Origin of the sequence: Herbaspirillum sp. AP02 (genome assembly GCF_015767275.1) — a bacterium.
In the GTDB taxonomy this organism is placed as follows: Bacteria; Pseudomonadota; Gammaproteobacteria; order Burkholderiales; family Burkholderiaceae_D; genus Herbaspirillum.
The window spans coordinates 1-56,609 of record NZ_JADWMY010000009.1 but is presented as its reverse complement, the minus strand read 5'-3'; the positions used below and the strand labels follow the sequence as shown (position 1 = coordinate 56,609).

The 56,609-nt window shown below is 62.5% G+C and carries 53 protein-coding genes (1 of these 53 running past the window's edge); 23 read left to right on the top strand and 30 right to left on the bottom strand.

Translation table 11 applies throughout. From position 1 onward, the window contains the following. The 3 genes from dxs to I5R65_RS17675 all read right to left on the bottom strand — a co-directional run. Nucleotides 1-1,799: the 5' portion of a 1-deoxy-D-xylulose-5-phosphate synthase gene (dxs, locus tag I5R65_RS17685; RefSeq protein ID WP_180666410.1), read on the bottom strand. It extends 67 nt beyond the left edge of the window; only the first 1,799 of its 1,866 coding nucleotides appear in the window; it begins with the start codon at nucleotides 1,797-1,799; its stop codon lies beyond the left edge, outside the window. Between the two features lie 81 nt (nucleotides 1,800-1,880). After that, on the bottom strand, nucleotides 1,881-2,837 hold the full coding sequence (locus tag I5R65_RS17680; protein ID WP_180666408.1) for a polyprenyl synthetase family protein: 957 nt from the start codon (nucleotides 2,835-2,837) through the stop codon (nucleotides 1,881-1,883). Then, nucleotides 2,837-3,109 (bottom strand): exodeoxyribonuclease VII small subunit, encoded by a 273-nt coding sequence (locus I5R65_RS17675; RefSeq protein ID WP_077234781.1) that lies wholly within the window; start codon nucleotides 3,107-3,109, stop codon nucleotides 2,837-2,839. Before I5R65_RS17675 ends, I5R65_RS17680 begins: the two co-directional genes overlap by 1 nt. A 267-nt stretch (nucleotides 3,110-3,376) precedes the next feature. On the opposite strand from I5R65_RS17675, the gene I5R65_RS17670 reads away from it, so the two are divergent. From I5R65_RS17670 to I5R65_RS17660, 3 genes are all read left to right on the top strand, one after another. Further along, nucleotides 3,377-4,498 (top strand): aromatic ring-hydroxylating dioxygenase subunit alpha, encoded by a 1,122-nt coding sequence (locus I5R65_RS17670; protein WP_180666406.1) that lies wholly within the window; start codon nucleotides 3,377-3,379, stop codon nucleotides 4,496-4,498. Nucleotides 4,499-4,749: 251 nt separating this feature from the next. Continuing rightward, nucleotides 4,750-5,667, top strand: coding sequence for a DMT family transporter (locus I5R65_RS17665; RefSeq protein ID WP_180666404.1), 918 nt, complete (start codon nucleotides 4,750-4,752; stop codon nucleotides 5,665-5,667). Nucleotides 5,668-5,707: 40 nt separating this feature from the next. Continuing rightward, nucleotides 5,708-6,565 (top strand): sulfurtransferase, encoded by an 858-nt coding sequence (locus tag I5R65_RS17660; RefSeq protein WP_180666402.1) that lies wholly within the window; start codon nucleotides 5,708-5,710, stop codon nucleotides 6,563-6,565. Between the two features lie 15 nt (nucleotides 6,566-6,580). Here I5R65_RS17660 and I5R65_RS17655 read toward each other — a convergent pair whose 3' ends face one another. From I5R65_RS17655 to I5R65_RS17630, 6 genes are all read right to left on the bottom strand, one after another. Continuing rightward, entirely contained in the window at nucleotides 6,581-7,531 is a 951-nt protein-coding gene (locus I5R65_RS17655; RefSeq protein WP_180666400.1) for a LysR family transcriptional regulator, read from the bottom strand. Nucleotides 7,532-7,837: 306 nt separating this feature from the next. Beyond that, a complete protein-coding gene (locus I5R65_RS17650) occupies nucleotides 7,838-8,599 on the bottom strand; it encodes a ZIP family metal transporter (RefSeq protein ID WP_077234808.1) in 762 nt (253 codons plus the stop codon). A 72-nt stretch (nucleotides 8,600-8,671) separates the two neighbouring features. Beyond that, the gene (locus tag I5R65_RS17645; RefSeq protein WP_231395225.1) at nucleotides 8,672-10,864 is read right to left on the bottom strand and encodes a chemotaxis protein CheA; all 2,193 of its coding nucleotides are present in this window, start codon (nucleotides 10,862-10,864) and stop codon (nucleotides 8,672-8,674) included. Nucleotides 10,865-10,919: 55 nt separating this feature from the next. Next, the gene (locus tag I5R65_RS17640; protein WP_180666396.1) at nucleotides 10,920-13,130 is read right to left on the bottom strand and encodes a methyl-accepting chemotaxis protein; all 2,211 of its coding nucleotides are present in this window, start codon (nucleotides 13,128-13,130) and stop codon (nucleotides 10,920-10,922) included. A gap of 96 nt (nucleotides 13,131-13,226) precedes the next feature. Further along, nucleotides 13,227-13,811: a chemotaxis protein CheW gene (locus tag I5R65_RS17635; protein WP_180666394.1), complete on the bottom strand. Its 585-nt coding sequence runs from the start codon at nucleotides 13,809-13,811 to the stop codon at nucleotides 13,227-13,229. 429 nt (nucleotides 13,812-14,240) lie between these two features. Continuing rightward, nucleotides 14,241-14,393 carry a rubredoxin gene (locus I5R65_RS17630; RefSeq protein ID WP_006461975.1) on the bottom strand — a complete coding sequence of 51 codons (153 nt, stop codon included), beginning with the start codon at nucleotides 14,391-14,393 and terminating at the stop codon, nucleotides 14,241-14,243. A 98-nt stretch (nucleotides 14,394-14,491) separates the two neighbouring features. Here I5R65_RS17630 and I5R65_RS17625 point away from each other — a divergent pair, with 98 nt between their 5' ends. Together I5R65_RS17625 and hemL are read left to right on the top strand one after the other, a co-directional pair. After that, nucleotides 14,492-15,331 (top strand): hydroxymethylpyrimidine/phosphomethylpyrimidine kinase, encoded by an 840-nt coding sequence (locus I5R65_RS17625; RefSeq protein WP_180666392.1) that lies wholly within the window; start codon nucleotides 14,492-14,494, stop codon nucleotides 15,329-15,331. 32 nt (nucleotides 15,332-15,363) lie between these two features. After that, nucleotides 15,364-16,647: a glutamate-1-semialdehyde 2,1-aminomutase gene (gene hemL / locus I5R65_RS17620; protein WP_180666390.1), complete on the top strand. Its 1,284-nt coding sequence runs from the start codon at nucleotides 15,364-15,366 to the stop codon at nucleotides 16,645-16,647. 123 nt (nucleotides 16,648-16,770) lie between these two features. Here the strand turns inward: hemL and erpA are convergent, their stop codons facing one another. The 6 genes from erpA to rplM form a co-directional block, all read right to left on the bottom strand. After that, nucleotides 16,771-17,136: an iron-sulfur cluster insertion protein ErpA gene (gene erpA / locus I5R65_RS17615; protein WP_008331898.1), complete on the bottom strand. Its 366-nt coding sequence runs from the start codon at nucleotides 17,134-17,136 to the stop codon at nucleotides 16,771-16,773. 73 nt (nucleotides 17,137-17,209) lie between these two features. Next, nucleotides 17,210-17,605, bottom strand: coding sequence for a polymer-forming cytoskeletal protein (locus I5R65_RS17610; RefSeq protein ID WP_180666388.1), 396 nt, complete (start codon nucleotides 17,603-17,605; stop codon nucleotides 17,210-17,212). 9 nt (nucleotides 17,606-17,614) lie between these two features. Continuing rightward, nucleotides 17,615-18,319, bottom strand: coding sequence for a DUF6776 family protein (locus I5R65_RS17605; RefSeq protein ID WP_180666386.1), 705 nt, complete (start codon nucleotides 18,317-18,319; stop codon nucleotides 17,615-17,617). Between the two features lie 23 nt (nucleotides 18,320-18,342). Beyond that, on the bottom strand, nucleotides 18,343-19,380 hold the full coding sequence (argC, locus tag I5R65_RS17600) for an N-acetyl-gamma-glutamyl-phosphate reductase (RefSeq protein ID WP_180666384.1): 1,038 nt from the start codon (nucleotides 19,378-19,380) through the stop codon (nucleotides 18,343-18,345). A gap of 290 nt (nucleotides 19,381-19,670) precedes the next feature. Then, nucleotides 19,671-20,063, bottom strand: coding sequence for a 30S ribosomal protein S9 (gene rpsI / locus I5R65_RS17595; protein ID WP_180666382.1), 393 nt, complete (start codon nucleotides 20,061-20,063; stop codon nucleotides 19,671-19,673). 9 nt (nucleotides 20,064-20,072) lie between these two features. Further along, a complete protein-coding gene (gene rplM, locus I5R65_RS17590) occupies nucleotides 20,073-20,501 on the bottom strand; it encodes a 50S ribosomal protein L13 (RefSeq protein ID WP_006461967.1) in 429 nt (142 codons plus the stop codon). Between the two features lie 629 nt (nucleotides 20,502-21,130). On the opposite strand from rplM, the gene I5R65_RS17585 reads away from it, so the two are divergent. Continuing rightward, on the top strand, nucleotides 21,131-21,589 hold the full coding sequence (locus tag I5R65_RS17585; protein ID WP_180666380.1) for an OsmC family protein: 459 nt from the start codon (nucleotides 21,131-21,133) through the stop codon (nucleotides 21,587-21,589). A gap of 66 nt (nucleotides 21,590-21,655) precedes the next feature. Here I5R65_RS17585 and coq7 read toward each other — a convergent pair whose 3' ends face one another. The 9 genes from coq7 to I5R65_RS17540 form a co-directional block, all read right to left on the bottom strand. Next, a complete protein-coding gene (gene coq7 / locus I5R65_RS17580; protein WP_180666378.1) occupies nucleotides 21,656-22,282 on the bottom strand; it encodes a 2-polyprenyl-3-methyl-6-methoxy-1,4-benzoquinone monooxygenase in 627 nt (208 codons plus the stop codon). Nucleotides 22,283-22,387: 105 nt separating this feature from the next. Further along, the gene (gene pyrC, locus I5R65_RS17575) at nucleotides 22,388-23,422 is read right to left on the bottom strand and encodes a dihydroorotase (RefSeq protein ID WP_180666376.1); all 1,035 of its coding nucleotides are present in this window, start codon (nucleotides 23,420-23,422) and stop codon (nucleotides 22,388-22,390) included. 213 nt (nucleotides 23,423-23,635) lie between these two features. Further along, nucleotides 23,636-24,364 carry an amino acid ABC transporter ATP-binding protein gene (locus I5R65_RS17570; protein ID WP_006461963.1) on the bottom strand — a complete coding sequence of 243 codons (729 nt, stop codon included), beginning with the start codon at nucleotides 24,362-24,364 and terminating at the stop codon, nucleotides 23,636-23,638. Between the two features lie 66 nt (nucleotides 24,365-24,430). Beyond that, on the bottom strand, nucleotides 24,431-25,126 hold the full coding sequence (locus I5R65_RS17565) for an amino acid ABC transporter permease (protein ID WP_180666374.1): 696 nt from the start codon (nucleotides 25,124-25,126) through the stop codon (nucleotides 24,431-24,433). 3 nt (nucleotides 25,127-25,129) lie between these two features. Then, nucleotides 25,130-25,879, bottom strand: a complete 750-nt coding sequence (locus I5R65_RS17560; RefSeq protein ID WP_180666372.1) for an amino acid ABC transporter permease — start codon at nucleotides 25,877-25,879, stop codon at nucleotides 25,130-25,132. Between the two features lie 205 nt (nucleotides 25,880-26,084). After that, nucleotides 26,085-27,032 carry an amino acid ABC transporter substrate-binding protein gene (locus tag I5R65_RS17555; protein WP_039874310.1) on the bottom strand — a complete coding sequence of 316 codons (948 nt, stop codon included), beginning with the start codon at nucleotides 27,030-27,032 and terminating at the stop codon, nucleotides 26,085-26,087. An 855-nt stretch (nucleotides 27,033-27,887) separates the two neighbouring features. Beyond that, complete coding sequence (locus tag I5R65_RS17550) at nucleotides 27,888-29,180, bottom strand: Glu/Leu/Phe/Val dehydrogenase (protein ID WP_006461959.1); 1,293 nt, start codon at nucleotides 29,178-29,180, stop codon at nucleotides 27,888-27,890. Nucleotides 29,181-29,506: 326 nt separating this feature from the next. After that, a complete protein-coding gene (locus I5R65_RS17545; RefSeq protein WP_180666370.1) occupies nucleotides 29,507-30,514 on the bottom strand; it encodes a LysR family transcriptional regulator in 1,008 nt (335 codons plus the stop codon). Between the two features lie 108 nt (nucleotides 30,515-30,622). Then, a complete protein-coding gene (locus I5R65_RS17540) occupies nucleotides 30,623-32,527 on the bottom strand; it encodes an ABC transporter ATP-binding protein/permease (RefSeq protein WP_180666368.1) in 1,905 nt (634 codons plus the stop codon). Nucleotides 32,528-32,720: 193 nt separating this feature from the next. Here I5R65_RS17540 and I5R65_RS17535 point away from each other — a divergent pair, with 193 nt between their 5' ends. Both I5R65_RS17535 and I5R65_RS17530 read left to right on the top strand, forming a co-directional pair. Continuing rightward, nucleotides 32,721-33,155 carry an acyl-CoA thioesterase gene (locus I5R65_RS17535; protein ID WP_180666366.1) on the top strand — a complete coding sequence of 145 codons (435 nt, stop codon included), beginning with the start codon at nucleotides 32,721-32,723 and terminating at the stop codon, nucleotides 33,153-33,155. A 96-nt stretch (nucleotides 33,156-33,251) separates the two neighbouring features. Further along, nucleotides 33,252-34,202, top strand: a complete 951-nt coding sequence (locus I5R65_RS17530) for a 2-hydroxyacid dehydrogenase (protein WP_180666364.1) — start codon at nucleotides 33,252-33,254, stop codon at nucleotides 34,200-34,202. Nucleotides 34,203-34,282: 80 nt separating this feature from the next. Here I5R65_RS17530 and I5R65_RS17525 read toward each other — a convergent pair whose 3' ends face one another. The 3 genes from I5R65_RS17525 to I5R65_RS17515 all read right to left on the bottom strand — a co-directional run bounded on the left by I5R65_RS17525 (nucleotide 34,283) and on the right by I5R65_RS17515 (nucleotide 39,476). Next, the gene (locus I5R65_RS17525) at nucleotides 34,283-35,983 is read right to left on the bottom strand and encodes a long-chain-fatty-acid--CoA ligase (RefSeq protein ID WP_180666362.1); all 1,701 of its coding nucleotides are present in this window, start codon (nucleotides 35,981-35,983) and stop codon (nucleotides 34,283-34,285) included. Between the two features lie 245 nt (nucleotides 35,984-36,228). Next, entirely contained in the window at nucleotides 36,229-37,362 is a 1,134-nt protein-coding gene (locus I5R65_RS17520) for an aminopeptidase (RefSeq protein ID WP_180666360.1), read from the bottom strand. Between the two features lie 11 nt (nucleotides 37,363-37,373). Next, nucleotides 37,374-39,476: a molybdopterin-dependent oxidoreductase gene (locus I5R65_RS17515; protein ID WP_180666358.1), complete on the bottom strand. Its 2,103-nt coding sequence runs from the start codon at nucleotides 39,474-39,476 to the stop codon at nucleotides 37,374-37,376. Nucleotides 39,477-39,643: 167 nt separating this feature from the next. Here I5R65_RS17515 and I5R65_RS17510 point away from each other — a divergent pair, with 167 nt between their 5' ends. Continuing rightward, complete coding sequence (locus I5R65_RS17510; protein ID WP_180666356.1) at nucleotides 39,644-40,453, top strand: AraC family transcriptional regulator; 810 nt, start codon at nucleotides 39,644-39,646, stop codon at nucleotides 40,451-40,453. Nucleotides 40,454-40,458: 5 nt separating this feature from the next. On the opposite strand, the gene I5R65_RS17505 is transcribed toward I5R65_RS17510, so the two are convergent. Beyond that, the gene (locus tag I5R65_RS17505; protein WP_180666354.1) at nucleotides 40,459-41,091 is read right to left on the bottom strand and encodes a LysE family translocator; all 633 of its coding nucleotides are present in this window, start codon (nucleotides 41,089-41,091) and stop codon (nucleotides 40,459-40,461) included. A gap of 165 nt (nucleotides 41,092-41,256) precedes the next feature. Between I5R65_RS17505 and I5R65_RS17500 the strand changes: the two genes are divergently transcribed. The 4 genes from I5R65_RS17500 to I5R65_RS17485 all read left to right on the top strand — a co-directional run bounded on the left by I5R65_RS17500 (nucleotide 41,257) and on the right by I5R65_RS17485 (nucleotide 44,330). Beyond that, nucleotides 41,257-42,450: a M20 aminoacylase family protein gene (locus tag I5R65_RS17500; protein WP_180666352.1), complete on the top strand. Its 1,194-nt coding sequence runs from the start codon at nucleotides 41,257-41,259 to the stop codon at nucleotides 42,448-42,450. A 102-nt stretch (nucleotides 42,451-42,552) separates the two neighbouring features. After that, a complete protein-coding gene (locus I5R65_RS17495) occupies nucleotides 42,553-42,903 on the top strand; it encodes a DUF1304 domain-containing protein (RefSeq protein ID WP_006461944.1) in 351 nt (116 codons plus the stop codon). After that, a complete protein-coding gene (locus I5R65_RS17490; RefSeq protein WP_180666350.1) occupies nucleotides 42,903-43,439 on the top strand; it encodes a DUF695 domain-containing protein in 537 nt (178 codons plus the stop codon). Before I5R65_RS17495 ends, I5R65_RS17490 begins: the two co-directional genes overlap by 1 nt. Before the next feature lie 171 nt (nucleotides 43,440-43,610). Beyond that, a complete protein-coding gene (locus I5R65_RS17485) occupies nucleotides 43,611-44,330 on the top strand; it encodes a DUF4088 family protein (RefSeq protein WP_180666348.1) in 720 nt (239 codons plus the stop codon). Nucleotides 44,331-44,363: 33 nt separating this feature from the next. Here I5R65_RS17485 and I5R65_RS17480 read toward each other — a convergent pair whose 3' ends face one another. Together I5R65_RS17480 and I5R65_RS17475 are read right to left on the bottom strand one after the other, a co-directional pair. Continuing rightward, complete coding sequence (locus I5R65_RS17480) at nucleotides 44,364-45,134, bottom strand: DUF3047 domain-containing protein (protein ID WP_180667012.1); 771 nt, start codon at nucleotides 45,132-45,134, stop codon at nucleotides 44,364-44,366. Nucleotides 45,135-45,376: 242 nt separating this feature from the next. After that, a complete protein-coding gene (locus tag I5R65_RS17475; RefSeq protein ID WP_006461940.1) occupies nucleotides 45,377-46,351 on the bottom strand; it encodes a LysR family transcriptional regulator in 975 nt (324 codons plus the stop codon). Nucleotides 46,352-46,594: 243 nt separating this feature from the next. Between I5R65_RS17475 and araD1 the strand changes: the two genes are divergently transcribed. The 10 genes from araD1 (at nucleotide 46,595) to I5R65_RS17425 (ending at nucleotide 56,352) form a co-directional block, all read left to right on the top strand. Further along, entirely contained in the window at nucleotides 46,595-47,590 is a 996-nt protein-coding gene (araD1, locus tag I5R65_RS17470) for an AraD1 family protein (RefSeq protein ID WP_180666346.1), read from the top strand. A gap of 179 nt (nucleotides 47,591-47,769) precedes the next feature. Then, complete coding sequence (locus tag I5R65_RS17465; protein WP_180666344.1) at nucleotides 47,770-48,453, top strand: amino acid ABC transporter permease; 684 nt, start codon at nucleotides 47,770-47,772, stop codon at nucleotides 48,451-48,453. A 9-nt stretch (nucleotides 48,454-48,462) separates the two neighbouring features. Continuing rightward, entirely contained in the window at nucleotides 48,463-49,113 is a 651-nt protein-coding gene (locus tag I5R65_RS17460) for an amino acid ABC transporter permease (RefSeq protein ID WP_006461937.1), read from the top strand. Further along, the gene (locus tag I5R65_RS17455; RefSeq protein WP_180666342.1) at nucleotides 49,097-49,831 is read left to right on the top strand and encodes an amino acid ABC transporter ATP-binding protein; all 735 of its coding nucleotides are present in this window, start codon (nucleotides 49,097-49,099) and stop codon (nucleotides 49,829-49,831) included. The genes I5R65_RS17460 and I5R65_RS17455 overlap by 17 nt, the downstream gene beginning before the upstream one ends. A gap of 65 nt (nucleotides 49,832-49,896) precedes the next feature. Further along, a complete protein-coding gene (locus tag I5R65_RS17450; RefSeq protein ID WP_006461935.1) occupies nucleotides 49,897-50,703 on the top strand; it encodes a transporter substrate-binding domain-containing protein in 807 nt (268 codons plus the stop codon). 96 nt (nucleotides 50,704-50,799) lie between these two features. Then, nucleotides 50,800-52,335 (top strand): UxaA family hydrolase, encoded by a 1,536-nt coding sequence (locus tag I5R65_RS17445; protein WP_180666340.1) that lies wholly within the window; start codon nucleotides 50,800-50,802, stop codon nucleotides 52,333-52,335. A gap of 227 nt (nucleotides 52,336-52,562) precedes the next feature. Then, a complete protein-coding gene (locus I5R65_RS17440) occupies nucleotides 52,563-53,738 on the top strand; it encodes a fumarylacetoacetate hydrolase family protein (RefSeq protein ID WP_180666338.1) in 1,176 nt (391 codons plus the stop codon). Nucleotides 53,739-53,754: 16 nt separating this feature from the next. Next, the gene (locus tag I5R65_RS17435; RefSeq protein WP_180666336.1) at nucleotides 53,755-54,519 is read left to right on the top strand and encodes an SDR family oxidoreductase; all 765 of its coding nucleotides are present in this window, start codon (nucleotides 53,755-53,757) and stop codon (nucleotides 54,517-54,519) included. 209 nt (nucleotides 54,520-54,728) lie between these two features. After that, the gene (locus I5R65_RS17430) at nucleotides 54,729-55,643 is read left to right on the top strand and encodes an SMP-30/gluconolactonase/LRE family protein (RefSeq protein WP_180667010.1); all 915 of its coding nucleotides are present in this window, start codon (nucleotides 54,729-54,731) and stop codon (nucleotides 55,641-55,643) included. Nucleotides 55,644-55,797: 154 nt separating this feature from the next. After that, complete coding sequence (locus I5R65_RS17425) at nucleotides 55,798-56,352, top strand: acyloxyacyl hydrolase (protein ID WP_180666334.1); 555 nt, start codon at nucleotides 55,798-55,800, stop codon at nucleotides 56,350-56,352. The last annotated feature ends 257 nt before the right edge of the window (nucleotides 56,353-56,609 follow it).

Here is a 56,609-nt window from a genome sequence, read left to right as displayed (position 1 = left end):
CCATCCGCATCCAGCCCGCATTGCGCCAGCAATTGTGCCGCATCGCCGTGGTCGATGAAGCGGTCCGGCAGGCCCAGGTGCAGGATGGGCTTGCTGATGCCGGCTGCGGCCAGCGCTTCGGAGACGGCGGCACCGGCGCCACCCATGATGCAGCCTTCTTCCACGGTGACCAGGGCGTCATGGCTCTCGGCCAGTTGCCGGACCAGTTCCACGTCCAGCGGTTTGATGAAGCGCATGTTGGCGACCGTGGCATTGAGCTTGTCGCCGGCACCGAGGGCCGGGGCCAGCAGGCTGCCGAAGGCCAGGATGGCGATGTCCTTGCCCTGGCGGCGGATCTCGCCCTTGCCCAGCGGCAGGGTGTCCAGCGTCTTCTGTACCGTTGCACCCACGCCGGCACCACGCGGGTAACGCACCGCGGCCGGGCCGGGGTACTGGTAGGCGGTGGAGAGCATCTTGCGGCATTCGTCTTCGTCAGCCGCCGCCATGACCACCATGTTGGGAATACAGCGCAGGAAGGCCAGGTCGTAGTTGCCTGCATGCGTGGCGCCGTCGGCACCGACCAGGCCGGCACGGTCCAGGGCGAAGGTGACGTCCAGGTTCTGCAGGGCGACGTCGTGGATCAACTGGTCGTAGGCACGCTGCAGGAAGGTCGAGTAGATCGCCACCACCGGCTTCATCCCCTCGCAGGCCATGCCGGCGGCGAAGGTGACGGCGTGCTGCTCGGCGATGCCGACGTCGTAGTAGCGATCCGGGAATTTCTTTTCGAAAGCGACCATGCCCGAGCCTTCACGCATGGCCGGGGTGATGCCGACCAGCTTGTCGTCGGCCGCGCCCATGTCGCACAGCCATTCGCCGAACACCTGGGTATAGGTCAGCTTGCCACCGGCACTGGGCTTGATGCCTTCGCTGGGGTTGAACTTGCCGGGGCCGTGGTAGAGCACCGGGTCGGCCTCGGCCAGCTTGTAGCCCTGGCCCTTCCTGGTGACCACGTGCAGGAACTGCGGCCCCTTGAGGTGCTTCAGGTTCTGCAGGGTGGGGACCAGCGAATCGAGGTCGTGGCCATCGATGGGGCCGATGTAGTTGAAACCGAATTCCTCGAACATGGTGGCCGGCACCACCATGCCCTTGGCATGTTCTTCCAGGCGCTTGGCCAGTTCCAGCACGGGACCGGGCAGCATGGACTTGCCCACGTCGCGGGCCTTGGCGTAGAACTTGCCGGACATCAGGCGGGCCAGATAGCGGTTCAGCGCGCCCACCGGCGGCGAGATCGACATGTCGTTGTCGTTGAGGATCACCAGCAGATTGATGTCTTCATGCACACCGGCATTGTTGAGCGCTTCGAAGGCCATGCCGGCGGTCATGGCGCCATCGCCGATGACGGCAATGGCGTGCCGGTCCGAGCCCTGGGTTTTAGCCGCGAGGGCCATGCCCAACGCCGCTGAAATGGAGGTCGAGGAGTGCGCGGTGCCGAAGGTGTCGTATTCGCTTTCAATGCGGCGCGGGAAGCCCGAGATACCTTCCTGCTGGCGCAGGCTGCCCATGCGTTCGCGACGACCGGTGAGGATCTTGTGCGGATAGGTCTGGTGGCCGACGTCCCAGACGATGCGGTCTTGCGGGGTATTGAAGACGTAATGCAGCGCGATGGTCAGCTCGACCGTACCCAGGTTGGACGACAGGTGGCCGCCGGTCTTGGACACCGAATCCAGCAGGAAGCCGCGCAACTCTTCAGCCAGCGGCTTCAATTGGTGACGGGACAGGCGGCGCAGGTCGGCCGGGTCGTTGATGGTGTTCAGGAGCATCTGTTGTTACCGTGTTGGGGTCTGAAGGCCGCGCCTGGCAGGTTGCCGCGTGGTCCGTCTTCATGCCTTGGATTACGTCTCTCAGGTCTTTCTGTGTACGATCAGGTCCGCCAGCTCGCGCAGGCGCCGTGCCTTGTCGCCGAACGGAGCGAGCGCCTGATGGGCATCGCCGCGCAGTCGCTCGGCCAGTGCCTGCGACTCGGCCAGGCCCAGGATGGACACATAGGTCGGTTTGTTGTCGGCGGCATCCTTGCCGGCGGTCTTGCCCAGCGTGGCCGAATCGGCCGTGGCGTCGAGGATGTCGTCCACTACCTGGAAGGCCAGGCCGATGGCACGCGCATAGTCATCCAGCGCCGCGCTTTCGTCCCGGGTAAGCGCCTTGCCACCCAGCGCGCCCAGCATCACCGCCGCACGCAAGAGGGCACCGGTCTTGAGGCGGTGCATCTGTTCCAGCTCGGCCAGCGACAGGGTCATGCCCACGCTGGCCAGGTCGATGGCCTGGCCACCGCACATGCCCACCGAGCCCGAAGCCTGGGCCAGCAGGTTGAGCATGCGCAACTGGCGTGCCGGCAGGTCAGTGTCGAGCTTGCCCAGCTCGGCTTCCAGCGGTGCCGACAAGGTCTCGAAGGCCTGTGCCTGCAGTGCGTCGCCGACCAGCAGCGCAGTGGCTTCGTCGTATTTCACATGCACGGTAGGCTTGCCACGGCGCAGCGCGTCGTCATCCATGCAGGGCATGTCGTCATGCACCAGCGAATAGACGTGAATCATCTCTACTGCTGCCGCAGCCCGGTCCAGCAGGGCTGGCGGCGTATCGAACACATCACCGGCGGCATAGACCAGCAGCGGTCGCACGCGCTTGCCGCCCTCCATGGCGGTGTAGCGCATGGCCTCGTGCAGGCGCGCCGGCACCACCGTGGTCGGTGCCAGGAAACGGTCCAGCACGTGCTCCATGCCGGCCTGGACCTGGTTCATCCAGTCCGCAAATGCCATCGAGGCCAGCGACATCTGCGCGCCAGCGGAGGTGCTAGGTGCGTTCATCAATCGTCCTCGTTGCCAGCGTCGGTCGCCTGGAAGGGCTTGAGCATGTCGCCTTCGAGCAGCTTGACCTGGCTGTCCACCTTCTCCAGTTGGGCCGCGCAGAACTTGACCAGTTCCGAGCCGCGCTTGTAGGCGGCCACCGAGGCTTCCAGCGGCAGTTCGCCGGCTTCCATCCGCGCCACCAGCTGCTCCAGCTCTTCCATGGCTTGTTCGAAGGAGGCCGGCAAGGCGGCGGTCGCGGCAGCGCCGGAGGCGGCAGAGGTTCTAGGCATATCGACCCATTCAGAAAACTAACCCGGTATTTTAGAACAAACCGGCGATGACCAAGTCAATCAAGGGCGTGGATTTGTCGAAGGTTTTGTAGGCCGTCGCGTAAGTTCGTCCAAAATGCTGGCATTTTGGAGACAAAACCCGGCCCCTTATGGGGGTTTTGTGGCATAATCCTCGGTTCTGTCCAAAATTTCCTCTTCATATTATTTGAACATAGGTTTTTGCGGATTTTCTTCCTTAGGTTGGTGCAAATTAATTTGGGGGCGGAAATGTCCGATCTTGCTACTTTTGCCAAATTGGCGCGTTCAAACGCGCAACTTCCAGTCCACGTCTACTTCGACGAACCGCTCCATCAGCGGGAACTGAAACAACTCTTCCAGCAGGGACCCCGTTACGTCGGCCACGAGCTGATGGTGCCCAATGCCGGTGACTATTCCACGCTGCCCTGGGAAAACGAAGGCCGCATGCTGGTGCGCAATGCGCAAGGCATCGAACTGGTATCCAATGTCTGCCGTCATCGCCAGGCCAAGATGCTCGATGGCCGTGGCCATGCCAACAACATCGTCTGCCCCCTGCATCGCTGGACCTATGACCTGAAGGGTGAACTGATCGGCGCGCCGCATTTTGGCGAGACGCCGTGCATGAACCTGTCCAAGACGCCGCTGCAGAGCTGGAACGGCCTGCTGTTCGAGGCCAACGGCGTCGACATCGCCGACAAGCTGAAAAACCTGGGCGTGACCCGTGACCTGGATTTCTCCGGTTACCTGTACGACCACACCGAAGTCCACGAGTGCGACTACAACTGGAAGACCTTCATCGAGGTCTATCTGGAGGATTACCACGTCGAGCCCTTCCATCCGGGCCTGGGCAACTTTGTGAGCTGCTCGGACCTGAAGTGGGAATTCGGCCGCGACTACAGCGTCCAGACCGTGGGCGTGAACCACGGCCTGATCAAGTCCGGCTCGCCGACCTACGCCAAGTGGCAGGAAAAGCTGCTGCAGTTCTCCAACGGCAAGCCGCCCAAGTTCGGCGCCATCTGGCTCACGCTCTACCCCAACATCATGGTGGAGTGGTATCCGCACGTGCTGGTGGTGTCCACGCTCTGGCCGACCGGCCCGCAGAAGACCACCAATGTGGTGGAGTTCTACTATCCGGAAGAAATTGCGCTGTTCGAGCGCGAGCTGGTGGAAGCCGAACGGGCCGCCTACATGGAGACCTGCGTGGAGGATGACGAGATCGCCCAGCGCATGGACGCCGGTCGTCGTATACTCATGGATCGCGGTACCAGCGAAGTCGGTCCGTACCAGTCGCCCATGGAGGATGGCATGCAGCACTTCCATGAGTGGTATCGCCAGCAACTGGACGTCCCGCACGGTACCAGCACACCATAACACTGGCCACAGGCCGCGCAGGGGGAACGCAGATGCAAGGGAAGCGGCAAGCACACGATGGACGCAGTCTGCGCCGTCATTGTCGCCCGCTCCCCGGCAACTGCAGCAGCATCCCCCGCCCCCGCCCTCGCATGACGACGGTCATCGGCACAACGGCAGCCCCGGTTCATTCCGGGGCTGCCGTTTTCGTTGCAGTCCCTCGTTCTGCTCTTGTTTCGCCCACTCCCCTCCACTTCTCCTACTGATCCGCCATGCAATCGCTCTGGATGCTCGTCGCTTCATTCCTCTTTGCCATCATGGGCGTGTGCGTCAAGCTCGCCAGCAACTACTACTCGACCTCCGAGATCGTGCTCTGTCGCGGACTGATCGGGGTGATCTTCATCTTCGGCCTGATCCGCCTGCGCGGCGGCACCCTGCGCACGCCCTTCCCGCGTGACCACTTGATCCGTGGCGGCATCGGCGTGATCTCGCTGTGGATGTGGTTCTATTCCTTCAGCCTGTTGCCGATCGCCACAGCCACCACGCTGAACTACATGTCCTCCATCTGGATCGCCGTGATGCTGTTCGTGGCCGGGTGGTGGCAAGGCAGCAAGAAGTTCGAATGGAGCCTGGCCGGTACGGTCGCGCTGAGTTTCGTCGGCGTGGCGCTGCTGATGCGCCCTTCCCTCAACGCCGACCAGTTGCTGGGCGGCGCCATCTCGCTGGCCTCGGGGGTGCTCTCGGCGCTGGTCTACCTGCAGGTGCGCAAGCTGGGGCTGCTGGGGGAACCGGAGTACCGCGTGGTGTTCTACTTCTCTGCCACGGGCGTGCTGGCCGGTCTGGTCGGCAGCGTCATCACCGGTCGCGTTCCCTTGTGGCACAGCCATTCAGGCACCGGCATGCTGCTGGTGGTCATGATAGGCTTGACGGCCACGCTGGCGCAGATCGCCATGACGCGCGCCTACCGCCTCGGCAATACGCTGGTGACGGCCAACCTGCAGTACACGGGCATCGTGTTTTCCAGCCTGTTCGGCGTGCTGATCTGGAACGATGCGCCGGGCTGGATGGGCTGGGTCGGCATGGTCATCATCCTGGCCAGCGGCATGCTGGCGACCTATCGCAACCAGCGCAAGAACCAGACGGCCGCCAAGAACGTGCCCAAGGTGGACCCGATCGCGACCGAGGTGTGAGCATCACCCCATCCGCCGCCTACGATTAAAGGAGAAAGCCATGACCTACCAAACCCTCATCAGTGCCAGCGACCTCAAGGCGCGTGCGCAATACCTGAACCTGGTGCTCGTCGATTGCCGCCATGACCTCGCCAATCCGGATTTCGGCCGCCAGGCCTACGCCGCCGGTCACCTGCCAGACGCCCGCTTCGCGCATCTGGACGAGCTGCTGTCCGGCCCCAAGACCGATGCGGCCGGCCGTTTCCATGGCCGCCATCCGCTGCCGGATCGCCAGCAGTTCGTCCAGGCCATGCGCGCCCTGGGCATCAACAACGATACGCAAGTAGTGGCCTACGACGCCCACGGTGGCATGTACGCCGCCCGCCTGTGGTGGCTGCTGCGCTGGATCGGTCACAGCGACGTGGCGGTGCTCGATGGCGGCATGGCGGCATGGCAGGCGCTGGGGGAGAGCCTGAATGCCGAGCTGCCGCCACCGGCTGCGGCAGGCAATATCCAGGACCTGTCTTCGCTGGTGCCGACGGTGGATGCGCAAGCGTTGCTGGAGAACCTGCGCAATCCGTCCCTGCAGGTGGTGGATGCGCGCGCGCCGGATCGCTTCCGTGGCGAGAACGAAACGCTGGACGCGGTCGGTGGACACATCCCGGGCGCGAAGAACCGCTTCTTCAAGGACAACCTGCAAGCCGATGGCCACTTCAAGAGCGCCACGCAATTGCGCGAGGAATGGCTGGCAGTGATCGGCGATCCGCAGGCCGCCGTCATGCAGTGCGGCTCGGGCGTCACCGCCTGCCACAATCTGCTGGCGCTGGAAGTGGCAGGCCTGTCGGGGGCCAGCCTGTATCCGGGCTCGTGGAGCGAATGGAGTTCCGATCCGCAGCGACCGGTCGCGACCGGTAACTGATTCCCCCTCGGCCGCTCAGGCCGGGTCCGGCGCTACCTGTCCGGCCTGTCCTGCCAGTCCCCCCAGTCCCGTCTGCTGCAGGCGGGACATGAAGGTCTCCACGAATTGCTGCACCATCACCGGCGCATCGCGTCGGCGCAGCAAGGCAACTTCCGAGTGAAAATCGGCGTCCTTGAGGGCCGGGAAACTGACCCCGGCCGACAAGGAAATGCTGGCCATGCTCTGCGGCACCACGGCGATGCCGAAACCCGCATTGACCAGACTGAGCAGGGAATTCTTGCGCGAAGTCGCCCGCGCCACGCGGGGATAGAAGCCATGTGCAATGCAGCGCTCGGCCACCAGGTAGCTCAATCCGCCCCGATCCCGATGCGGGACGGTGACGAAGAATTCATCCCGCAATTCCGCAATCTCTACCTCGGTGCGCTGCGCCAGCCGATGCCCGGCCGGTACCGCCGCCACCAGGCGCTCGCGGTACAGCACCGTGCTCTCCAGGTCGGGATTGGCGCGCAGGATGGGCAGCCGCGCCAGTCCGATATCGGCACTGCCTTCGACGATCTCGCGGGCCTGGTATTCGGACGGGGTCTGGGAAATCTCCAGGGAAATACCGGGAAAATCCTTCAGCACATCATTGAGCGTGGGGCCCAGGGGCGCGGTCAATGGCACCGAACTGGAATGCAGCAGGCGCAACGCGCCATGCTCACCCTTGCCGATGGTGCGGGCCTGGGCCACGGCGCGGTCCAGATCGAGCAAAATCCTGCGACTGCGTGCATAGAAGTCCTGGCCGGCCTGGGTCAGTTCAAAGGCCTTGGCATCGCGCTTGAGCAGAACCACGTCGAGGTCGGCTTCCAGCTCCTTGATCTGCCGGCTCAGGGCCGATTGCGCAATGAACAGGCGCTCGGAGGCACGGGTATAGCCGCGTGCCTCGACGATCTCGACGAAGTAGCGCAACTGCCGGATTGAAATCATCTGCCCTCTCCTCCCCTGCCCGGTCGGCCATATCAAATTGAGATGGCACGCCGGCTGATTTGATATTGGCGCTGTGTGCGCCCTCCACCTACATTGAAGCCATCCGCTGCTCTGCGCAAGGTGTCCCAAGCCGGACGCCCTAAGCCGGGTCCGCAACGTCTATGAAAGGATGGATCATGCTTCAAGACCTGCTGTTGTTCATCGGCCTGCTGGGACTGGTCTGCAGCATCGGACTGCGCTGGGTGCTACGCAGTCGGGGCGATCATCGCGAGGGTTCTCTCTACCAAGACCAGGCGCCGGAGGTGCTCAATGACCGTGCGCGTGCCGCGTCAGTGCCAGCACGATCAGTACCCCGGCGGCAATCAGGATCACCTGCGGAATGGTCTCGCGCAACGTGGCGCGGCGCTGCATCTGCGGCATCAGGTCGGAAACGGCGATGTAGATGAAGCCCGATGAGGCGAACACCAGTACGAAGGGAATCCACTCCATGCCCCGCTCCAGCATGAAATAGCCCAGCGTGCCGCCGGCCACCGCCATGAGGCTGCAGATGAGGTTGTACACATAGGCGCGGGTGCGCGAGAAACCGGCATTGAGCAGTACGATGAAGTCGCCGATCTCTTGCGGAATCTCATGGGCGATGATGGCCAGCCCGGTCACCAGACCCAGATGCGGATCTGCCAGGAAGGCGGCGGCGATGAGGATGCCATCGGTGAAATTGTGCAGGCCATCGCCGACCAGGATCATCCAGCCGGCCTTGCCGGCTTCCTTCTTGTCGTGGCCGTGGTGATGGCCGTGTCCGTCATCTTCGTGATGGTGCGAGTGGCGCAGGATGGCGGTCTTTTCCAGCAGGAAGAAGGCCAGCAGGCCGCCCAGCAGCACCGCGAACAGGGTATGGGGCTCGGCCTGGGATTCGAAGGCTTCGGGCAGTGCGTGCAACAGCGAAGTCGACAGCATGATGCCCACCGACAGGCTGACCAGGCGCTCTACCATCTTCGACAGCAGGGCAAACGAGAACACCGCGGCAGCGGTGATGCTGACCACGCCGGCCAGGGTGGTGGCGAGGAGAATGGAAACGAGTGTGGGGTCGATGACGGGCCTCGGGCGAGTGCAAGGGCGCGCCGGCAGGCGGCCCAAAGCCCGTTATTGTACGCCCGGCGTGATGACGCTGCCATCGATGCTGCCATCGACGCGACGCGAGCCGGCCAGCAGCAGCGGGTTGAGGATCAGGACGATCTGCCCATCCCCCAGCACGGTGGCGCCGACCAGGCCGGCCAGTGTCGCCAGCTGCGGGCCGACCGGTTTGACGACCACCTCACGATTGCCGTTGACGTGATCGGCCATGATCACCATCAGTTCATCGCCGCTCTTGATCAGCAGGGCGAAGGCGGATTCGGCGGCGGCCGGGTCACGGCCGCCCGGTTCCTGCTGTTCACCCAGCAGGTCATGCAGGGGATACAAGACCAGCCGCCGGCCATTGACCTCCAGCGCCCGCTGCGCCAGGGCCTGGCGCGCCTGCTCGCTGCGCAGTTGCAGCACACTGTCGATCAGGGTGGAAGGGATGGCGTACTGCTGCCGGCCATGCTGCAGCAGGCAGACCTGCTGCACCGCCAGTGACAGCGGCAGATAGAGCGTGAACAGCACACCCTGCCCGGCCCGCGAATGTACCGTCATACGTCCGCCGAGGGCCGCCACCTCCGCCCGTACCACGTCCATGCCGATACCGCGACCGGCCAGGGCCGAGACCTGCGCCGAGGTACTGAAGCCTGGCTCGAAGATCAGTTCAGTCAGCCCGGCCTCGCTGGCGACCAGGGCGGCAGGCAGGCCGCGTTGGCGGGCCTTGCGGCGAATGGCAACCAGGTCCAGGCCGCGACCATCGTCACCGACGCGGATCACGGCCTCGTTGCCCTCGTGACCAGCCTGCACGCGCAGTTGCCCGGCCGGTGGCTTACCGGCCCCGTGGCGTGTGGCCGTATCCTCGACACCATGGACCGCGCAGTTGCGCAACAAGTGCTCCAGCGGCCCCATGAGGCGCTCCAGAATGGCGCGGTCGATCTGCAGGCGACACTCAGACAGGTCCAGCGCCAGTGGCTTGCCGGTCTCGGCGGCCAGCTGGCGCGCCAGATGCTGCAGGCGTGACTCCATGCTGTTGAAATTGATCATGCGCGCGTGCATCAGGTCCTGCTGCAACTCGCGGGCATAGCGTCCCTGCTGGCGTAGTCCTTCGCAGGTCCGGCCGACACCATCGTGGAGGCGCTTCTGCTGCCGCCAGGCCTGCCCCAGCACCGCCTCCATGTCGCTCGTAGTGGCCTGCAGCTCATGCGGAATGACCTCGCCCCCGGCAGCATGGCGCTGCAATTGCCTGACCTGTTCGGCCAGGGTACGCAATTGATCACCGAGTACACGCACATCACCTTGCAGGGCCGCCAATTCGTTGTCCAGCCGGGCGCGCATGATCGAAACTTCGCCGACCTGATTGAGCACCCGGTCCAGCACGGCAGTACGGATGCGCAATACATGCGCCACCCGGGAATACGACTGCGGGCCACCCGACCGGCATGTTGCAGGGACCGACGCGGCTGCCTGCTCCAGGGTACTGAAATGCTCCATTGTCTGGTCGTACAGCCCCAGCAGCGTGGTCAACACCTCGGTCGCCTGAGCCGTGTCGTTCGCAGGCAAGCGCTGCAGCACGCTCTCCATCTCGTGCACGCACTGGCTCAGACGCATCGCGCCGACCATGCGGGCGCTGCCCTTGAGGGTATGCAGTGGACGTGCCAGTTCGGCCAACAGGTCCGTATCGGCAGTGACATGGCGATGGCCCGTGGGGAGTGCCAGCAAAGTCTCGCCGATGCTGGCCATGAGTTCCTGCGCTTCCTCCAGAAAGACCGGTAGCAAGCCGGGATCGATCACGTCGTGCGGCGCGAGAGCATCGGCGGCGCTCGGCGTGGGAACCTCACTGTTGGAGAGGGCTACAGCAACCGGAGAGGAAGGTTCTGCCAGCAGGCGCGCCAGCTCGTCCAGGCCATGTGCGATCAGGAGCAACGTGGGCGGCGCCAGGGGACGATCGGGTGCGTGCTGCTCCAGCAGCGTAATGAGGCGGGAGGCGATATCGGCCAGCTGCACTACGCTGCGACTGCGTGCACAGTCGCGCAAGGCCAGCAGTGATCGCCTATACAAAGCCGGCACAACGCCGGGCTGCCCTTGGTCAAGACAGGTGCGCCAGGCGCTGTCCTGCTGGCGTACGATGGCCAGCAACGGCAGGAGGGTCTGGCGCAGTGCAGTGTCGATGCTGGCGGTAGCGCAGCCTTGCGGATCTTGCCTGATGGGGATGGACATGGCTGAAGCGGAATCCACGGAGGCGGAATCGAGCTGCATGACTGGCCGCGCCCGCTCAGGAGACCGTCACGCGAAAGCGCGAGACCGAGTTTTCCAGCTTGCGGGCGGCATCCCATAACTCTTCGTACAAGGTGGAAACCTGTTCACGACTCTGTTCGATGAAGTCGTTCTCGGTCAGGATGCCCTGGATCTGCTGGGCCACGCCATTGGCCGAGACTGCCTGCTCCCGGGTGGCGGCCGCCATGCCCTGGATCAGTTCGGCCAGCTTCTTGGAGACGCTGCGGATATCGGCCAGGGCACTGCCGGCGGCGTCCGACAGGACGGCGCCTTCGGTGACGCCGGTGGTGGACTTTTCCATGGCCACTACCACGTCACGGGTATCGGCCTGGATCATGCGCACCAGGGAGCCAATCTCGCGGGTAGCAGCGCTGGAGCGTTCGGCCAGGTGCTGCACCTCTTCGGCCACCACCGAGAAACCGCGCCCGGCCTCGCCGGCCGAGGCCGCCTGGATGGCGGCATTCAAGGCCAGCACGTTGGTGCGTTCGGTAATGTCGGAAATCAGTTCGGTGATTTCGCCGATCATCTGCGAAGACGCACCCAGGCGGGTGATGCGGTCCGACGTCTCGCTGATCTGTTCGCGGATGCCATCCATGGCCTTGACGGCGTCTTCCACCGCACGCGCACCGCGCTCGGCGACCACCACCGCATGGCGTGCCACATCGGCCGATTCGTCGGCCGACAGCGAAATGCCGGTGATCTGCCTGGACATCTCCAGCATGGCCTGGGCGATGCGCTGGATGCGGCGCGCCTGGGCGCGGGCAGCCTCACCCAGCTCGGTGGTGGTGCCGCGGACCTGCTCGGAACTGAGCGCCACCTTGGAGGCCATCTGGGTGACCTGTTCGACCAGGCCACGCAGGGCCTCTACCGTGTAGTTGACGGAGTCGGCAATGGCCCCGGTGACGTCGTCGGAGACCGTGGTATGCACCGTCAGATCGCCGTCGGCGACCTTTTGCAATTCGGTCATCAGTCGCAGGATAGCGGCCTGGGTCAGGTGGTTGGCGCGCATGGCCTTTTCTTCCTCCCGTTGCGCCAGTTGGCGCTGCGACTCCGCCTCCTGGCGTCGGGCCTCAGCGGCGGCGGCATTGTTACGGCTGCTCTGCAGCTGTACCAGGGCAATGCCCACAGCACTGAGCAAGGCTGCGATCATCGCCGCCAGGATTGCCCAGAAGGTCCAGGACCTTGCCTTCAAGGCGTTGCGATAGGCATCCTGCAATTCGGTGAGGTGGCGCTTCAGGGTCTCATTCTCGACGAATACCAGTTGCTCGGAGCGCTTGGCAGCGATGAAATTCTGCAGGTTGCCGAGAATGCCGGCGATCTCTGGCTGGTAATCGGCAAATACCCCGGCAAGCTCCTGCAGCTTCTCGCGCAGGTCGGGGTCCGCGGCCGGCCGCAGGCGCAGCATCTGGCTGCCCTCCAGCAGGCTCTTCAGGAGATCGCCGAAGGCAGTGATGTCCTTGCCCAGCATGAAGGCAGTTTCAGGATTGACGCCGTCGGAAGTGAGGAATTCGTTGGAGCTGCGCCCCAGACGCAAGGTCAGCATGACCAGTTGGCTGGCTGCGTTCATCTCGCGGGTGGTGGGTCGCCCTTCCGATTGCAGCATGGCGATCTGCTCGCTCAGGTCCAGCATCACCGGAAGCAACTGGTTGAGGTGCTTGAGGGTGGTACCGAATCCGGTGAGCTCCTTTTTCATGCCCAGGATGGTATCGGCAGCCTGATCGGTACGCCGCCACATGCGCGCCACGTTCTCCAGCGCGGGCTTCATGCGGGCATCGGGGAGGCCGATGGTCTGCCCCTGGAAGCTGCCGCCGCTGCTCAGCAGCAGAAGGTCGCGATTGAATTCGGTGCGACTCTGGGCCAACTGGATGAAAGCCTGCGGATTGCCCTGGATGGCGTTGGGCACGGCCTTGCCGATGCGCTGTGAATGCATCACCAGATCGGAGGCGAGGTTGGTCTGCAACGTGGCCAGCACATACAGTCGCGCGCCCAGCCACATGAACAGAAACAACGCCGTCAGCGACAGGGCCAGCACCCCCAGCAACATGCGCGTCTGTGTGCGCAGCGTGTAGCGGTGCAGATACGGCAGGCGAAGGCTGGCGGCTGGCGCGATGATGGAGGCGCCCGGACCGGACCGCGTTGCGGTCTCGGTCTGGATCGCTGTCGCAACCGGCGCGGTTTTTTTCGACAGATACGGCAAGGTCGGTTCCATGACCGGTGTTCCTACCCCTATTGTGTGGGTCTTGTGATGGTGCAGTGGTGATTGAAGGCCGGCGTGGCCGCGCCACGGTCTTGTCAGAAGGATGATTTAACGTCCTACCTCCAGGAAACTGCTGTCCTGACTCAGTTGCGCCAGGTCCAACTCATCCCATTGTTGACCGCTGCTGTCTTTATAACGTCGGTTGGCACCGAGAATACGAATTCCTTCATCGACATTTTTCGAGATTCTTGCCATTTCTGTGATGTCACGCAGTCCCAGGACAGCCGACACCAGCAAACCACACTGTGGTGCCATCCCCGGCGCCAGCAATAACGCATGACTGGCCCTGCCGACCCGTTGCAAGGGCGCCCCTGCCAACCCCATCAGATCGGCCAGTCCGATCAGGTTGCCGCGAATGTTGAGCAGGCCGCGAAACCAGGGTCGCGTCGCCGGCACCGGGGTGATGGCATGCCCGGTCAGGGGAACGATTTCGCCGGCCTGTGCCAGCCGCACCAGGCAACGTTGCCCCGCCATGGCGACCGCCAGGCGCCGCGTATTCAGGCTTTCATGGTTGGATGCAGCCATGCGCGCCAGCAATGAGGCCTGGAACTGCTCCAGTCCCTCGCGAGCCTGCCGATCCTGCGACGGACAGACGTGTTGTGCGTCGATGACGAAATCCTTCGTATGTGGCATACCAGCCCTCGTGAAACGATAAGAGAAATGCACTATGGATCGGGCTCGCGCCGATACCACCGATAAACTGAGCGCCCAGCCAGTTGCCTGGCGTGGCTCAGGGTGCAGACCTGTCTGGGGAATTGTCCGAAACCAACGGGTGGGCGTCTGGGCGCCCATCATCCGGTGAGCCGGGCAGTGCTGGTACAAGGCTCGATTTTACCCAGAAAATCCCGAAGAATTTCCAAGCGGCAAATTTATTCAGCCATGCATCACAATAATCTGACGGGAAAATGCCACGTTAGAAGAATTTGATCCACATCAAATCCCATATGGCGAGAAAAAGCAGAGGAAGACGGCGTCCCCATCCTGGATGGAGACTCCGCTAAAGGACTTGCTATCCAGCGTTACTGCGGCATTACTGCGGCATTACTGCGCTTGGCACTTCGGTCAGATCGCGACCATCTCGAAATCTTCCTTGCGGGCGCCGCATTCCGGGCAGGTCCAGTTGATGGGCACATCGTCCCAGCGGGTGCCGGGGGCGATGCCTTCTTCCGGCAGGCCTGCCTCTTCGTCGTAGATCCAACCACAGATCAGGCACATCCAGGTTTTGAATTCGGTTTGGCTGCTATTCGTCACGGCTGACTATCCCTAAAATCAATCAAGTAAAATGCTAAGTCAGCTATCTTAATCTACTCGACGTGCAAAACCAAACTCCCCCTCTCATCCTGAGCTTCGGCGCCGCTGATCCGGTAGGCGCCACCGGCGTCCAGGCGGATCTCGCCACGTACGCCGCCATGGGTTGCCACGGTTTGTCCGTTGTGACGGCCCTGTTGATCGGCGACACCGCCCGCGTCGAAGACGTGCAGGTGGTCGATGTCGACTGGGTCGCCGACCAGGCCCGCGTAGTCCTGGAAGACATGGCCGTGGCGGCCTTCAAGGTCGGCGCGCTGGGCAGTATCGAGAATATCTCGGTGATCGCCGAAATCGTCTCCGACTATCCCGACGTCCCCCTGATCCTGGATCCCTTCATCAGCGCCCTGGCCAATCAGGAAGACGAAGATGACCGCCTCATCGCCATCCGCGAACTGCTCATCCCGCAGGCCACCGTGATGGTGGCCTCGGCCGGCGAACTGACCCGCCTGGCCGAGACCTGGCGCGAACCGGTGACTGGCGATGCGCTGATGCTGGACGCCATGCGCATCATCGAGATGGGCTGCGAATACTTGCTGGTGACCAATACCCAGACCGATCTACAGGAAGTTGCCAATTCCCTCTTCGATGAGTCCGGTCTGGTGCGCCAGGACGCCTGGCCGCGCCTGCCCGGCTCGTTCGTCGGCGCCGGCACAACCCTGTCGGCAGCACTGACGGCGATGCTGGCCAATGGCCTGGAGGTGCCACTGGCGGCCTCCGAGGCGCAGGAATTCACTCTGGCCGCTCTGGCCAATGCCCAGCGCATCGGCATGGGCAAACTGATGCCGGACCGTTATTTCTGGGCGCGCGAATCTGAAGATCCGGACGCGCCTCCCTCCATCAACTGAACTGATCCCTGGATTTCATCCTTCGCACGCTCATGACCAAGACCAATGCCTCGCTCTTCGCCCGCGCCCAACAAAGCACGCCGGGCGGCGTCAATTCCCCTGTACGCGCCTTCCGCTCGGTAGGCGGCACCCCGCGCTTCATCGAACGGGCCGAAGGGCCCTGGTTCTGGGATGCCGAAGGCAAGCGCTACATCGACTACATCGGCTCCTGGGGTCCGGCCATCGTCGGCCACGCCCATCCGGAAGTGGTCAAAGCGGTACAGCAGGCGGCCGCACGCGGACTGTCCTTCGGTGCCCCCACCGAGGCCGAAATCGAGATGGCCGAAGAAATCATCAAGCTGGTGCCGTCCATCGAACAGATCCGCCTGGTCTCCTCCGGCACCGAGGCGACCATGAGCGCCCTGCGCCTGGCCCGCGGCGCTACTGGTCGCGACAAGATCATCAAGTTCGAGGGCTGCTACCACGGGCACGCCGATTCGTTGCTGGTGAAGGCCGGTAGCGGTCTGCTGACCTTCGGCAATCCGACTTCGGCAGGGGTACCGGAAGATTTCGCCAAGCACACACTGGTGCTGGACTACAACAACGCGGCGCAGCTGGAAGACGCCTTCAAGGCATCCGGCAACGAGATCGCCTGCGTGATCGTGGAGCCGGTGGCCGGCAACATGAACCTGGTGCGCGCCAGCGATGAATTCCTGCAAACCATGCGCCGCCTGTGCACGGAGTACGGTGCCATCCTGATCTTCGATGAGGTGATGTCCGGCTTCCGCGTGGCACGTGGTGGGGCCCAGGAGTTGAATGGCATCGTTCCCGACCTGACGGCGCTGGGCAAGGTCATTGGCGGTGGACTGCCAGTCGCAGCCTTCGGGGGCCGGGCTGAGGTCATGAAACACCTGGCGCCGCTAGGCGGCGTCTACCAGGCCGGCACCCTGTCAGGCAATCCGGTAACGGTGGCGGCGGGGATGGCGACGCTGAAGATCATCCAGCAACCGGACTTCTACAAGCATCTGGCCACCCAGACCCGCAAGCTCGCTGACGGCCTGGCGGCAGCAGCCGGCGCGGCCGGGGTGACGTTCTCGGCGGATGCGGTGGGCGGCATGTTCGGCCTGTACTTCGATGCAAAGGTGCCGGCCAGCTATGCCGAGGTAATGCAGGGCGACAAGGAGCGCTTCAACCGCTTCTTCCACAAGATGCTGGACGCCGGCATCTACTTCGCACCCTCGGCATTCGAAGCCGGCTTCGTCTCGGCGCAGCACAGCGATGCCATCATCGAGGAAACCATCGCCGCGGCAGCGAAGGCATTTGCAGAGCTGGGCTGAGGCTGGAGCCAAGGATGGGCAGATCGCCAGCCGCGCGATCTGCAAGAAATGAAATGAAAAAAGGACGCCGCGGCGTCCTTTTTCTTAGCTTCTCGACCTGAGGTCCGAAGCAACTAGCTGGGCTTACACCGAGAATGACGAACCGCAACCGCAAGTGGTCGTGGCATTCGGGTTCTTGATGACGAATTGAGCGCCTTCCAGGTCGTCCTTGTAGTCGATCTCAGCGCCCACCAGATACTGGTAGCTCATCGAATCGATCAACAGCTGGACGCCGTTCTTGCTCATCGTGGTGTCGTCTTCGTTGACGATTTCATCAAAGGTGAAACCGTACTGGAAACCCGAGCAACCGCCACCCTGCACGAAAACGCGCAGCTTCAGGTCGGGGTTGCCTTCTTCTTCAATCAGTTGGGCCACCTTGGCGGCGGCGCTGTCGCTGAAGTTGATCGGGGCGGGCATGTCGGTTTGTTGCAGTTCGGCTACGGCATTCATTTCGGGCTCCTGCTGGGCTTGAGGCGGATCAATACACTAGATCGATAAAGCCATTATAAGCGCTTGCGGATTTTCATGCTTCCGACGATGCAGCCAGCTTCAGCACCGGGGTCTCCAGGGCCTGATCATGGCTGAGCTTGCCCGACACCAGGGCACCACCGTGCATCTCCAACGCCTTGTAGAAGACGTTGCCCGTGATGCGAGCCTTGGGTTGCAGTTCCAGCAATTCGGAGGAATGAACGTCGCCGACGATCTCGCCATTGACGATCAGATGCGCCGCACGTACCTCGCCGACCACCTTGGCGTGCTCGGAGATCACCAGCACACTGGCCTCGCCGCTTTCGGCATTGATGTTGCCATTGATATTGCCGTCGATGCGCAGGCCGCCCCTGAAGCCCACATCGCCCTTGATGGTGGTGGACATGCCAATCAGGCTGTCGATCGTGCTTTTGGTCTTGCGTGTAAACATGGAATCACCTCACAGATCTACCGACTGCTGGGCACGAACCTGGCCGCGGTCGAGAACACGAACGGCAACCGATTTGACGGTGGCCCCCTCGGGGATATTCAGCAAGCCTTCGACCCGCTGGTAGTACTTGAATGCGAGTCGGTAGCGCGCCTGGTCGGCGGCATTGCCTTCAGGAAAATTGAGTGTAGCACTTTTGCCGCCCTGCACAATATTGATACTTAGCTGTAGGTTTCCTGCAAACTGTTGCGTTCCCCCACCACCTTGCATCACCAGCACGCGATAGCGCAGCTGGGTCGGCGCTGCCTGCTCGGCCTTGAAGCGCTGGATCGTGATGCCAGGTGCGCCGAGATTGGTCGGCAGCAGGCTATCGAAGAAGGCCAGGTCCTCCTTCTGGCGGTTGTTTTCCGCTTCCAAGTTCTTCACCTGAGTCGCCAGCGTGGCCTGCGTGGTCTGCGCAATCTTCACTTCATTCTGCGACGCATTGGAAGCAGATTGCAAGCGCTCGTTCTCGGCAGTGAGCTTCCTGACCTGTTCACTCAGTTGCTCGATCTGCTCACCGGCATCCCCGTGCAGGCCCGGCAGGTTGTTGCGACCGAGCTGGTAGGTCCAGACCGCCGCCAACGAACCCACCGCCAGCACCGCCGCCCACAGCAAGACCATCAGTGGCCATGGCAGGTGCCGCTTGATGGTCATCTTCGGCGCAGAAATCGTCATGCGCTGACGCCATAGGCGGTACTTCACGGCAGGACCGGGACCTGCTGCAGGCCAGTGGCCTCATCCAGACCGAACATCAGGTTCATGCACTGGACCGCCTGACCCGAGGCCCCCTTGACGAGGTTGTCCTGGACTACCAGCACCACCACGGTGTCGCCACCGTCCGGACGATGCACGGCCAGGCGCAGCATGTTGGAAGCACGCGTGGTGCGGGTTTCAGGATGCGAACCAAAGGGCAGCACGTCGACGAAGGGTTCATCCTTGTAGGCGGCCTCGAACAGGGCCTGCAGGGCGGCGTTGTCGATCTCCTTGGTCAGGCGCGCATATAGCGTGGAATGCATGCCGCGGATCATCGGCACCAGATGCGGCGTGAACAGCAGGCCGACCTTGTCGCTGGTCAGGTGCGACAGGCGTTCGATGGTTTCCGGGGAGTGACGATGGCCGGATACGCCATAGGCCTTGAAATTGTCCGAGGCTTCCGAGAACAGCAGGCTCAGCTCGGCCTTGCGACCGGCGCCGGAGACGCCCGACTTGCAGTCGGCGATCAGGTGCGACGCATCGATCACACCGGCCTTCAACAACGGTGCGAAGCCCAGTTGCATGGTGGTCGGATAGCAGCCCGGATTGCCCACCACGCGGGCCTTGCGGATGGCTTCGCGATTCAGTTCGGGCAGGCCGTAGGCGGCTTCCCTCAGCAGGTCGGTGCAGCTGTGCGGCAGCTTGTACCATTTTTCGAAAGCAGCCACGTCCTGCATGCGGAAGTCGGCGGCCAGGTCGATCACCTTCACGCCGGCAGCCACCAGTTCAGGCGCCTGGGCCATGGCCACGCCGTGCGGGGTGGCGAAGAAGACGACGTCGCAGTCGGTCAGCCTGGCTTTATCCGGCGAAGAAAATGCCACGTCAACGCGGCCACGCAGGGACGGATACATCTCGGCCACGGGCATGCCGTCTTCCTTGCGCGACGTCACAGCCTGCACCTTTGCCTGCGGGTGGGTGGCGAAAATACGCAGCAATTCGACGCCGGTGTAACCGGTTCCGCCAACGATACCTACCTTGATCATGTCTGGTCCTTGCGAAAAAAGGCGAAGAAACACCGCCATGGCGAGCGAGCGCCGGACGCGCGTGCAACACGCACTGGAAAGCTTTCCATTTTATCAGGAGAATATTTCCCGCTGATTTCCCGTCAGGAAGTTATTTCGTGAAACGACCGCATTTTCTTGCCGGCCAGGCTCATCGAATCGCCAACCATGGGCCACCCATCGACCACTCCATAGCTCTGCAATGGCCAACGAGCAAAAAGCAAAAAGCCGCCGGCACGCATGCCGACGGCTTTCTGTAATGCAAGAAACGATTAACGCTTCGAGAATTGCTTTGCGCGACGTGCCTTGCGCAGACCAACCTTCTTACGTTCGACTTCACGCGCGTCACGAGTGACGAAGCCTGCGTTCGACAGAGCCGACTTCAGGCCGGCGTCGTAGTCGATCAGGGCGCGGGTGATGCCGTGACGCACAGCGCCGGCCTGGCCGGATTCGCCGCCACCGTGGACGTTCACCTTGATGTCGAAACGTTCGACGTTGCCGGTCAGTTCCAGCGGCTGACGGATCACCATCAGGCCGGTTTCACGGGAGAAGTACTCGGCGGCGGGCTTGCCGTTGACGACGATATTGCCCGAACCTGCCTTGATGAAAACGCGCGCCACTGCACTCTTGCGACGGCCGGTTCCGTAATTGTAGTTACCGATCATGTCTGTTCCTTAGAGGGCGAGGGGTTTCGGTTGCTGCGCGGAGTGCGGATGGTTGCCATCTGCATACACCTTCAGCTTCTTGATCATGGCGTAGCCCAGCGGACCCTTGGGCAGCATGCCCTTGACGGCCTTCTCCAGCGCACGGCCGGGGAAACGCTGTTGCATCTTCAGGAAGTTGGTTTCGTAGATGCCGCCCGGATAACCGCTGTGGCGGAAATAGGTCTTTTCAGTGGCCTTGGTGCCGGTCACGCGCAGCTTGCCTGCGTTGACGACGACGATGAAGTCACCGGTATCGACGTGCGGAGTGAATTCGGGTTTGTGCTTGCCGCGCAGTCGGAGTGCCACTTCGCTGGCAACACGTCCGAGGACCAAGTCCGTCGCGTCAATCACGAACCACTCGCGCTGCACCTCATGGGCTTTAGCGGAAAAGGTCTTCATGTTTGACTTTCTCTATCAATGTATAAACGCTCAAAGTGGCGGTTCCGGTCATGCGGGCCAGCCTGTGATGCCGGGGCCGGCCTGGGTGTTTCGCTTCGCGGACTCATCCTTTTATCTTCCCGAGCGCATGGGAAAGCCCGCAAGTATAGCCTTTTCAAGGACTTAGCGTCAAAAGGTTTCGGGGTTTTGTGGCGGGAAAGTCGGACGGGGAGCGAGCTGGCGGAAGATTCGTTGCCTGTGGCACAACTTCCGCCCGGCACCGCAGGAAAAAGGACAAAAAAAACCCGGACACTGTGGTTCCGGGTTTAATCCACACCAATGAGGAGAGTGGAGGAGACATCGTTACGTGCTGCAAAAACTTCCGTTGAATTCAATATAGCAAAGCGGTTTGTGCATTGCAATAAGGATCTGCAGATTATTTGTAACCGTCTGAAAGTAGCGTCACAGAGGGCCCAATGTGGAATTTGGACGCTAAAGGAAAGTACGAAAATGAATAATATTTCAACAATTTTCTGCGACGCAATAATCACCAATCTTCACCTCACCCTCTTCCTGGCGTGCCATCGCTGCGGCCGGAGCCATCAAAAGCTACAATAGCCAGCCTCACACAACCGATTTGGACGATACAGATGGAATGCACAGTGCGCTGGACCGGCTTGTCCGGCATGACCTTTACGGCTGAAACCGGCTCGGGCCACCTGTTGACGATGGATGGTGCACCCGATGGCGGTGGCCGCAACCTGGCGCCGCGTCCGATGGAAGTGGTGCTGGCCGGCACCGGTGGCTGCACTGCCTACGACGTAGTGGTGATCCTGCGCAAGAGCGGCCAGGACGTGCGCGGCTGCGATGTGACCCTCAAATCCGAACGCGCCGACAGCGACCCCAAGGTCTTCACCAAGATCCATTTCCACTTCACTGTACGTGGCCGCAATCTGAAGGCAAATGTTGTCGAACGCGCCATCAAGCTATCGCACGACAAATATTGCTCGGCCTCGATCATGCTGGAAAAGACCGCCGAGATGACCCATTCCTTCGAGATCATCGACGACCTGACCGATACCTCCTCGGCAGCCGTCCAGCAGCAGTAAGTCGGACGAGCGCCATGAAAAAAGCGGCCGCGGCCGCTTTTTTCATTCCTGCACTTTCCGCATCGATCAGATCCGGTAGGCCACGGTCGTCATCACCTTGGCCATGGCCTTCATCAGCCCCTTGACCGGCGCCGGCATCTCGGCCGCCCCAAGGTCACGCGCCGCCTGGCCATGCTCGATTTCGTCGATGCGCATCTGGTCGACGATGGCGCGAGAGCGATTGTCCTGCGCCGGCAGTTTTTCCAGGTGGCCCATCAGGTGGTGCTCGACCTGGCGCTCGGTCTCGGAAACAAAGCCCAGGTTGCGGGCATCCCCGAGCCGGGCGGCGATACTGCCCAGCACGTAGGCGCCGCCATACCACAGCGGATTGAGCAGGCTGGTGTGCGAACCCAGCTCGCGCAGGCGCTCGGCGGTCCAGGCCAGGTGGTCTTCTTCCTCGATGCCTGCGCGGGCAAAGGCGCTCTTGATATCTTCCTTCTGCGCAAAGCGGCCCTGGGCATCGTACAGCGCCTGGGCACACACCTCGCCCACGTTGTTGACCCGCATCAGCCCGGCCGCGTGGCGCTTCTCGGCCTCGTTCATGACCCCGTCCGGCAGGCCGCGCCCCGGGTTGGGACGGCTCTCGAACACCACGCCATTGATCACGCGCAGCGCCTTGTCGAAATCGGTAATCAGTTCATCGACGAATTGCATACACCTTGCCTTTCTCTCGTTGTTGAGGACATCCCGGCGATCCTTGCCAAGATCGGGCTGACCGATGGCCGGGGACGGAGGAGCTGGGCTGTTTGCCTGTGGGGGTCAGACCATCTTCCAATTAATCTGTTCGCCGGCCGACAGCGGCACCACCGTGGCGTCGCCCATCGGCAGCTCGGCCGGAATGGACCAGCTTTCGCGCTTGAGCGTGACGGTGCCGGTGTTGCGCGGCAGGTTGTAGAAGTCGGGGCCGTTGAAGCTGGTGAAGGCCTCGAACTTGTCCAGCGCGCCGGCGGCGTCGAAGGCTTGGGCATACAGTTCCAGCGCATGCAGTGCGGTATAGCAGCCGGCACAGCCACAGGCATGTTCCTTGGCACCCTTGGCATGCGGGGCCGAGTCGGTGCCGAGGAAGAACTTGTCGTTGCCCGAGATGGCGGCGGCCACCAGGGCCTGGCGATGGGTCTCACGCTTCAACACCGGCAGACAGTAGTAATGCGGGCGAATGCCACCCTTGAACATCTCGTTGCGGTTGAACAGCAGATGATGCGCGGTGATGGTGGCGGCGGTCGGCCCTTCGCCGGCCAGCACGTAATCCGCCGCGTCCTTGGTGGTGATGTGTTCGAAGACCACCTTCAGCTCCGGCATGGCCTGGCGCAGCGGCTTCATGATGCGGTCGATGAACACCGCTTCGCGGTCGAACAGGTCGATCTCGGGATTGGTCACCTCGCCGTGGACCAGGAAGGGCATGCCGACTTCCTGCAGCACTTCCAGGGTCTTGTAGCACTTGGAAAGATCGGTCACGCCGGCATCCGAATTGGTAGTGGCACCGGCCGGGTAGAGCTTGACGGCCTTGACGAAGCCGCTTTCCTTGGCGCGGCGGATTTCTTCCGGCGGAGTATTGTCGGTCAGGTACAGAACCATCAGCGGTTCGAAGGCCATGCCTTCCGGCAGCGCAGCCAGAATACGGTCACGATAGGCACCGGCCTGGGCGGTGGTGGTTACCGGCGGCTTCAGGTTGGGCATGACGATGGCGCGCGCGAACTGGCGCGCGGTGTGCGGCAGCACATCCCGCATGGTGGCGCCGTCGCGCAGGTGCAGGTGCCAATCGTCCGGGCGGGTGATGGTCAGTACGTTGCTCATTGCAATGATCTCTCGGTCTGGAGTGGGAGTAGGGCGAGGCATCCGGCCATGCGGGCTGTGGAGAGCCAGCCGCGATGTCTTCAAGGGCAACATTCTACCGTAGCCGTCAAGCGCGCCGGGCGCCCTGCCGCCACCCGCTTTTGATGTAGCCCAAACGACAAGGGCCGCCCCGTTACCGGAGCGGCCCTTGACCTGATAGTCACTGGCTGACGATCAGTGCGTGATGATCTTGGCCAGGAAGTCACGCGCGCGTTCCGAACGCGGCTGCGCGAAAAACTCGTCCTTGGCGCAGTCTTCCACGACCAGGCCCTTGTCCATGAAGACGACGCGGTTGGCGACCTTGCGGGCGAAACCCATTTCATGGGTCACGACCATCATGGTCATGCCTTCCTGGGCCAGGCCGACCATGACGTCCAGCACTTCATTGATCATTTCCGGGTCCAGCGCCGACGTCGGTTCGTCGAACAACATGGCAATCGGGTCCATCGACAGGGCGCGGGCAATTGCCACGCGCTGCTGCTGGCCGCCGGAGAGCTGGCCGGGGAACTTGTCCTTGTGCGCCAGCAGGCCCACGCGGTCCAGGTACTTCAGGCCCTTCTCGGTGGCCTCTTCCTTGGAACGACCCAGCACCTTGATCTGGCCGATGGTCAGGTTCTCACGGATCGAGAGATGCGGGAACAGTTCGAAGTTCTGGAACACCATGCCGATGCGCGCGCGCAGCTTGGACAGGTTGGTCTTGGGGTCGCCCACCGAGACGCCATCGACGGTGATGGTGCCTTTCTGGAACGGCTCCAGGCCGTTGACGGTCTTGATCAGCGTGGACTTGCCGGAACCGGACGGGCCGCACACCACCACCACGTCGCCCTTCTTGACGGAGGTCGAGCAGTCGGTCAGGACCTGGAAGCTGCCGTACCACTTGCTGACATTGTTGAGTTCGATCATTTGATTCTCCTGGATTTCTGAATTCACTGGGCCGCCAGCCTCCCTGGGCGGCGGCCGTCATAGGCTTTAGCGGATGATGGCGATCTTCTTCTGGTAGCGCTTGACCAGGGTCGACAGGCCAAAGCTGAGCACGAAGTAGACCACGGCCACGAACAGGTACATTTCCACCAGACGACCGTCACGCTGGGCGATCTTGGAAGCGCTGGTGACGAAGTCCGGCACCGAACCCAGCACGTAGACCAGCGACACGTCCTGGAACAGCACGATGGTCTGGGTCAGCAGGATCGGCGTCATGTTGCGGAAGGCCTGTGGCAGCACCACGTTACCCATCATCTGCCAGTAGTTCATGCCGATGGCATACCCGGCGAACACCTGGCCACGCGGAATGGACTGGATACCCGAACGCATGATCTCGCAGTAATACGCGGCTTCGAACAGGATGAAGGTGATCAGGGCCGACTGGAATGCGCCCACCTGGATAGGCTCGGAGGCACCAATCATCCAGGCGCCGATGAAGGGCACCAGGAAGTAGAACCAGAAGATCACCAGCACCAGTGGAATGGAGCGGATCAGGTTGACGTAGGTCGTCGCGATGAACGACAGCGGCTTGTTGGACGACAGACGCATCATCGCCAGCAGCGTACCCAGGATGATGCCGCCCAGCATGGCCGAGAAGGTCAGGATCAGGGTGAACTTCAGGCCGGTCGTAAAGAGGTAGACCCAGGAACGCTGGATGACGTCGAAATCGAAATTGCTGAACATGGATCAATGCCCTCCTGCGCTGGTGCTGCCGCCGGTGATGTAGCCCGGGACGGCGGTGACCTTCTCCAGCAGACGCGCGAGGAACAGCGCGATGACGGAAATGATCAGGTAGATGATGGTGGCACCGGTCAGGGCCTCGAAGGTCTGGAAGGTGAACTCACGCATCGAGTAGGTCGCGGCAGTCAGCTCGACCAGGCCGATGGTCAGCGCCACCGAGCTGTTCTTGATGATCGCGGCAAACTCGTTGGTCAGCGCCGGGATGATGATGCGGAAGGCCATCGGCAACAGCACGTAGCGGTAGGTCTGCACCGGGGTCAGGCCCAGTGCGGCACCTGCCATGCGCTGGCCGCGCGGCAATGCCTGGATACCGGTGGTCACCTGCACCGCCACGCGGGAAGAGGTGAAGAAGCCCAGCGCCAGGGTCGCAGTCACGAAGGAGGCATCCGGCAGGCTCTTGATCCAGTCGCCGAGGGCGCCAGGCAGCAGTTCCGGCATCACGAAGTACCACAGGAACATCTGCACCAGCAGCGGAATGTTGCGGAACAGTTCCACATAGCCGTTGGCGATGCGCACGACCCATGGTTTGGTGGTGGTACGCAAGGTACCGAAGATGGTGCCCAGGATCAGTGCCATGATCCAGGCGCAGGCGGCGGTTGCCAGGGTCCATTTCAGGCCCGCCAGCAGCGTATCGATATAGGGGATGCCATCGGGAGACATCTCCCAGAAGATTCCCCAGTTCCAGTTGTAGTGCATAAATGGCCTCGTCTGTGGTTCGAGTCTGTGTCGAGTCGTTTTATCTGTCGGGCGCGGTCACCAGGCAAATGCCGCACCGCTTCTTGTACGGTCAGGTCCGGTGACGTGGAAAAAGCCCTTGCCCGGCGGCAAGCGCTTTGACACCGGCTAAACAAAACGGGGGACAGGCCCCCGTTTCGTCAGATTGCACCAGGAAATGAGCCGATTACTTCTTCTTGCCCATGTTCTTCTGCGCTTCCGGCACGACAGCGTAGGCGGCCGGATCGTAGGAGTCGGTCGGCTTGGCCATCACGGCCTGCAGTTGCGGGCTCATCGGCACGTTCAGGTTGACACCCTTGGGCGGGATCGGCGACTGGAACCACTTCGCGTAGATCTTCTTGATGTCGTCACCCTTGTAGACCACGGTCAGGGCGTCGTCGACGACCTTCTTGAAGTCGTTGTCACCCTTCGGCAGGATCAGGCCATACGGCTCGACCGACAGGGCTTCCGAAGAAACCTGGTAGTCGGCGGGCGCCTTGGAGTTGGCAGCCAGCGAGGACAGCAGGATGTCGTCCATCACGAAAGCGGCGGCACGGCCGGTTTCCACCATCAGGAAGGCTTCGGCGTGGTCCTTGGCAGCCAGGATGTTCATGCCCAGGTTGCGTTCGGCGTTCAGCGCGGTGATCTGCTTCAGGTTGGAAGTACCGGAGGTCGAGACCACGGTCTTGCCCTTCAGGTCGTCCAGCGTCTTCAGGTTGGCCGACTTCTTGGACAGGAACTTGTTGGCGGTCACGAATTCGGTCATCGAGAAAGCCACCTGGTTCCAGCGTTCCTGGTTGTTGGTCGCGGAGTCGCAGGAAATATCGGTGGTGCCGTTGGCGATCAGGGGGATACGGGTGGCCGAGGTCACCGGAACCATCTTGATGTTCAGCGAGGTCAGGCCCAGCTTCTTCTGGATCGCGGTCGCGGCCTTCAGGCACAGGTCGATCGAGTAGCCTTGATAAGACTGCTTGTCATCCAGATACGAGAAAGGAATCGACGAATCACGCACGCCCAGCGTCAACGTACCGGAGTCCTTGATCTTCTTCAGACGACCAGTGAACTCTTCAGCGTGGACCGAGCTCATCAGAACGCTTGCCCCAACCAAAACCCCTGCTAGCTTCAATAACTTCATTGTGTGACCTCCTGGAAAAATTTTTTACGTAGTGTATCAAAAGGCCCATTCCGAAACCGCTTGCGCGGCGCCCGGAACCGGGCTGGCCGGCCGTATTGACGAGCCTGTTATTGTTCTCTGCCGTGCTGCCTATTCTGTGTGCTAACAAGGATCTTTGCCAGCATTGTTTGATCCACACCTGGCGCCTTCTTGCGAAGACCACCCCCACGGTGGATCTGCTGCAGACAAATTACCCGTGCGCAACAGGCGGCGGGCGCATTGTACGACATATGCCACCGGGTCAGGCAATACGCAACAACCCGGATGATGGGGTCCGCGCCCAGGCGGTGCGTTGGAACCGTCTGGCGCGCCCCCGAAACTGCGATATGGGACGCTTCGAGTCACGGCAGCGACGGTGTTCCTGTCAGCAATATCCATGCCAGAAATAAGATCCGTGAATGCCTCTGCACGGTGCGCCGGGAGGCCGTCGCCATAGTCTGACGCACGCGTACGCCGCTTCCCCGCGACCGGCGCAATACCAGTGCGGGAGCGTCTTGCGGCGCGATGAAGCAGTTCGGGGAGAAGTGGGTGAAGCGGGAGGGAGGCAGCGGTGGGAGGGCAATGCGAACGATGCGACCCGCCAGCAACCGGGTTGGCATCACAAGCGCAAACCTGGAGCGCACATGCGGCAGCGCCCGGCATGCAAATGCCGGGTTGGTCAAGAATGATCCTGCACCGCAAGGCTGGCTGGCCTGCGGTGCGCGTACGCACAGCCACCATGTCTCCTCCTAGAGCTGAGCTCATGCAGCCGACGATCTTCCATGCAGTCGTCTTGGGCCGCCCAGGTCCGGTTGCCCGGACCGTTCTTTTATCGCATTACGGGTACAGACCGCGCATTTCACGGGCCTGCAGAACGCGAGTACAAGCCACGATGAAGGCTGCGGTACGCAGCGACACATTCTTTTCTTCGGCCAGTTGCCAGACGGCGGCAAAGGCTTCGCGCATGATGCGGGTCAGACGCAGGTTGATTTCGTCTTCGGTCCAGAAGAAGCTGGAGAAATCTTGCACCCACTCGAAGTAACTCACCGTCACGCCACCGGCGTTGGCGATCACGTCCGGCACGATCAGCACGCCCTTGTCGCGCAGGATGTCATCGGCGGCCGGGGTGGTCGGGCCGTTGGCGCCTTCCAGGATGATCTTGGCCTTGATGTGATTGGCATTGGCTTCGGTGATTTGCTGTTCCAGTGCAGCAGGCACCAGAATGTCGCAGTCAACCGACCAGAATTGGGCGCGATCGGCAATCTCGTCGGCACCTTCGAAGCCCTTCACGCTGCCGTTCTTGGCGACGTAGGCCTGCAGTGCCGGCACATCCAGTCCACCGGCATTGAACACCGTGGTCACGTGATCCTGCACCGCCACGACCTTGGAGCCGGCCTCGGCAAACAGACGTGCAGCGATACCGCCGACGTTGCCGAAACCTTGCACCGCGACCTTGGCATCCTTGATGTCCATGCCGCGCTTGGCAGCCGCTTCGCAACCCACCACGAATACACCGCGACCGGTCGCTTCATGGCGACCCAGGCTGCCGCCCAGCGAGATCGGCTTGCCGGTGACCACACCCGAGGAGGTGCTGCCCTGGTTCATGGAATAGGTATCCATCATCCAGGCCATGATCTGCGAATCGGTGTTGACGTCGGGCGCCGGGATGTCCTTGTTGGGGCCGATGATGATGCCGATCTCGCTGGTGTAGCGACGCGTGACGCGCTGCAGTTCACCACGGGAGAGGGTCTTGGGATCGACGCGGATGCCACCCTTGGCACCGCCATAAGGCACGTTCACGGCGGCGTTCTTGACCGTCATCCAGGCCGACAGCGCCATCACTTCGGAGAGCGTGACGTCCTGGTGGAAACGCACGCCGCCCTTGCCGGGGCCGCGCGAGGTGTTGTGCTGCACGCGATAACCTTCAAAGTGGGCGATGGTGCCGTCGTCACGCTCGATGGGCACGTCCACCACCAGGATGCGCTTGGGGCGCTTCAGGGTTTCTACCCAGCGTGCCAGCGAACCCAGGTAGGGCGTGACGCGATCAATCTGCTCGAGGTAGACGCCCCACGGACCGATGCCGTGCGGGACGAGGTAGGAAGGCACTTCGTGATTAGGTACGTTCGACATGATGCAATCGCTCCTTTGGGTTCTGTGCTGTTCAGGACAAAAGGCTTCCGAATTCCGAAGTTCGCCAGGGCATGTTACTCCGTCGGCGCCAGCCTGCAAGCCACGACGCGGGCGTCTGCATGGGCCGGGACGGAGCACGTCCTGCCAGCAGGACGCCTCCTGCGTCTACTGGAAATTCGTGCCGGTCCGATTCAGCGCCGCCATCGTAGCCAGCCGGCCAAAACTAGGCTAATGCTTTGTGAGCATGCAATTATGCAAGCTATGCATAACCTTTAAAACCCCTTGTCGGCATTGCGATTGCGGCGATCACAGCATCCCGTTTCAGCTCAGGATTCGCGTTTTTCCGCCGCGCGGGCAGTTTTTCCTGCAACCGCCTTTTGGCGCTCTTCGCGCTCCAGTTTTCCTTGCCGCTGCGCGTCCAGGTCAACCAGGTATTCCCACAGGCGCGCCACCAGCGCCTTGCCGGTCCGCTGCGGCGTGGGGCGCTCCCGATAGAGGCGGATTTCCATCTCCACTTCCCACTCGCCAGTCGGTCCGTCGGTGCGCGCCAATTGCCGATTGCGCACTTCCCTGACCACCGAGGACTCCGGCAGGAAGGCCACCCCATGGCCCTCCAGCGCCATCATCTTCAGGCTTTCCGACATATCCGTCTCGTAGTGCTTGGCCAGGTGGAGCGGCCGCTTGGTGTCGGCCATCATCAGTTCCACCATGCGCCCCAGATAGGCATTGCTGGTGTAGGAAAGAAACGGCAGCGGCGCCTTGGCGCTGCCGGGAAACAGGTAGTCGGGCCGGCCCTGCCGGTCACAACGCGAGTAGGGACGCATCGTCTCGGTCCCCATGGTCAGCATGTCGTAGCGGCTGGCATCGAGCTGCACCGGCTGGCGCGGATGGTGATAGCAGAGCAGCAGGTCGCAGCCGCCTTCGACGATGGTCATCACGGCATCGTGCACGTTCAGGGCGATCAGGCGGGTATTGATGGAGCCGAAGCCGGACTCCAGCGAGCTGAGCCACTTCGGCATGTAGGTCAGCGAGAGCGTATGGGGAACGGCGAAGTCGATGGTGGTCTGGGCGGTGGGGCGCTTGCCGCGCAGCAGCGCACGGGTATTGTTGATCTGGCCCAGCATGGCCACGGCCTGCTCGTAGAACACTTCACCGGCGGGCGTGAGGCGGGTGGGATAGGAGGTACGATCGATCAGGTCGGTACCCAGCCAGGCCTCCAGCGACTGGATGCGTCGCGAAAAAGCCGGTTGCGTCACATGCCGCAACTCGGCCGAGCGACTGAAACTGCGTGTTTCCGCCAGGGAGACGAAATCCTCAAGCCATTTGCTTTCCATTGCCCGCCCACTTCCCGTTCTAGGTCGAATGGCGAATTGTGCCGCTGCACCGGTGCCGGCGCAAGCGGCGGAGCTACGCGGCCTGGATGGCGCGGTGCGTGGCCCGTGCTAGCGCTGCTCGGCCGGCCTCAATACGCTGGGTTCGGCATCGGGCTCCAGCAGCACGGCCTCGTCGTCCTTGAGCGGTGCTGCCGACGCACCGTCTTCATCGCTACCAGCCTGCTGGCGCAGCCACATCTGCGCATAGAGTCCATCGGCCATCAACAAGCCGGAATGGGTACCCCGCTCGACGATGCGGCCATGGTCCATCACCAGGATCTGCTGTGCATTGACGATGGTGGAAAGGCGGTGCGCAATGACCAGCGTCGTGCGTTCGCGCGCGATCTCTTCAAGCTGTTGCTGGATCGCCTGCTCGGCACGCGAATCCAGGGCCGACGTCGCTTCATCGAAGATGAGGATGGCCGGATCTTTCAGCAGGGTGCGGGCGATGGCCACGCGCTGCTTCTCACCGCCGGACAGCTTCAGGCCGCGCTCGCCCACCATGCTGGCGTAGCCGTCGGGCAGCGACTCGATGAAGTCGTGGATATAGGCTGCCTTGGCCGCCGCCACGATCTGCTCGCGCGTGGCGCCGGGCTTGCCGTAGGCGATGTTGTATTCGATGGTGTCGTTGAACAGCACCGTATCCTGCGGCACGATGCCGATGGCCTGGCGCAGCGAGGCTTGCGTCACATTGCGCAAGTCTTGCCCATCGATGCGGATGGCGCCGTGGTCGACGTCATAGAAGCGATACAGCAGGCGCGACAGGGTCGACTTGCCCGAGCCACTGTGACCGACCACGGCGGTGGTGGTGCCGGCCTGGACCTTGAAATCGACATCGAAGAGGATCTGGCGATTGCGCTCGTAGCTGAAATCGACGTGTTCGAAATGCAGCTCCGCGCCCTGCGTTCGCAGGGGCTGCGCACCAGGGCGATCAGCCACTTCGCGGTTCTCTTCCAGCAGCGAGAACAGGCGCTCCATGTCGGCCATGCTCTGCTTGATCTCGCGATAGAGCACGCCCAGGAAGTTCAGCGGGATGTAGAGCTGGATCATGAAGGCATTGACCAGCACCATGTCGCCCAGGGTCATGCTGCCATCGATCACCCCGGCGGTGGCGCGCCACAGGATCAGGGTCACCGCGATGGCGATGATGGCCGACTGTCCGGTATTGAGCAGCGACAGGGAACTCTGCGACTTCACCGCGGCCCGCTCGTAGCGCTGCAGGCCTTCATCGTAGCGGCGCGCCTCGAATTCCTCGTTGCCGAAATACTTGACCGTCTCGTAGTTGAGCAGCGAATCGATGGCACGCGTATTGGCATGCGAGTCGAGTTCGTTCATGGTGCGACGGAAGTGCGTGCGCCACTCGGTCACGGTGATGGTGAACAGGATGTAGAGCACCAGCGCACCGGCCGTGATGAGCGAGAACCAGATGTCGTAATGGGTGACCAGATAGGCCAGCACCAGCACGATCTCGATGATGGTAGGCAGGATGGAAAAGAGCGTGTACGACACCAGCGTGGACACCCCACGCGTGCCGCGCTCGATGTCGCGCGTCATGCCGCCGGTCTGGCGATTGAGGTGGAAGCGCAGCGACAGGGCATGCAGGTGACGGAAGACCTGCAATGCAATGGTGCGCACCGCCCTTTGGGTAACGCGGGCGAACATCAGCTCCCGCAATTCGGTAAAGAGCGCCGTAGCCAGTCGCAGTACGCCATAGGCCACCAGCAATCCCAGCGGCAACACCAGCAGCGCCTGCGGATGGGAGGCGGTGATGGTCATGGCATCGACCAGCTTTTTCAGGATCAGGGGCACGCCGACGTTGGCCAGCTTGGCGCCGACCAGGAAGGTCAGCGCCAGCATCACCCGCCACTTGTAGGTCCACAGGTAGGGCAGCAGGGTCTTGACCACATCCCAGTCGCCACGCTGGCGCTTGATCGGTGCTTGAGGTGAGGCGGAGGAATTGGGATAACGACGCATGGGGACGGACCTGGAAATAGAGAGGCGGCGGCAAGCGGCGCAGAGCCGTCTTCGGATGCGGCGCAACAAAAGACCGACATCCGATACACTAGGAGCCTTGTTGCTTTCGACACAAACCCGCAACACCGCAAACCCCGATTATAAGAGCCATCCCGCGAGCGCGCCGGGGCTTCCCATCTCCAAGGAGTCATGCATGTCCCATACCGTCCCCCAACTCCCGCCCGGCAAGGCACCGCAACTGCGGGTCATGCCCATGCCGTCCGACGCCAACGTCTATGGCGACGTCTTCGGTGGCTGGATCATGGCCCAGGTGGATATTGCCGGATCGCTGCCGGCCACGCGCCGTGCCAATGGCCGGGTGGCGACCATCGCGGTCAATTCCTTCCTGTTCAAGAATCCGGTCTTTGTGGGAGACCTGCTGTCCTTCTATGCCGACATCGTCAAGGTCGGCAACACCTCCATCACCGTCAATGTCGAAGTCTATGCCGAGCGCAACCGGCTGCAGACCGAGATCGTCAAGGTCACCGAAGCCACGCTGACCTACGTGGCCACCGATGAGAGCCGCAAGCCGCGTCCGTTGCCGCCGCTGGACCCGGCCGGCCAGGGCAGCGTCAGCCCGGCGCTGTAACCGCTGATTCCGCTCCGGGCTTGAAAAGATTTCAGCCCGTGGCGTGTCATTAGTCCGTATCGTAACGACTTCATCACCGTTTCCCTCCCAGTGACCATGACTTCCAACCATCGCCCTACCATCCTGATCGTCGCCCGCCTGCCGCAGCATCTGCTGGATCTGCTGCAACAAAACTTCACCTGCCACAACCTCGTGCTGGACCAGATGAGTGACGACCAGCTCACCGCCATCGCACCGCAGGTGCGCGGCATTGCCGCCAATGGTGAAGCCAAGGTCGGGCGGGAATTCATGGCGCGCTTTCCGGCGCTGGAAATCGTCTCGGTGTTCGGCGTCGGCTATGACGGCGTGGACGTGCCGGCGGCCCGCGAACGCGGCATCCATGTCACCCACACGCCCGACGTGCTGACCGATGACGTGGCCGACATGGCCATCGCGCTGATGCTGGCCGTGGCACGCAACGTGGTGCGCGCCGATCGCTTCGCCCGCAGTGGCGAATGGAAGAATGGCCCCTTCCCCTTCACCACCAAGGTCAGTGGCGCGCGCCTGGGCATCGTCGGTCTGGGACGCATCGGCGAAGCCATCGCCCGTCGGGCCGCCGGCTTCGACATGGAGATCGCGTATCACAATCGTTCGCGCAAGGATGTCCCCTACACCTACTTCGGCGATATCAAGTCACTGGCGGCAGCGGTCGATTTCCTGGTGATGATCACCCCCGGCGGCGCCGGCACCCGTGCACTGGTCAATGCCGACGTGCTGGAAGCGCTCGGCCCCAAGGGTTTCCTGATCAACGTGGCACGCGGCTCGGTGGTGGATGAAACCGCTCTGATCGCCGCGCTCAAGGCGGGCACCATCGCCGGCGCCGGTCTGGATGTGTTCGAGAACGAGCCCAATATCCCCGCCGAACTGGCCGCACAGGAGAACGTGGTGCTGACACCGCACATGGCCAGCGGCACACTGGTCACACGCACCGCCATGGCCGATCTGGCCTTCAACAACCTGCAGGCGCATTTCAGTGGCAAGCCGGTGATCACGCCCGTGCCGGACTGATCTTTCCCGCCCGAAAAAAAATCGCTGCCGGAGTGATCCGGCAGCGATTTTTTCATTGGGACGCTACGATTTACATCCGGTCACGCAGCCCGTTTCTGCTGAGCCTTGGCCGGCTCGTCGCGCAACTCGCGACGCAGGATCTTGCCGACGTTGGTCTTGGGCAGCTCATCACGGAACTCGATGTACTTGGGCTTCTTGTAGCCGGTGAACTGCTCCTTGCAGTAGGCCATCAATTGCTCGCTGGTGAGCGACTTGTCCTTGCGCACCACGAACAGCTTGACCGCCTCGCCGGTATGTTCGTCCGGCACGCCCACGCAGGCGCATTCCAGCACGCCCGGATGCTGCGCCACCACGCCTTCGATCTCGTTGGGATAGACGTTGAAGCCGGAGACCAGGATCATGTCCTTCTTGCGATCGACGATCCGGGTATAGCCCAGGGCATCCATGATGCCGATGTCACCGGTCTTGAAGAATCCGTCCGGCGTCATGACCTTGGCCGTCTCGTCGGGGCGCTGCCAGTAACCCGGCATGACCTGCGGACCACGGATGGCGATTTCGCCCGGCTGGCCTAGAGGCACCGGATGCCCATCGTCGTCAAGGATGGAGATCTCGGTCGAGGGCAGCGGCAGGCCGATGGTGCCGGTATATTCTTCGATGGTGCAGGGATTGGCGCTGGCAATCGGCGAGGTCTCCGACAGGCCGTAGCCTTCGATGATGGGGCAGCCGGTCAACTTCTTCCACTTGTCGGCCACGCTTTGCTGCACGGCCATGCCACCACCCACGCAGCAGCGGTAGCCGGAGAAGTCCAGCTTGGCGAAATCGGCATTGTTGAGCAGTGCATTGTAGAGCGTGTTCACGGCCGGGAAGGTGTTGACCTTGTACTTGGCCAGCTCCTTGACGAAGCCGGGAATATCACGCGGGTTGGGGATCAGCAGGTTGAGCGCGCCTTCGCGGGTGCCCAGCATGTTGCAGACGGTCAGCGCGAAGATGTGATACAGCGGCAAGGCGCAGACGAATACCAGCTGGTCGATCGGCTTGCCGGCCTTGAGCGCCGGGGTCAGCCATTCCTCGGCCTGCAGCACGTTGGCCACCAGGTTGCGATGGGTCAGCATGGCGCCCTTGGCCACGCCGGTGGTGCCGCCGGTGTATTGCAGGAAGGCGACGTCGTCAGGGGTCGGATTGACCGGTCGCAGGCTCCCGCCCTGTGCCTGCGAAAGGGCGCGGCTGAAGCTGATGGCGTTGGGCAGCGACCAGGCCGGCACCAGCTTCTTCACGTGGCGCACCACCAGATTGACGATCGCGCCCTTGAGCGTACCCAGCAGCTCGCCCATGCTGGCCACCACGATATGCTTGATGCTGGTATTGGCGACCACCTTCTGCAGCGTGCAGGCAAAGTTCTCCAGCACGAAGATGGCTTCGGCGCCCGAGTCCTTCAACTGATGTTCCAGCTCGCGCGCGGTATAGAGCGGATTGACATTGACCACGGTATAACCGGCCCGCAGGATCGCCGCGATGGCGATCGGATACTGCAGCACATTGGGCATCATGATCGCCACCCGGGCGCCCTTCTGCAGCCCCAGTCCCTGCAGCCAGCCGCCCAGTGCGCGCGACATGGCATCCAGTTCGCTGTAGCGCAGGTACTTGCCCATGCAGACGTAGGCATTGCGGTCGGCGTGCCTGGTGAAGGCTTCATCGATCATCTGCACCAACGAGCCGTAACGGCCGGGGTCGATGTCCGCGGGAACGCCTGCAGGATAGGATGCAAGCCAGAATCTTTCCATAGTGTGTCCTCTGTCTCCGGTCATAACGTGCGCTGGGGCTGGGCGGTGTCGTACTGCCACCACGTTGGCGCGCACAGCAAAAAAAGCACGAGTGTTTTTTTTATTTAACGCAGATGCTATCCAGCATTCGACCGCGGGGCAAGCTTTTTGCGCCCGAATTGGGTGATTTTTTGTGAAATGCCCTCCGTTGAAGGGTATTTCGCGCCTGGTATTGATGAGAACCTTGTCTGGACAGACCGGCCAAATCACCCGGGATGATACCCGCCCGCATCCCGTTTGGGCTGCCCGATGGTGTCGGCAGGAAATGTTTCCGGTACCACCTTGCCCGAGGTCAAGGGCGCATCGCCCAGCGCGGCGTGCCGGGCGGGCTTGTCCATGCGCGCCAGCCGCCGGACCTTGTCATAGAAATCAGGGAAATCTCGACTGTTTTCGAACAGCCGCCGGAAAGCCGGCACCATGTCGTGATAAGCGCCAACCAGGGCCAGATGCGCATTCGACAGCGGCATGGCGAACCAGCGGTCGTAGCCGGCGTAGCCATTCCAGCGCGAGCTCTTGATCGTCGCATATTCGGCACGCAGCGCGGCGAAGATGGCCGCCTTGCGCTCGCGCTTCACAGCGTCGCTGGCATCGCTGTCGTAGTTGTCCTTCAGCTGGGCACGGTACTTGTCCAGCAGCGCCAGGAATTCGCGCTTGCGCAGCGCGTAGCGCTGATACGTCTCGGTCAGGGCGGTATCGTGGCGGGCCGCCAGCCAGCGCTCCAGGCCCAGTTCCTCGACCGCCACCGCGAAGCCTTCATTGAAGGGCGTATCGTCGCGGGCGTAGACGGTCTGGTGCGCCAGTTCATGGAAGATCAGGCGCGCCAGTTCGCCATCGGGATACTGGATGAAGGTGGAGATGACCGGATCATCGAACCATCCCAGCGTGGAATAGGCGGGCACGCCCGCCACCTGCACGTCATAGCCTTCCCGCCGCAGTGCGGCGGCGTAGTCCTGCGCCGCCTGCTGGTCGTAATAGCCGCGATAGTCCACGCAACCGGCGATGGGAAAACACCACTGCCTGGCCTTGAGCGAAAGTTCCGGCGCGGCCACTACGTTCCACAACACGAAAGGACGGTTCAGCTGGGCATAGCTGCGGTAACTGCCATTGTCGGGCAAGCCCAGCTCGACCACCGCAAAGCGGCGAATCTCTTGCACCGTCTGCAGCTTGCTCTTGAGCGCCGGCTGCGTGGCAGGATCGGCCAGCCAGTCATCCAGCGGTCGGGCCTGCGCCAGCAGCGAGAACTGGCCATGCGCGGCCTGGGCGTAATAGGACACCGATGAACACGCGCCCAAGCCCAGCAATCCGCCCAGCGCCAGCACAAGCATGCCCTTGCGCAGCATGATGCGAGGGCTCAGTGCGCCGCAACCGGCTGCTGCAGTTTTTCCACCTGCACCAGCACATCGTAGAAGGTGGGCGCGTTGCCCATGTCGGTCAGGCGCTGGCTGGTGACTTCGTTGGCGTTCTTGCCATCGGCGGCAAACTTCTTCCACCAGATCGACAGTCCCACCACCAGCCCCGGTCGCGCCTTTTCCGTCACGCGTACGCGCGCCTGCATGCTGCCGCGATCATTGAACACGCGCACCGTATCGCCCTGCGTGATGCCACGGACAGCCGCGTCCTGTGGATGCATGTCCAGATGCGGCTCGCCTTCGGTATCGCGCAGGCTCTGCACGTTGACGAAGGAAGAGTTGAGGAAGTTGCGCGCCGGCGGCGAAATCATCGCCAGCGGATAGCGGGCGGCCAGTTCGGGATTGCTGGCCACCGATTCATAGGGCGCGATATAGGCCGGCAGCGGATCGAGACCGGCCGCCTTCATCTGCGCCGAATAGAATTCGCACTTGCCCGAGGGCGTGGCAAACCCGCCTTCGGCAAACGGCGCGACCGGCATGGCCAGACGCTGCCAGCCCTTTTCCTTGAGCACCTGCCAGTCGTAGCCGCCACTGCGCGGATCGTCGCGTCGGAAGGCCACTGCCGCCAGCTGGTCATCGCTGTCGCTGAAGCAGTCCTCGGTAAAGCCCATGGCCGCGGCCAGCAGGCGGAAGATCTCGGTATTGGGCTTGGCCTCGCCCATGGGCGCAATGGCCGCATTGTTGGCCAGCATGTAGACGTGACCGTAGGACGCATGCACGTCGATGTGTTCCAGCTGGGTGGTGGCCGGCAACAGGATGTCGGCATAATCGGCGGTATCGGTCTGGAAGTGCTCCAGCACCACCGTGAACAGATCCTCGCGGGCAAAGCCCTGCGCCACCTTGGCCGACTCCGGCGCCACCGCCACGGGGTTGGAGTTATAGACGATCAACGCCTCCACCTTGGGCCCGAACTCGGGCGACGCCGGCTTCAAGAGATCATCACCGATGGTGCTCATGTTGATGACGCGGGCCGGGGTACCATGACGCGCGGCCAGATCGGGCCGACTCAGCGCCGCAGCATCCTTGGGGAAGCTGTCCGACACCGACAGCTGGACGCCGCCCGCGGGGTGACGCCAGGCCCCCACCAGGGCTGGCAGGCAGGCCACATTGCGCGCCGCCATGCCACCGCCGCGTACACGCTGCAGGCCGTAATTGGCACGGATGAAAACGCCTTCGCCGGCCAGCGACACGCGGCCGTACTCACGCGCCAGCGCCAGCACTTCTTCGGCCTTGATGCCGCAGACCTCGGCGGTACGGGCCGGCGTCCATTCCGCCACGCGCTCTTGCAACTGCTCGAAGCCCAGCGTGTGACGGGCGATGTAGTCGTGATCCAGCAGGTCCTCGGCAATCAGCACATGCATCAACCCCAGCGCCAGGGCCGCATCGGTACCCGGCAACAGGGCGATATGCTGGTGGCACTTTTCGGCTGTGAGCGAGCGATAAGGATCGATGGCGATCAGGCGCGCACCGTTACGCTTGGCGGCCTGCACCCGGGTCCAGAAGTGCAGGTTGGAGGCGATCGGATTGCCACCCCAGATCAGGATCAGCCTGGCATGGTCAACTTGCTCCAGATCGGTACCGATGCGCGCTCCGATGGTGTAGCGATAACCGGCGCCACCGGCCGAGGCACAAATGGTGCGCTCCAGTTGCGACGCACCCAGGCGATTGAAGAAACGCCCGGCCATCGATTCACCCTGCACCTGGCCCATGGTGCCGGCATAGCTGTAGGGCAGGATGGCCTGGGGATCGCGCAAGGCAATCTGTCCCAGGCGTTGGGCGATGGTCGCCATCGCCTCGTCCCAGCTGATGCGCTCGAACCGGCCCTCGCCCTTCTTGCCCACGCGGCGCATGGGATAAAGCAGGCGATCGGGGTGATAGGTGCGCTCGGTATAGCGCGAAACCTTGGTACAGAGCACGCCGGAGGTGGGCGGGTGATCCGGGTCGCCACGCACCTCGGTGGCGACGCCGTCCTTGACGGTCACCAGCAAGGCACAGGTATCGGGGCAATCATGAGGACAGGCGGCGCGGACGATCGAGGTGGTCATGGCAAGCGGAGCAAGGAAACAGGGATGGAAACCGGAAAAACGGGATGGAAGACGTACCATGCACCGCATACCGGCAAGACAGCAGCACAGGCACGGGAAAACAGGCAGGACGGCGAAGCGGATACTTTATCTTAAAATGACCCACCGCGACTCTTGCCAGCCCTGTCATGACTCTCCTCCAACACTTCTGGCACACCCCCGAACTGCCCTTCCTCGAAGGCCGGCGTGCCACCGGCAGCCTGTCCTGCTATGCCCCGCATACGCATGACAGCTTTTCCATCGGCATCGTCGATGGTGGCCAGAGCGTCTTTTCCGTGGCGGGCCGGAGCACGGCGATCGTCCCCGGCGACGTCGTACTGGTCAGGGCCGGAGACGTGCATAGCTGCAACCCGGCCGAACTGCAAAGCTGGAGCTATCGCATGTTCCACCTTGACGTGCACTGGTTGACCAGGCTGCTAGCTGAAACACCGAGCACCCGCGGTCTGCTCCAGAGGATGGATTCGCAGGTGTTGCACTCTGCCTCGGCGGTGCAGTTGCTGGACCGCATGACGGCCGCCCTGGATGCACACCACGCAGGCCTGCAGGCCGACGTAATCACCTGCCTGCACGAACTCATGCTGCTGTGCGCCGAAACCTGTGCCGGCGAGTCTGCGATGGCAGCCGGAGACAGTGATGGCCTGCAGGCTGTGCATGATTTCCTGCTGGCCCATTGCCGCGAACGCATCACGCTCGATACCCTGGCCGCCATCGCCGGCATCAGCCGTTACCAGTTGATCCGCCAGTTCAACCGTCGCTTCGGCATGACGCCCCATGCGCTGCAACTGGACATGAAGATCCGCCAGGCGCGCGTGCTGCTGCGTCAGGGGGCGAGTGCGGCCGATGCCGCCTACGACACCGGCTTTGCCGACCAGAGCCATTTCCATCGCGTCTTCAAATCCCGTGTGGCCGTCACGCCCCTGCAATACGCAAGGCCCTGAGGAAATCAGCGCAGGCGTCCGGCCGCCAGGGCCACAGCGGCCACCAGCAGCAGCACGCCGGCGCTGCGCTCGATCAACGGCATCGCCCGGCCCAACGCGACCACTACCTTTTCCCGCGCGATCAGGCAGACCAGCGCCGCATCCCAGGCCAGCACCGCACACGCCAGCCAAACCCCATAGAACAGCTTGCGCCCGGGCCCGGCGTGCGCCTCCACGATCACGGTGAAGAGGCCGAAGTAGAACAGGCCATTCTTGGGATTCAATAGCGCCGACAGGAAGCCCGCGCCCATGCCGAGCACGGGCGAAACGCGCTGCGCATGCGCAATTGCCACCTTGCCCGGCCATTCGGTCGGCGCCCGGCTGGCGCTTATGAACATCCATCCCAGCCAGGCCAGATAACCGCTGGCCAGCCACTGCAACGCGACCAGCAGTGCCGGACTGTCCTGCAGCACGCTCCAGCCGCCGATGGCCAGTGCGATATACAGCCCGTTGGCCAGCGCGATGCCCAGACTCACGGCCAGCCCATACGCCCGACCATGACGCAGGCTGCTGCGCGCCAGCAACAGGAAATCCGGACCGGGGCTGGCCAGTGCCAGCAGATGTGCACCAGCCAGCAACAGGAATTCGGACCAGAACATGAGCATGCCTCCTCGCCTCATCGGGCGATATCGAAAGAGGCGCATGCTAGGCAGGACGCTGATCCCTGTATTGAACAAAATTGCGCGAACGGTGCACCGGCGCAAGGCGCGGTAAGATAGACGGCTTCAGCCCCACCTCCACACCGCCCAAGACCAAGCCAGACCATGAAACTCATCGACCCCATCGTCCAGTTCCAGGCCGAACTGCAGAAGATCCGCCGTGACATCCACGCCCACCCCGAACTTGCCTACGAAGAGGTCCGCACCGCCGACGTGGTCGCGCAGAAGCTCACCGAGTGGGGCATCCCGGTGGTGCGCGGTCTGGGCGTGACCGGCGTGGTGGGCATCATCCGCAATGGCGACAGCCCGCGCGCCATCGGCCTGCGTGCCGACATGGATGCCCTGCCCATGCCCGAGATCAATACCTTCGCCCACGCCTCCCGCCACGAGGGCAAGATGCACGCCTGCGGCCATGACGGCCATACCGCCATGTTGCTGGGCGCGGCCTACTACCTCTCGCAACATCGCAATTTCAATGGCACCGTCTACGTGATCTTCCAGCCTGCCGAGGAAGGTGGACGCGGTGCCGAGCGCATGATCCAGGATGGCCTGTTCGAGAAATACCCGATGGACGCCGTCTTCGGCATGCACAACTGGCCCGGCATCCCGGCCGGCCACTTCGGCGTGACGCCGGGGCCGCAGATGGCCTCCAGCAACGAGTTCCATGTCACCGTCAAGGGCAAGGGCTCGCATGCGGCGCAACCGCACAAGGCGATCGATCCGGTGATGACGGCGGTGCAGATCGCCCAGGCCTGGCAGACCATCGTGGCGCGCAACATCAATCCGAATGATCCGGCGGTCGTCTCCATCACCCAGATCCACACCGGCAGCGCCACCAACGTCATCCCCGACGAGGCCATGATGGTCGGTACCGTGCGCACCTTCAGCCTGCCCGTGCTGGACCTGATCGAACGCCGGATGCAGGAGATTGCCGAGCACACCGCTGCGGCCTTCGATGCCACCGTCGATTTCCGCTTCAACCGCAACTATCCGCCACTGATCAACCATGTCGCCGAGACCGCGTTCGCCGTCGACGTGCTGACCGAACAGTTCAGCGCCGACCATGTCGATGCCCATACCGAACCCACCATGGGGGCCGAGGATTTCGCCTTCATGCTGCAACACAAGCCGGGCTGCTATGTGTTCCTGGGCAATGGCGACGGCGGTCACCGCGATCATGGTCATGGTCTGGGCCCGTGCAATCTGCACAACCCCAGCTATGACTTCAACGATGACCTGCTGCCCATCGGCGCCACCTACTGGGTGAGGCTGGCCGAGAAATTCCTGCAGGCGAAGTAAGCCGGCAGGCCAGACGGCATTGGCGGGCGGCACGGTTTGAGGCATGATCCTCGGCACGCATCCTGAATCCTGATTTGCGATAACGATAACAAGGGAGAAACCTTGCACACCCTCGCCACTGCCCTCCTGCTGCTGGTCGCCATCGAACATGTCTGGATCCTGATCCTGGAGATGTTCCTGTGGACCAAGCCGCTGGGACTGAAGACCTTCCGCCAATCCAAGCAGGCCGCCGAGGCGACCCGCGTGCTGGCGGCCAACCAGGGCTTGTATAACGGCTTCCTCGCGGCCGGCCTGTTCTGGAGTCTGGCGACCGGGGAGCGGCCGGTACAGTTCTTCTTCGTGATCTGCGTGCTGGTGGCCGGCATCTACGGTGGCCTGACCGCCAAGCGCTCTATCCTCTACATCCAGGGCCTGCCCGCCTTGCTGGCGCTGCTGGCCCTGCTGGCGAGCTGATGTTACTGCGCCGGCGCGTCCTCGGCTTGCTGGTCCCGGGTCTGCTCGCGCTGCTTGCAGGCCAAGCCACGGCCCAGGATCAGGACGCCGAATGGTGGACCTACCAGACCCAGCGCGCCGGGCTGGCGTACATGGTCAAGCTCGACATGGGCCTGCGCCGGGCGTTTCCGCCCTCCGGTTTTCCCTATGTGCTGGTGACCCGCGTGAGCTATGCAGCAGCCACGACCGACGGTCTGCCCGCCGTGGCCGACCAGGACCGGCTGGAATCCCTGTCCGATGACATCGCCGCTGCCATCGCCAGGAAGACCCGCAGCCTCTACGCTGGCACCACGTTCAGCCAGGGACAGCAGCAATCGTATTTCTATGTGATCGATCCGAACGGACTGGAGAGCATTGCCACCAGCCTGCAGGCCCGGCGATGCCAGGCTTGCAAAAGCAGCGCGGCGATCCAGGCCGATCCGGCGTGGACGCTCTACCGCGAGCAATTGCTGCCGGATGCGGAAACCCGCCAGCGCTACGGCCTGCGCAGTTACTAGGGGCGGCGGAAGTAGCCCTAAAGCAGGCACGGTAAAGTTTCGGCGTGGATGCGCCGATAACAGTTTTCCTGGCAGCATCATTGTTGGCACTTGCCATCACTCTCACTCCGGCAGCGATCGCACTCATTTTGCCGGAATAACAACATCGGACTCGGTCCGAGGGGAAGCAGCATGAAACAGATCAAACTCATCCTCAAGGACGATATCTACGACTCGCTGGAGCGGGACTATCACAACTTCGTACGGCTCTCGACCAAGATCGATTCGGGCTTCGTCAAGCCGTCCTTCGATAGTTATCTGTTGGCCAAGGTCTCGGAGAATACCAACTTCCTCACTGAAGAAGCGGTACAGCACCTGATGCTGTCGGGCCAGTATGCCTGGGCAAGACGCGCGATGGACAAGGAGTTTCCGGATGTGGTGCAGATCCTGATCGAGCAGGCTGCGAACTACGGCTTCTGGATCGCGGTGCGCCACGACTGGACCACTGACGACCTGGTCAATGCCTCGCGCGCCTGGGCCAGCGCCATCATCAAGCAGGCCAAGGGCGATGAAACCCAGATCGATGTGCTGGCTGCGCAGATCAAGGCTTCGGCCACCAGCATCTCGGTAGTGCAGGAGCGCCTGCGCACGCCGGCCGCGCTGCTGGCGGCGGCCATGGTGCAGGAATTGCGCGAAACCCACATCGCCATCGAACACGCCTCCGGCATGGTGGCACGCGAAAAGCTGGGGGCGATGCGCACGTTGTTGAAGCTGGGACGAGCCTTCGGCAATGTCTCCGAAAAAGCCGAGCAGGACATGATGGACAAGCTCAAGCGCGAGAAGCCCTGGCTCTTCGAGGAAGGTCCCAAGGGATTCTGGGGACACGTTGCCTCGTGGTGGCGTGGCGTCTAGGGCCTGCCCGGTTGTTTCAAGACGGGCGTCGCTTCAGGGCAGCGTCTCCGCCTCGCGCATGAGGCGGATATCGCCGTACCATGCCTCGATCTTCTGGCCGGTATTGTCAGTATCGGTCAGCACCCCGACGCCGACCAGGCGCCCCGGCTTTTCGCCGAAGATGCGTTCATAATCCTCCGCCACATTGCGCTGGTACTTGCGCCACTGCCCCACCTGCGCCGGACCGCTTTCGGCAACCAGCATCTGGATGCGGCCGGTGCGCCCATTGGCGATCACCTGGCCCACCTGCGCCTTGCTATCCCAGACATACATCAGCGTGGCATAGGGCAGTTCATGCCCGGTCAGCAGCTTGGCGGTATCGAAGAGGATGGTGTCCATCAGCGAAAGCTTGTCATGATCGCCATCGAAGGCCAGCACGATGCGCACCGGTGAATCATCGGTCTCGCGGTGAGTCAGATCGGCGGTCGGGATCAGGCCGCTGGCCTTCCAGCTCCAGGACAGCCAGGGCTTCTTGTTGATGTCGATATCGACCGGATGACGCAGACCGGACGAAGCGCGGTCGGCAACGGCATGCAGTACGCTGCGGCCATTGTCATCGACCAGCCGGTATTCGGTAGGAATCTTCTTGCGGGTGAAGACCAGGGGTTCCCAGCCAGCAGGAAGTCCCTTGGGTGGATTGGCGGAGAACAGCGCCAGCGCCTGGTCCAGCCTGGCCTGCTTGGCAGCGGCGTCGGGCGCGACCGTCTGCTGGCCGGCACACCCGGCCAGCAACCAGGCGGCGCCAAGGCAGAACGATGCCAGCACGCTGCGCGCGGCGAAAGCCTGTAAGGATTCGGGAAACTGTGCAGCAAGTCGCGTGCGCGCACGCGTGAGACGCAAATTCATGAAGGCCGACCGGAGAAGAAGGGATGCGGTCACCCCGACCGCAGACGAAGGCTAACAGGAAAACGCGGCTTCACGACATCCGGAAAAACCCTAGCAGGTAAAAAAAGCTCAATGTCATGGGCGACTTCCCCCGCCCTGTGGCCGAGCTCGGCGCACGCCACTCAGTTTTGCTGACGCAGGATCTGGATGAACATCTTGGCCAGCGACGACAGCGTGGTGTTCTTGCGCGTGACGATGCCGTAGTGTTCGATGCGCGTCTTCAGGTTCACCGGCAGGATGCCCAGCATCTGCCGCGCGGCGAAGAAATGGGCGATATCCAGTGGCATCACCGCCACCATGTTCGATTGCGCCAGCAGCGTGATGGTCACGAAGGGAGAGGCCGTCTCGATCACGTTGCCCGGCACCTTCAGTCCCTCCAGCTTGAACTCATGCTCAATCCAGATCCGCATGGGCATGTTGCTGGAATACAGGATCCACGAGGCGCCGGCCAGCTCCTGCAGGCGCACCTTCTGGGCCGTGGCCAGGGGATGGTCGATACCGCAGACGATGCACATGGGCTCGCCGCGCAGCATTTCATAGTTGTACAGATTGGGTTGCGAGCTGACCGAGGAGCGGCCGATCATCAGGTCGATGCGCCCCTGGTCCAGCAACAGCAACTGGCGCGCGCTGGTGTCTTCGCTGATCTCGATGGAGACTTCCGGCTGGATTTCGCGCAGGCGCGAGAGCGCACGCGTGACGAAGGGCGCGGCGCCCATGATGGTGCCGATGGACAGACGGCCTCCGCGACCGCTGATCATGTTCTGCAATTCCTCGCGCAGATTGGCCACATCGCTCTGGATCAGCCGCGCATAACGGATCACACAACGGCCCAGTTCGGTGGCCTCGATGCCGCGGGGCGAGCGGTCGAACAGGGTCACGCCCAGGGCATCCTCCATTTCATGCAGGGCCTTGGTGGCGGCCGGCTGGGTCATGTGCATCACCTCGGCCGCCTTGTGCAGCGAGCCCTGCTCGTCGAGCGCCGTCAGCAGCGCGACCTGGCGAAAGCGCAGGCGGCTGACGATGGACCCCACCGAAGGCAGCGCGCCGGCACCGTCCCCGAGTTGGTTATCACCCGATGAATTAAGCTCATTGGACATCGTTGTACTCGCCTCTTATAGTCGGTCCGGAAAAACCACAATGCTAGCGCATCTATCAGCCTGCCAAGGCGATGCGTGAAAAAAGCTCAGGAGACGTTGGCAGGATCGATGCAATGCAGCGCAGCATTCCTGCCGCCTGCGAATGCCATGGGAACCGCAATTGCAATCACCCTTGCGCATCGACCTCGCCCTGCGCCTGCCTGGCTGACCAGAACCGACATTGCGGACAGACAAGGAGACCCGGTGAGGCTGATTCAATACCGCGACCGTCAGGGCGAGCGCCGCGTAGGCATCGTCAACGGCAGCCACGTCCAGGCGCTGGACCAGGTGGCCACCATGCGCGAGCTGGCCCTGCTGGCGCTGCAACGGGGCACCGGGCTGGAGCGCCAGGCCCAGTTGCTCAATACCGATCAGTCCGAAGACTACGCCGCCATCCTGGCCGAGGCGCGCATCCTGGCACCGCTGGACCATCCCGATCCGGCCCACTGCCGCGTTTCCGGCGCCGGCACCACCCATCTGGGCAGCGCCACCACTCGCGACAAGATGCATCGGCGCCTGGAAGGCGACGAACTCGACAAGACCGATACCCAGCTGATGATCGAATGGGGCATCGCCGGCGGCCGTCCTGCCCCCGGCGAAGTCGGAGTGCAGCCGGAATGGTTCTACAAGGGCGACGGCAGCAGCGTCGTCGCGCCCGGCCAGCCGCTGCCGCGCCCGGACTTCGCTCTCGACGGCGGCGAGGAACCGGAGATCGTCGGCCTGTACCTGATCGATGACGAGGGCTGCCCCCGCCGGCTGGGTTTTGCCATCGGCAACGAGTTCTCGGACCACGTCATGGAGCGACGCAACTACCTCTACCAGGGGCATTCCAAGCTGCGTCACTGCAGCTTCGGGCCGGAGCTGCTGGTGGGGCTGCCGCCCGCCCATCTGGTGGGCATGACCCGCATCCGTCGCAAGGGTCGCGTGATCTGGGAGCAGGAATTCCTGACCGGCCCGGACAACATGTGCCACAGCATCGAAAACCTGGAATACCACTACTTCAAGTATTCGCACCTGCTGCACGCGGGTGACGTGCACGTGCACTTCATGGGCGCGGCCAACCTGTCCTTCGCCTACAGCCTGCGTACCGAGGACGGGGACAGCATCGAAATCAGCATTCCCGACTTCGGCGCGCCGCTGGTCAACGGCATCGCGCATGTGACATCCCCATTTCAAGCGGGAGGCGTCAAGCCGCTCTAGCGGCCACGTCCCGATTCCGATCCCGCACCCCAGGCGCGCCGCAAGGCGCATGACAACCCCGGCAATCGTGCCAAGGCCCGCGACAGAAATCGCACAACAAGAGGCCGCCCCCAGGAAAACTGCAAAGGAGACCACCTCATGCTCATGTATCGCCCCCGCCCAGGAACATCGGAGCGTCAATGAACTACACCTTCGATTTCATGAGCGTCTTCGCCAACTGGGACCGCCTGCTCATGGGCGCCTGGTTGACGGTACAACTCTCGGCGCTCTCGATCGTGCTGGGATTCGTGGTCGGCACGCTATGCGCGATCGCCGGAAAGAGCCGCCTGGCACTGGTACGCGGGCTGGTGCGCGCCTATGTCGAGATCATCCGCAACACGCCACTGCTGGTGCAGGTGTTCCTGGTGTTCTTCGGCCTGGCCAGCATCGGCTGGAAGCTTACCGCCGAGACTGCCGCCGTCATCGCCCTCACCGTCAACGTGGGGGCCTACACCACCGAGATCATGCGTGCCGGCATCAATTCCATCCACCCCGGCCAGATCGAGGCGGCCGAATGCCTGGGCATGTCGCGTCTGCATGTGTACTGGCACGTGGTGTTGCTGCCGGCGGTGGAGCGCGTCTACCCCTCGCTGACCAGCCAGTTCATCCTGCTGATGCTGGCCTCCAGCATCACCTCGCAGATTTCAGCTGAAGAACTGACCGCTACCGCCAATCTGGTGCAGTCGGAGACCTTCCGCAGCTTCGAGGTCTATGCGGTCATCGCGGTGGCCTACCTGGCACTGTCCTTCCTGTTCCGCGCCGCGTTCTGGCTGATCAGCCAGTTGGCCTTCGTGCGCAAGCGCAAGCTTGGCACCAACCTGTGAGGAGCGGCGATGAATTCCTTTAGTTTTCTGCACGTCGAATACCTGCTGCAGGCCGCCGTCTGGACCGTGGTGCTATCGCTGGTGGCATTCGCCTTCGGCGGTGTGGCCGGTTTCGTGATCGCGCTGTGGCGGGTCTCGCCCAACCGCCTGCTGCGCAACATCGCCAGCGGCTATATCCAGGTAGTGCAAGGCATCCCGCTGCTGGTGATCCTGTTCGTGGCCTATTTCGGACTGGCCATCGCCGGCTTCAAGCTGACCCCGCTGGTGGCGGCAGGCATTTCCTTTGCGATCTACTGCGCGGCCTTCCTCGGCGAAATCTGGCGCGGCTGCATCCAGGCGGTGCCCAAGACCCAATGGGAAGCCTCGGAATGCCTGGGCTTCAACCGCTACGAGCAATTGACCAAGGTGATCCTGCCGCAGGCCATCAAGATCGCCACGCCGCCCACGGTGGGCTTCATGGTGCAGATCGTCAAGAACACCTCGCTGGCCTCGGTGATCGGCTTCGTCGATCTCTCCCGTGCCGGCCAGATCATCAACAACTCGACCTTCCAGCCGTTCACCGTCTTCGGCTGCGTCGCGCTCATCTATTTTTGCCTGTGCTTCCCGCTGTCGGCGCTGTCCAAGCACTTTGAAAGGAAATTGAATGTCAGCAATCGTTAAGATCAAGGATCTGCACAAGAGCTTCGGCACCAACAAAGTGTTGAACGGGGTTTCGCTGGATGTGCAAAAAGGACAGATGGTGGCCATCATCGGCAAGAGCGGATCGGGCAAGAGCACCCTGCTGCGCTGCCTGAACGGGCTGGAAAAGGTGGATGCCGGCGACATCAATGTCTGCGGCCATGACATCCATCATCCCGACCGCCTCAACCTGCGCGAACTGCGCAAGCAGGTCGGCATCGTCTTCCAGAGCTACAACCTGTTCCCGCATCTGACGGTGGAGCGCAATATCACACTGGCGCTGACCACCATCAAGAAGATGTCGACCGAGGAAGCCAAAAAGATCGCCCACAAGGTGCTGCAGCTGGTGGGACTGGAGAACAAGAAGGAAGCCTATCCCGAGCAGCTCTCCGGCGGCCAGGCGCAGCGCGTGGCGATTGCGCGCTCGCTGGCGATGGCGCCGGAACTGATGCTCTTCGATGAAGTGACCTCGGCGCTGGATCCGGAACTGACGGCCGAAGTGCTGAAGGTGATGGAAGACCTGGCCCGCGGCGGCATGACCATGGTGTTGGTCACGCACGAGATGGCCTTCGCCCGCAAGCTGGCCGACGTGCTGGTCTTCATGCACCAGGGACAGGTGTGGGAAGTCGGCCCGCCGGATGAGCTGTTCAGCAATCCGAAGACGGCCGAGTTGCAGAAGTTCGTGTCCAGCGATCTCTGAGTTTTCGGAGCGCACAGACTTTGTTTTTCTCAGGCAGTATCAAATAAACCACTCAGGAGACCGCAATGAAGAATCTGCTCAATTTCACCAAGAAGGCCGCCGCCGTCGTGCTGGGCCTGGCCTGCTTCGCGCAGGCCGCTCACGCCGATGCGCTGGCCGATATCAAGGCGCGCAAGAAGGTGCTGATCGCCATCGACCTGGGCGCGCCTCCGTTCGGCATGACCAATGCCAAGCTGGAGCCGCAGGGTTCGGACGTGGAAACCGCACGCCTGCTGGCCAAGGACATGGGCGTGGAACTGGAGATCGTGCAGGTCACCGGCCCCAACCGCATCCCCTTCCTGATGACCGGCAAGGCGGACATGGTGATCTCGTCCTTCTCGATCACGCCGGAACGCCAGAAGGTGGTGGCCTTCACCCAGCCTTACGGCGCCTCGCAGTTCGTGGTGGCCGCGCCCAAGGGAGAGAACATCAAGAGCCTCAACGACCTGGTCGGCAAGCGCGTGGCCGTGGTACGCGGCAACATGCAGGATTCGCTGTTGACCCCGCTCGCGCCCAAGGGGACCAACATCGTGCGCTTTGACGACGACGCCACCGTGACCGCAGCCATCATCTCCGGCCAGGTCGATGCCCTGTGCACACCGAATTCGCTGGCCTCGGCCATTGCCAAGCAGAACCCGTCCAAGAACCTGGAAACCAAGTTCGCCATCAAGGACATCCCCTACGCCATCGGCCTGCGCAAGGGCGAGCCGGCGCTGGAAAAGTGGCTCAACGAATGGATCACTGCCAACCTGAAGAACGGCAAGCTGCCCGCCATCTATCAGCAATGGGTCGGCAGCCCCATGCCTGACCTGGCACAGTTCGCGCCCAAGTAAGTCCGCATTTCCGGCATGTCGTGCTCCCGGGAGCGCGGCATGCGCCCGCCGCCTCCGCGGCCAGCCTGCAGCATCCACGTTCTCACCGAGATCAACATGAAAGCTACCTCTCCCGTCATCCGACTCAATCCCGTCGATGATGTCGTCATTGCCCGCCAGCAGCTCATCTCCGGCACCGTATTGCAGGAAGAAGGCGGCCTCAAGGTCCAGGGTCTGATCCCCGCCGGTCACAAGATGGCCACCCGCGCCATTGCCGTGGGCGAGCCGGTCAAGCGCTACGGCCAGATCATCGGCACGGCCAGCCAGGCGATTGCGCCGGGCCAGCACGTGCACACGCATAACCTGGCCATGGCCGAGTTCTCGCGTGAACACCATTTCGGCGCGGACGTGAAGCCGGTCGATTTCGTGGCGCAGCCGGCCACCTTCATGGGCATCGTACGCCCGGATGGCCGCGTGGCCACGCGCAACTACATCGGCGTGCTGACCTCGGTGAACTGCTCGGCCACGGCCGCGCGCGCCATTGCCGACTACTTCCGTCGCGACATCCACCCGGAAGTGCTGGCCGACTATCCCAATATCGACGGCGTGGTCGCCCTGACGCACGGTCTGGGCTGCGCGGTGGATTCGCAAGGGGAACCACTGCAGCTCCTGCGCCGCACCCTGGCCGGCTACGCCACCCATCCCAACTTCGCCGCCGTACTGGTGGTGGGCCTGGGTTGCGAAACCAACCAGATTTCCGGCCTGATGGAAAGCCACAACCTGAAGGAAGGTGAATACTTCCACACCTTCACCATCCAGGGTACCGGTGGCACTGCCAAGACGGTGGCGCTGGGGATCGAGAAGATCAAGAAGATGCTGCCCAAGGCCAATGACATCAAGCGCGAACCGGTCCCGGCCAAGCACCTGACGCTGGGCCTGCAGTGCGGCGGCTCGGATGGCTACTCCGGCATCACCGCCAACCCGGCGCTGGGCGCAGCGGTGGACCTGCTGGTGAAGCATGGCGGCACCGCCATCCTCTCCGAAACACCGGAGATCTATGGCGCCGAACACCTGCTCACGCGTCGCGCAGTGTCCTCCGAGGTGGGCGAGAAGCTGCTGGCGCGCATCGCCTGGTGGGAAGAATATTGCGCCAAGAACGATGCCGAGATGAACAACAATCCCTCGGCCGGCAACAAGGCCGGCGGCTTGACCACCATCCTGGAAAAGTCGCTGGGCGCGGTGGCCAAGGGCGGCACCACCAATCTGGTGGATGTCTACAAGTACGCCGAAGCCGTCACCGCCAGGGGTTTCGTCTTCATGGATACGCCGGGCTACGATCCGATCTCGGCCACCGGCCAGGTCGCCGGCGGCGCCAACATGATCTGCTTCACCACCGGCCGCGGTTCGGCCTATGGCTGCGCCCCCTCGCCGTCGCTGAAGCTGGCGACGAACACGGCGCTGTGGCAACGCCAGGAAGAAGACATGGACATCAACTGCGGCGAAATCGCCGACGGCGACGTCACGCCGCAGGAGATCGGGGAACGCTTCTTCCAGATGATCCTCGATACCGCGTCCGGCAAGAAGACCAAGAGCGAACTGCATGGCTATGGCCAGGACGAATTCGTGCCGTGGCACATCGGCGTCTATACCTGATGCAGATCATGCTGGCCCGGCCCCGACCGGGCTAATGTAAGCCGCATCATCCCGCCAGGATGGGGTGATGCGGACTGCCGGCCAAGCATCCTTGCCCCTCCCCCGGGTAACGTATGGCGAGGATGCTTCGCCCGCAGTTAGTCCTTCCCCCTTGCAGAAAATGACATCGTGGCAGCGCCCGCTTCCCGTATAGTCCGGGCCGGCCTCCAACATAAGGAAACAAGAACATGGCACACACTTTTTCACTCCAGGCACACCTGCCTGAGGATCACGCCCAGGCCACACTGATCGGCCGCGTCTGGCAACCAGGCGTGGGCCCGGTGCTGGTGAAGATCGACGCCGAGGGCGCCTATGACCTGACCCTGATTGCGTCCACCTCCAGCGAACTGCTGGAGCTGGACGATCCTGCCGCCGCCGTGCGCGCAGCCACCAACATGACCCGTATCGCCAGCCTGCAGGAGTTGCTGGACAATGCCGATACCGGCCGCCGTGATACATCGCGCCCCTGGTTGCTGGCGCCGATCGACCTGCAGGCCGTCAAGGCCAGCGGCGTGACCTTCGTGGCCAGCATGCTGGAACGCGTCATCGAAGAACAGGCACGCGGCGACGCTGGCAAGGCGGAGTCGGTGCGCAAGGCGATCACGGCCGTGATCGGCGACAACCTCTCCAGCGTGGTGCCGGGCTCGACCGAGGCGGCACGCTTGAAGGAAGTGCTGCTGGAGCAAGGTGTGTGGTCGCAATACCTGGAAGTGGGCATCGGCCCGGATGCGGAAATCTTTACCAAGGCACAACCGATGTCGTCGGTGGGCCTGGGCGATGAAGTCGGCATCCACCCGAAATCGGCCTGGAACAATCCGGAACCGGAGATCGTGCTGGCTATCAACAGCCGCGGCAAGGTGGTGGGTGCGACCCTGGGCAACGACGTCAACCTGCGCGACTTCGAAGGGCGTAGTGCCCTGCTGCTGGGCAAGGCCAAGGACAACAATGCTTCCTGCGCGGTGGGGCCTTTCATTCGTCTGTTCGACGCAAACTTTTCAATTGACGATGTCCGCCGCGCCGAACTTACAATGCGTGTCGATGGTACCGAAGGCTTCACGCTCAAGGGTAGCAGTTCGATGTCCATGATCAGCCGTGATCCGCTGCAACTGGTGGAACATGCGATCGGTCCCAATCACCAATATCCGGATGGCCTGGTGCTGTTCCTGGGGACCATGTTCGCGCCCACCCAGGATCGCTTCGGACCCGGCCAGGGCTTTACTCATCAGGTCGCCGATGTCGTGACGATCTCGACACCCAGGCTGGGTGCACTGGTGAACACGGTCAACTTCAGCGACCAGACGGCACCGTGGACCTTCGGCCTGACGGCGTTGTTCAAGAACCTGGCCAATCGCAAACTCATTTAAACGCAAAGGAACAAGCATGTCTGCATCCACTGGCCGCCTCGCCGGCAAGACCGTCCTCATCACCGCCGCTGCCCAAGGCATCGGCCGTGCCTCCACCGAGCTGTTCGCCCGCGAGGGAGCACGCGTGATCGCCACCGACATCAGCAAGCAGCACCTCGACGCACTGGGCGGTATCGCCGGCGTGGAAACGCGCATCCTGGACGTGACCGATGATGCTGCCATCAAGGCACTGGTGGCCGAAGTCGGCACCATCGACGTCCTGTTCAACTGCGCCGGCTATGTGGCGGCGGGCAATATCCTGGAATGCGACGACAAGGCCTGGGACTTTTCCTTCAACCTCAATGCCAAGGCCATGTTCCACACCATTCGCGCTGTGCTGCCGGGGATGTTGGCCAAGAAGGCGGGGTCGATCGTCAACATCGCTTCGGCCGCGTCGAGCGTGAAGGGAGTGGCCAACCGCTTTGCCTACGGCGCCTCCAAGGCGGCGGTGGTGGGTCTGACGAAATCGGTGGCGGCGGACTTCGTCGCACAGGGCGTGCGCTGCAACGCGATCTGCCCGGGCACCATCGAATCACCTTCGTTGAACCAGCGCATCAGCACCCAGGCCAAGGAAACCGGCAAGAGCGAAGCGGACGTGCGCGCCGCCTTTGTCGGACGTCAGCCGATGGGACGCATCGGCAAGGCAGAGGAAGTTGCCGCGCTGGCCTTGTACCTGGCCTCTGACGAGTCCAATTTCACGACCGGCTCGATCCACATGATCGATGGTGGCTGGTCTAACTGATCCACCAGCGATATCTGGCAACGGGACACGGAAAACCTCAGTTTCTCAGTACCTCGATGTCATTGGCTGATAGCGGAAAACGGCATGCTCTAAGCATGCCGTTCTGCTTTCCGAGGCCAGTACCGGGAGCGGAGTTGCTGATCAGGTTTATCAAACCGCGGCACGGGGGCATAATGAGGCCTCCCTCATTCCTGTGAATCAGCATGCCCATGCCTCCAGCGCCCTTCAGCTTCTCTGCCGACAGCATCACCGCCATTTCTCCCGAGCCCATGCTGCTGGGGGAGTCGCCCTTGTGGCATGCAGAAGAAGGCGCGCTGTACTGGATCGATATTCCAGGCAAGGCGGTTCACAGACTGGTGCTTGAGACACAGCAACACCAGCGCTGGGATATGCCGGAACAACCCGGCAGCATCGTCAAACACGCGCAGGGGGGACTGGTGGTCGCCCTGCGTACCGGCATGTTCCATCTCAACACCGGCAATGGCGCGCTGTCGGCCATGCTGGCAGCCCCTTACGACACCAGCCGCATCCGCTTCAATGATGGTCGCTGCGATGCCGCCGGCCGCTTCTGGTGCGGCACCATCTACGAGCCACGGGATCGCGAGGCTGGCACCCTCTACTGCTTCGAGCGCAATACGCTGCGCGATGCACATCATGCCGTGACGACGTCCAATGGCGTGGCCTTCAGCCCCGACCAGCGCCTGATGTATCACTCCAATACGCCGGCGCATCGGATCAATGTCTACGACTACGACCTGGCCACCGGGCGAACCAGCAACTGCCGCCTGCTTCGCCAGTTCGACAGCGACAAGAGTGCGCCCGCTTACGGCGGCCGTCCGGATGGCGCTACCGTCGATAGCGAAGGGGCGTACTGGTGCGCGATGTTCGAAGGCGGACGGGTCTTGAGGCTGTCGCCGCAAGGGGAAATATTGCAGGAAATTCGGCTGCCCGCACGTTGCCCGACCATGGTGGCCCTGGGCGGCCCGGATCTGCGCACCCTGTTCATTACCACTGGACGCCACGGGCGTAGCGAGGCGGAACTGGCGCAATATCCGTTTTCCGGCCACGTGTTGGCGATACGAGTCGCCGTCCCGGGTCGGCTGGAATACAGCTATCGCGCCTGACGCTGCGCTGATGTGGCGTAGAGACGCCAAAAACAGACACACAAGTATGCTTTTGTGATGATTATGAGAGAATAGCGCGTTATCGCGGACCGCAAGGTCTGCGCTGAATCTCGCAAAGATCCTTCAAAACTATTTACGCGCTGAAAGAATATCCATGACTAAACTGAAGAGCCTGGTTGCCAAGATCGCATTTGCCGGCGTCGCCGCTTTCGCCATCCAATCCCCGAGCTATGCCGTCGATGGCGTGTCGGTGGAATACGGTACCGGCAACAGCACGCAACTGGTGCGCCTGGGTGCGCAGTTCAACTGGGGTCCGAACTGGAATTTCTGGCAATCCAACGGCACCCACATCGGTGGCTACTGGGATCTGTCGCTGGCCAACTGGCGCATGAACCATTACAACAACACCAACGACAGCGGCAACCTGGTCGACCTGGGTCTGACCCCGGTGCTTCGCTTCCAGCGTGACGACGGCAAGGGTTTCTACGGCGAAGCAGGTATCGGCGTGCACCTGTTCTCCAAGCTCTATCGCAACAACGACAAGGTGCTATCAACCGCCTTCCAGTTCGGTGACCACGTCGGTGCCGGCTATGTATTCAGCAATGGTCTGGATCTGGGCATCCGCCTGCAACACTTCTCCAACGGCGGCATCAAGCAACCGAATGGCGGCGTGAACTTCGCTGTGGCGCGTGTTGCCTACAAGTTCTGATTCTGGAACAGCGCTGTTTCAATAAAAAAGCCGGCATCGCCGGCTTTTTTATCGTCTTGTGTTTTGTATTCTGTGTGGTGTGGTGTGTTGTGTGTGTGTGTTGAGGGGCTGGCATCTGGCTGAGACCCCTCCGCTCAATCAGCGGTCGATCAGGTCATCAGCGGTGCGCGTCGAAGTACGCGTTTCGGGATGTGGATAAGATAAACCTGGCGCAATGTCGTACGCCACCTTGTTCATAAATCTAAGTCTTCTCATCC

Coding starts and splice junctions, on each gene's coding strand:
- I5R65_RS17680 (WP_180666408.1), bottom strand. CDS start 2,837: ATGAACGCACCTAGCACCTCCGCTGGCGCGCAGATGTCGCTGGCCTCG.
- I5R65_RS17675 (WP_077234781.1), bottom strand. CDS start 3,109: ATGCCTAGAACCTCTGCCGCCTCCGGCGCTGCCGCGACCGCCGCCTTG.
- I5R65_RS17670 (WP_180666406.1), top strand. CDS start 3,377: ATGTCCGATCTTGCTACTTTTGCCAAATTGGCGCGTTCAAACGCGCAA.
- I5R65_RS17665 (WP_180666404.1), top strand. CDS start 4,750: ATGCAATCGCTCTGGATGCTCGTCGCTTCATTCCTCTTTGCCATCATG.
- I5R65_RS17660 (WP_180666402.1), top strand. CDS start 5,708: ATGACCTACCAAACCCTCATCAGTGCCAGCGACCTCAAGGCGCGTGCG.
- I5R65_RS17655 (WP_180666400.1), bottom strand. CDS start 7,531: ATGATTTCAATCCGGCAGTTGCGCTACTTCGTCGAGATCGTCGAGGCA.
- I5R65_RS17645 (WP_231395225.1), bottom strand. CDS start 10,864: ATGTCCATCCCCATCAGGCAAGATCCGCAAGGCTGCGCTACCGCCAGC.
- I5R65_RS17640 (WP_180666396.1), bottom strand. CDS start 13,130: ATGGAACCGACCTTGCCGTATCTGTCGAAAAAAACCGCGCCGGTTGCG.
- I5R65_RS17635 (WP_180666394.1), bottom strand. CDS start 13,811: ATGCCACATACGAAGGATTTCGTCATCGACGCACAACACGTCTGTCCG.
- I5R65_RS17630 (WP_006461975.1), bottom strand. CDS start 14,393: ATGTGCCTGATCTGTGGTTGGATCTACGACGAAGAGGCAGGCCTGCCG.
- hemL (WP_180666390.1), top strand. CDS start 15,364: ATGACCAAGACCAATGCCTCGCTCTTCGCCCGCGCCCAACAAAGCACG.
- erpA (WP_008331898.1), bottom strand. CDS start 17,136: ATGAATGCCGTAGCCGAACTGCAACAAACCGACATGCCCGCCCCGATC.
- I5R65_RS17610 (WP_180666388.1), bottom strand. CDS start 17,605: ATGTTTACACGCAAGACCAAAAGCACGATCGACAGCCTGATTGGCATG.
- I5R65_RS17605 (WP_180666386.1), bottom strand. CDS start 18,319: ATGACGATTTCTGCGCCGAAGATGACCATCAAGCGGCACCTGCCATGG.
- argC (WP_180666384.1), bottom strand. CDS start 19,380: ATGATCAAGGTAGGTATCGTTGGCGGAACCGGTTACACCGGCGTCGAA.
- rpsI (WP_180666382.1), bottom strand. CDS start 20,063: ATGATCGGTAACTACAATTACGGAACCGGCCGTCGCAAGAGTGCAGTG.
- rplM (WP_006461967.1), bottom strand. CDS start 20,501: ATGAAGACCTTTTCCGCTAAAGCCCATGAGGTGCAGCGCGAGTGGTTC.
- I5R65_RS17585 (WP_180666380.1), top strand. CDS start 21,131: ATGGAATGCACAGTGCGCTGGACCGGCTTGTCCGGCATGACCTTTACG.
- coq7 (WP_180666378.1), bottom strand. CDS start 22,282: ATGCAATTCGTCGATGAACTGATTACCGATTTCGACAAGGCGCTGCGC.
- pyrC (WP_180666376.1), bottom strand. CDS start 23,422: ATGAGCAACGTACTGACCATCACCCGCCCGGACGATTGGCACCTGCAC.
- I5R65_RS17570 (WP_006461963.1), bottom strand. CDS start 24,364: ATGATCGAACTCAACAATGTCAGCAAGTGGTACGGCAGCTTCCAGGTC.
- I5R65_RS17565 (WP_180666374.1), bottom strand. CDS start 25,126: ATGTTCAGCAATTTCGATTTCGACGTCATCCAGCGTTCCTGGGTCTAC.
- I5R65_RS17560 (WP_180666372.1), bottom strand. CDS start 25,879: ATGCACTACAACTGGAACTGGGGAATCTTCTGGGAGATGTCTCCCGAT.
- I5R65_RS17555 (WP_039874310.1), bottom strand. CDS start 27,032: ATGAAGTTATTGAAGCTAGCAGGGGTTTTGGTTGGGGCAAGCGTTCTG.
- I5R65_RS17550 (WP_006461959.1), bottom strand. CDS start 29,180: ATGTCGAACGTACCTAATCACGAAGTGCCTTCCTACCTCGTCCCGCAC.
- I5R65_RS17545 (WP_180666370.1), bottom strand. CDS start 30,514: ATGGAAAGCAAATGGCTTGAGGATTTCGTCTCCCTGGCGGAAACACGC.
- I5R65_RS17540 (WP_180666368.1), bottom strand. CDS start 32,527: ATGCGTCGTTATCCCAATTCCTCCGCCTCACCTCAAGCACCGATCAAG.
- I5R65_RS17535 (WP_180666366.1), top strand. CDS start 32,721: ATGTCCCATACCGTCCCCCAACTCCCGCCCGGCAAGGCACCGCAACTG.
- I5R65_RS17530 (WP_180666364.1), top strand. CDS start 33,252: ATGACTTCCAACCATCGCCCTACCATCCTGATCGTCGCCCGCCTGCCG.
- I5R65_RS17525 (WP_180666362.1), bottom strand. CDS start 35,983: ATGGAAAGATTCTGGCTTGCATCCTATCCTGCAGGCGTTCCCGCGGAC.
- I5R65_RS17520 (WP_180666360.1), bottom strand. CDS start 37,362: ATGCTGCGCAAGGGCATGCTTGTGCTGGCGCTGGGCGGATTGCTGGGC.
- I5R65_RS17515 (WP_180666358.1), bottom strand. CDS start 39,476: ATGACCACCTCGATCGTCCGCGCCGCCTGTCCTCATGATTGCCCCGAT.
- I5R65_RS17510 (WP_180666356.1), top strand. CDS start 39,644: ATGACTCTCCTCCAACACTTCTGGCACACCCCCGAACTGCCCTTCCTC.
- I5R65_RS17505 (WP_180666354.1), bottom strand. CDS start 41,091: ATGTTCTGGTCCGAATTCCTGTTGCTGGCTGGTGCACATCTGCTGGCA.
- I5R65_RS17500 (WP_180666352.1), top strand. CDS start 41,257: ATGAAACTCATCGACCCCATCGTCCAGTTCCAGGCCGAACTGCAGAAG.
- I5R65_RS17490 (WP_180666350.1), top strand. CDS start 42,903: ATGTTACTGCGCCGGCGCGTCCTCGGCTTGCTGGTCCCGGGTCTGCTC.
- I5R65_RS17485 (WP_180666348.1), top strand. CDS start 43,611: ATGAAACAGATCAAACTCATCCTCAAGGACGATATCTACGACTCGCTG.
- I5R65_RS17475 (WP_006461940.1), bottom strand. CDS start 46,351: ATGTCCAATGAGCTTAATTCATCGGGTGATAACCAACTCGGGGACGGT.
- I5R65_RS17465 (WP_180666344.1), top strand. CDS start 47,770: ATGAACTACACCTTCGATTTCATGAGCGTCTTCGCCAACTGGGACCGC.
- I5R65_RS17460 (WP_006461937.1), top strand. CDS start 48,463: ATGAATTCCTTTAGTTTTCTGCACGTCGAATACCTGCTGCAGGCCGCC.
- I5R65_RS17455 (WP_180666342.1), top strand. CDS start 49,097: ATGTCAGCAATCGTTAAGATCAAGGATCTGCACAAGAGCTTCGGCACC.
- I5R65_RS17450 (WP_006461935.1), top strand. CDS start 49,897: ATGAAGAATCTGCTCAATTTCACCAAGAAGGCCGCCGCCGTCGTGCTG.
- I5R65_RS17445 (WP_180666340.1), top strand. CDS start 50,800: ATGAAAGCTACCTCTCCCGTCATCCGACTCAATCCCGTCGATGATGTC.
- I5R65_RS17440 (WP_180666338.1), top strand. CDS start 52,563: ATGGCACACACTTTTTCACTCCAGGCACACCTGCCTGAGGATCACGCC.
- I5R65_RS17435 (WP_180666336.1), top strand. CDS start 53,755: ATGTCTGCATCCACTGGCCGCCTCGCCGGCAAGACCGTCCTCATCACC.
- I5R65_RS17430 (WP_180667010.1), top strand. CDS start 54,729: ATGCCTCCAGCGCCCTTCAGCTTCTCTGCCGACAGCATCACCGCCATT.
- I5R65_RS17425 (WP_180666334.1), top strand. CDS start 55,798: ATGACTAAACTGAAGAGCCTGGTTGCCAAGATCGCATTTGCCGGCGTC.